Annotated in this window: 54 protein-coding genes and 1 riboswitch (2 of these 55 running past the window's edge); of the genes, 14 read left to right on the plus strand and 40 right to left on the minus strand. The window is 45.5% G+C overall.

From position 1 onward, the window contains the following. From allB to MKX75_RS16200, 9 genes are all read right to left on the minus strand, one after another. Positions 1–1174 carry the 5' portion of an allantoinase AllB gene (gene allB, locus MKX75_RS16160; RefSeq protein ID WP_339165995.1) on the minus strand. The gene continues 230 nt to the left of window position 1, outside the view, so the window shows 1174 of its 1404 coding nt (coding positions 1–1174); the start codon lies at positions 1172–1174; its stop codon lies beyond the left edge, outside the window. A 44-nt stretch (positions 1175–1218) separates the two neighbouring features. Further along, positions 1219–1596 carry a hydroxyisourate hydrolase gene (uraH, locus tag MKX75_RS16165; protein ID WP_145148274.1) on the minus strand — a complete coding sequence of 126 codons (378 nt, stop codon included), beginning with the start codon at positions 1594–1596 and terminating at the stop codon, positions 1219–1221. Beyond that, positions 1596–3101 carry a factor-independent urate hydroxylase gene (gene pucL / locus MKX75_RS16170; RefSeq protein ID WP_339165997.1) on the minus strand — a complete coding sequence of 502 codons (1506 nt, stop codon included), beginning with the start codon at positions 3099–3101 and terminating at the stop codon, positions 1596–1598. Before pucL ends, uraH begins: the two co-directional genes overlap by 1 nt. Positions 3102–3339: 238 nt before the next feature. Next, positions 3340–4962 (minus strand): PucR family transcriptional regulator, encoded by a 1623-nt coding sequence (locus tag MKX75_RS16175; RefSeq protein ID WP_062834811.1) that lies wholly within the window; start codon positions 4960–4962, stop codon positions 3340–3342. Positions 4963–5182: 220 nt separating this feature from the next. Then, on the minus strand, positions 5183–7927 hold the full coding sequence (locus tag MKX75_RS16180; protein ID WP_339165999.1) for a CHASE3 domain-containing protein: 2745 nt from the start codon (positions 7925–7927) through the stop codon (positions 5183–5185). A gap of 178 nt (positions 7928–8105) precedes the next feature. After that, positions 8106–9494 carry a class II fumarate hydratase gene (gene fumC, locus MKX75_RS16185; protein WP_062834813.1) on the minus strand — a complete coding sequence of 463 codons (1389 nt, stop codon included), beginning with the start codon at positions 9492–9494 and terminating at the stop codon, positions 8106–8108. A gap of 133 nt (positions 9495–9627) precedes the next feature. After that, positions 9628–10638, minus strand: coding sequence for an aldose 1-epimerase (locus MKX75_RS16190; RefSeq protein ID WP_339166000.1), 1011 nt, complete (start codon positions 10636–10638; stop codon positions 9628–9630). 179 nt (positions 10639–10817) lie between these two features. Next, the gene (locus tag MKX75_RS16195) at positions 10818–11627 is read right to left on the minus strand and encodes an MBL fold metallo-hydrolase (protein WP_062834815.1); all 810 of its coding nucleotides are present in this window, start codon (positions 11625–11627) and stop codon (positions 10818–10820) included. 180 nt (positions 11628–11807) lie between these two features. Next, positions 11808–12074, minus strand: a complete 267-nt coding sequence (locus tag MKX75_RS16200) for a hypothetical protein (RefSeq protein ID WP_082762783.1) — start codon at positions 12072–12074, stop codon at positions 11808–11810. A 240-nt stretch (positions 12075–12314) separates the two neighbouring features. On the opposite strand from MKX75_RS16200, the gene MKX75_RS16205 reads away from it, so the two are divergent. From MKX75_RS16205 to MKX75_RS16220, 4 genes are all read left to right on the plus strand, one after another. Next, positions 12315–13547, plus strand: a complete 1233-nt coding sequence (locus MKX75_RS16205; RefSeq protein ID WP_062834817.1) for an aminopeptidase — start codon at positions 12315–12317, stop codon at positions 13545–13547. An 88-nt stretch (positions 13548–13635) separates the two neighbouring features. Then, positions 13636–14868, plus strand: coding sequence for an aminopeptidase (locus tag MKX75_RS16210; RefSeq protein ID WP_339166002.1), 1233 nt, complete (start codon positions 13636–13638; stop codon positions 14866–14868). Between the two features lie 245 nt (positions 14869–15113). Then, on the plus strand, positions 15114–15704 hold the full coding sequence (locus tag MKX75_RS16215) for a sigma-70 family RNA polymerase sigma factor (RefSeq protein WP_339166003.1): 591 nt from the start codon (positions 15114–15116) through the stop codon (positions 15702–15704). After that, complete coding sequence (locus tag MKX75_RS16220; protein WP_339166004.1) at positions 15682–16635, plus strand: hypothetical protein; 954 nt, start codon at positions 15682–15684, stop codon at positions 16633–16635. Before MKX75_RS16215 ends, MKX75_RS16220 begins: the two co-directional genes overlap by 23 nt. Positions 16636–16637: 2 nt before the next feature. Here MKX75_RS16220 and MKX75_RS16225 read toward each other — a convergent pair whose 3' ends face one another. Next, positions 16638–17117, minus strand: a complete 480-nt coding sequence (locus tag MKX75_RS16225) for a hypothetical protein (RefSeq protein WP_339166006.1) — start codon at positions 17115–17117, stop codon at positions 16638–16640. Positions 17118–17381: 264 nt separating this feature from the next. Between MKX75_RS16225 and MKX75_RS16230 the strand changes: the two genes are divergently transcribed. After that, the gene (locus MKX75_RS16230) at positions 17382–18032 is read left to right on the plus strand and encodes a hypothetical protein (RefSeq protein WP_339166007.1); all 651 of its coding nucleotides are present in this window, start codon (positions 17382–17384) and stop codon (positions 18030–18032) included. 69 nt (positions 18033–18101) lie between these two features. Here MKX75_RS16230 and MKX75_RS16235 read toward each other — a convergent pair whose 3' ends face one another. From MKX75_RS16235 to MKX75_RS16305, 15 genes are all read right to left on the minus strand, one after another. Continuing rightward, positions 18102–19397, minus strand: a complete 1296-nt coding sequence (locus MKX75_RS16235; RefSeq protein ID WP_268801816.1) for a hemolysin family protein — start codon at positions 19395–19397, stop codon at positions 18102–18104. A 426-nt stretch (positions 19398–19823) separates the two neighbouring features. Then, a complete protein-coding gene (locus MKX75_RS16240) occupies positions 19824–21404 on the minus strand; it encodes a sigma-70 family RNA polymerase sigma factor (RefSeq protein WP_339166009.1) in 1581 nt (526 codons plus the stop codon). Positions 21405–21625: 221 nt separating this feature from the next. Beyond that, entirely contained in the window at positions 21626–22024 is a 399-nt protein-coding gene (gerQ, locus tag MKX75_RS16245) for a spore coat protein GerQ (RefSeq protein ID WP_235599483.1), read from the minus strand. A 135-nt stretch (positions 22025–22159) separates the two neighbouring features. After that, entirely contained in the window at positions 22160–22582 is a 423-nt protein-coding gene (locus tag MKX75_RS16250; RefSeq protein WP_062836075.1) for a cell wall hydrolase, read from the minus strand. Between the two features lie 160 nt (positions 22583–22742). Beyond that, entirely contained in the window at positions 22743–24428 is a 1686-nt protein-coding gene (locus MKX75_RS16255) for a hypothetical protein (RefSeq protein ID WP_139331879.1), read from the minus strand. Between the two features lie 204 nt (positions 24429–24632). After that, complete coding sequence (locus tag MKX75_RS16260) at positions 24633–25382, minus strand: glucose 1-dehydrogenase (protein WP_339166011.1); 750 nt, start codon at positions 25380–25382, stop codon at positions 24633–24635. A gap of 147 nt (positions 25383–25529) precedes the next feature. After that, complete coding sequence (locus MKX75_RS16265) at positions 25530–25922, minus strand: DUF2500 domain-containing protein (RefSeq protein ID WP_076331606.1); 393 nt, start codon at positions 25920–25922, stop codon at positions 25530–25532. Between the two features lie 116 nt (positions 25923–26038). Then, positions 26039–26626, minus strand: a complete 588-nt coding sequence (locus tag MKX75_RS16270) for a C39 family peptidase (RefSeq protein ID WP_076331605.1) — start codon at positions 26624–26626, stop codon at positions 26039–26041. A 41-nt stretch (positions 26627–26667) separates the two neighbouring features. Continuing rightward, entirely contained in the window at positions 26668–27162 is a 495-nt protein-coding gene (locus MKX75_RS16275) for an AAA family ATPase (protein WP_076331604.1), read from the minus strand. A gap of 18 nt (positions 27163–27180) precedes the next feature. Next, positions 27181–27606, minus strand: coding sequence for an NUDIX hydrolase (locus tag MKX75_RS16280; RefSeq protein WP_076331603.1), 426 nt, complete (start codon positions 27604–27606; stop codon positions 27181–27183). A gap of 60 nt (positions 27607–27666) precedes the next feature. Further along, positions 27667–28446 carry a phosphotransferase gene (locus MKX75_RS16285; RefSeq protein WP_339166014.1) on the minus strand — a complete coding sequence of 260 codons (780 nt, stop codon included), beginning with the start codon at positions 28444–28446 and terminating at the stop codon, positions 27667–27669. Between the two features lie 21 nt (positions 28447–28467). Continuing rightward, positions 28468–30261: a serine hydrolase domain-containing protein gene (locus tag MKX75_RS16290; RefSeq protein WP_339166015.1), complete on the minus strand. Its 1794-nt coding sequence runs from the start codon at positions 30259–30261 to the stop codon at positions 28468–28470. Positions 30262–30284: 23 nt separating this feature from the next. Beyond that, positions 30285–31088: a class I SAM-dependent methyltransferase gene (locus MKX75_RS16295; protein ID WP_076331601.1), complete on the minus strand. Its 804-nt coding sequence runs from the start codon at positions 31086–31088 to the stop codon at positions 30285–30287. A gap of 178 nt (positions 31089–31266) precedes the next feature. Then, positions 31267–31476 carry a hypothetical protein gene (locus MKX75_RS16300; protein ID WP_076331600.1) on the minus strand — a complete coding sequence of 70 codons (210 nt, stop codon included), beginning with the start codon at positions 31474–31476 and terminating at the stop codon, positions 31267–31269. Positions 31477–31617: 141 nt separating this feature from the next. Next, positions 31618–32895: a YCF48-related protein gene (locus MKX75_RS16305; protein ID WP_339166016.1), complete on the minus strand. Its 1278-nt coding sequence runs from the start codon at positions 32893–32895 to the stop codon at positions 31618–31620. 335 nt (positions 32896–33230) lie between these two features. On the opposite strand from MKX75_RS16305, the gene MKX75_RS16310 reads away from it, so the two are divergent. After that, the gene (locus MKX75_RS16310) at positions 33231–34160 is read left to right on the plus strand and encodes an L-lactate dehydrogenase (RefSeq protein WP_036613729.1); all 930 of its coding nucleotides are present in this window, start codon (positions 33231–33233) and stop codon (positions 34158–34160) included. 290 nt (positions 34161–34450) lie between these two features. Here the strand turns inward: MKX75_RS16310 and MKX75_RS16315 are convergent, their stop codons facing one another. From MKX75_RS16315 to MKX75_RS16335, 5 genes are all read right to left on the minus strand, one after another. Next, positions 34451–35371 (minus strand): tyrosine-type recombinase/integrase, encoded by a 921-nt coding sequence (locus MKX75_RS16315; protein ID WP_339166018.1) that lies wholly within the window; start codon positions 35369–35371, stop codon positions 34451–34453. A gap of 57 nt (positions 35372–35428) precedes the next feature. Continuing rightward, the gene (locus tag MKX75_RS16320) at positions 35429–36508 is read right to left on the minus strand and encodes a hypothetical protein (RefSeq protein WP_339166019.1); all 1080 of its coding nucleotides are present in this window, start codon (positions 36506–36508) and stop codon (positions 35429–35431) included. A 260-nt stretch (positions 36509–36768) separates the two neighbouring features. Beyond that, positions 36769–38205 carry an amino acid permease gene (locus tag MKX75_RS16325; protein WP_062834839.1) on the minus strand — a complete coding sequence of 479 codons (1437 nt, stop codon included), beginning with the start codon at positions 38203–38205 and terminating at the stop codon, positions 36769–36771. A gap of 520 nt (positions 38206–38725) precedes the next feature. After that, positions 38726–40102 (minus strand): amidohydrolase family protein, encoded by a 1377-nt coding sequence (locus tag MKX75_RS16330; protein WP_062834840.1) that lies wholly within the window; start codon positions 40100–40102, stop codon positions 38726–38728. A 111-nt stretch (positions 40103–40213) separates the two neighbouring features. Then, entirely contained in the window at positions 40214–40765 is a 552-nt protein-coding gene (locus MKX75_RS16335; RefSeq protein WP_339166020.1) for a CGNR zinc finger domain-containing protein, read from the minus strand. Between the two features lie 143 nt (positions 40766–40908). On the opposite strand from MKX75_RS16335, the gene MKX75_RS16340 reads away from it, so the two are divergent. From MKX75_RS16340 to MKX75_RS16365, 6 genes are all read left to right on the plus strand, one after another. Next, on the plus strand, positions 40909–41409 hold the full coding sequence (locus tag MKX75_RS16340) for a DinB family protein (RefSeq protein WP_339166021.1): 501 nt from the start codon (positions 40909–40911) through the stop codon (positions 41407–41409). Between the two features lie 84 nt (positions 41410–41493). After that, a riboswitch (FMN riboswitch) is annotated at positions 41494–41647 on the plus strand. A 144-nt stretch (positions 41648–41791) separates the two neighbouring features. After that, entirely contained in the window at positions 41792–42772 is a 981-nt protein-coding gene (locus MKX75_RS16345; protein ID WP_062834843.1) for a DMT family transporter, read from the plus strand. A gap of 255 nt (positions 42773–43027) precedes the next feature. After that, positions 43028–44524, plus strand: coding sequence for an amidase (locus MKX75_RS16350; RefSeq protein ID WP_339166023.1), 1497 nt, complete (start codon positions 43028–43030; stop codon positions 44522–44524). A gap of 129 nt (positions 44525–44653) precedes the next feature. Beyond that, positions 44654–45271 (plus strand): urea carboxylase-associated family protein, encoded by a 618-nt coding sequence (locus tag MKX75_RS16355; protein ID WP_339166024.1) that lies wholly within the window; start codon positions 44654–44656, stop codon positions 45269–45271. A gap of 128 nt (positions 45272–45399) precedes the next feature. Then, on the plus strand, positions 45400–46026 hold the full coding sequence (locus MKX75_RS16360; RefSeq protein WP_062834846.1) for a LysE family translocator: 627 nt from the start codon (positions 45400–45402) through the stop codon (positions 46024–46026). 82 nt (positions 46027–46108) lie between these two features. After that, positions 46109–46870 (plus strand): YqcI/YcgG family protein, encoded by a 762-nt coding sequence (locus MKX75_RS16365; RefSeq protein ID WP_062834847.1) that lies wholly within the window; start codon positions 46109–46111, stop codon positions 46868–46870. A 56-nt stretch (positions 46871–46926) separates the two neighbouring features. Here the strand turns inward: MKX75_RS16365 and MKX75_RS16370 are convergent, their stop codons facing one another. The 4 genes from MKX75_RS16370 to MKX75_RS16385 all read right to left on the minus strand — a co-directional run bounded on the left by MKX75_RS16370 (position 46927) and on the right by MKX75_RS16385 (position 51442). Further along, entirely contained in the window at positions 46927–48273 is a 1347-nt protein-coding gene (locus MKX75_RS16370; RefSeq protein WP_062834848.1) for an amino acid permease, read from the minus strand. Positions 48274–48864: 591 nt separating this feature from the next. Next, entirely contained in the window at positions 48865–49758 is an 894-nt protein-coding gene (locus MKX75_RS16375; protein WP_339166026.1) for an aldo/keto reductase, read from the minus strand. A gap of 126 nt (positions 49759–49884) precedes the next feature. Further along, entirely contained in the window at positions 49885–50658 is a 774-nt protein-coding gene (locus MKX75_RS16380; RefSeq protein WP_339166027.1) for a glucose 1-dehydrogenase, read from the minus strand. Between the two features lie 295 nt (positions 50659–50953). Further along, positions 50954–51442, minus strand: a complete 489-nt coding sequence (locus MKX75_RS16385) for a GNAT family N-acetyltransferase (RefSeq protein ID WP_076331584.1) — start codon at positions 51440–51442, stop codon at positions 50954–50956. Positions 51443–51620: 178 nt separating this feature from the next. On the opposite strand from MKX75_RS16385, the gene xerS reads away from it, so the two are divergent. Continuing rightward, complete coding sequence (gene xerS / locus MKX75_RS16390) at positions 51621–52727, plus strand: tyrosine recombinase XerS (RefSeq protein WP_339166028.1); 1107 nt, start codon at positions 51621–51623, stop codon at positions 52725–52727. Positions 52728–52878: 151 nt separating this feature from the next. On the opposite strand, the gene mobB is transcribed toward xerS, so the two are convergent. Then, positions 52879–53412: a molybdopterin-guanine dinucleotide biosynthesis protein B gene (gene mobB / locus MKX75_RS16395; RefSeq protein WP_339166029.1), complete on the minus strand. Its 534-nt coding sequence runs from the start codon at positions 53410–53412 to the stop codon at positions 52879–52881. Between the two features lie 7 nt (positions 53413–53419). Next, positions 53420–54688, minus strand: coding sequence for a gephyrin-like molybdotransferase Glp (gene glp / locus MKX75_RS16400; RefSeq protein ID WP_062836076.1), 1269 nt, complete (start codon positions 54686–54688; stop codon positions 53420–53422). Positions 54689–54856: 168 nt separating this feature from the next. Between glp and MKX75_RS16405 the strand changes: the two genes are divergently transcribed. Then, the gene (locus MKX75_RS16405) at positions 54857–55147 is read left to right on the plus strand and encodes a restriction endonuclease (protein WP_062834854.1); all 291 of its coding nucleotides are present in this window, start codon (positions 54857–54859) and stop codon (positions 55145–55147) included. Positions 55148–55260: 113 nt separating this feature from the next. On the opposite strand, the gene MKX75_RS16410 is transcribed toward MKX75_RS16405, so the two are convergent. The 4 genes from MKX75_RS16410 to MKX75_RS16425 form a co-directional block, all read right to left on the minus strand. Beyond that, positions 55261–56007 carry a DUF4247 domain-containing protein gene (locus MKX75_RS16410; RefSeq protein WP_076331580.1) on the minus strand — a complete coding sequence of 249 codons (747 nt, stop codon included), beginning with the start codon at positions 56005–56007 and terminating at the stop codon, positions 55261–55263. An 11-nt stretch (positions 56008–56018) separates the two neighbouring features. Beyond that, positions 56019–56525, minus strand: a complete 507-nt coding sequence (locus tag MKX75_RS16415; RefSeq protein ID WP_062834856.1) for a DUF4178 domain-containing protein — start codon at positions 56523–56525, stop codon at positions 56019–56021. Between the two features lie 23 nt (positions 56526–56548). After that, positions 56549–56950 carry a DUF350 domain-containing protein gene (locus MKX75_RS16420; protein WP_062834857.1) on the minus strand — a complete coding sequence of 134 codons (402 nt, stop codon included), beginning with the start codon at positions 56948–56950 and terminating at the stop codon, positions 56549–56551. A gap of 95 nt (positions 56951–57045) precedes the next feature. Next, positions 57046–57671: the 3' portion of a PspA/IM30 family protein gene (locus MKX75_RS16425; RefSeq protein WP_076331579.1), read on the minus strand. It continues 46 nt past the right edge of the window; the window shows 626 of its 672 coding nt (coding positions 47–672); the start codon falls outside the window, past its right edge; it ends in the stop codon at positions 57046–57048.

The raw sequence follows: 57671 nt of genomic DNA on the forward strand, positions 1-57671 counted from the left end.
CGAGATCGGCATCTTTGCCAATTGCAATCTCTCCTTTGCTCTCCAGACCAAGTCTTCTGGCAGGTTGCAGGGAGAGCACTCTTCCGAGCAACGGGAGGTCGATATTGCGCTGAAGATGTCCGTCCTCCAGCATGATCAGCAGTGTGCTTTGCGCCCCTGATATACCGCCCCAAATTTCAAAAAAGTTATCGGATTGTTTCATGGATGGCGGACATGGAGAATGGTCCGAAGCAATAACATCAATCAATTCTGAAGTCAGTGCATCCCATAACTGCTCCTGTTCGGAAGAGCTGCGAAGCGGTGGAGCGCATTTCGCTACAGCACCTAATCGAACCACATCCTGATCGGTCAGTGTCAGATAGTGAGGGCATGTCTCCGAAGTGACATCCTGCCCACGCCGTTTGGCTTCTGCAATCAGATCCAGTGCTTCCCTGGTACTAATATGCACAAAATGCAGCGCACACCCGGTCTGTTCACCATACTTCAACGCCCGGGCAACCGCGACGACTTCGGCTTCCACAGGACGTGACCGGACATAGTCCATGGGTTCAGTCCTTCCCTCCGCAATGCTTTTCGCGCCAAGTTCGGCAACCATGCCTTCGTCCTCTGCATGAAGTGCGAGCACACGATTTAATTTTGCAATTTCATTCATTCCGTCCAGTAGTGTATGGTCATCGGCTCTGGCAAAGATGTCTTCCCCTTCTCCACCCGGCTCGGACATAAATGCCTTGAATCCGGCAGCACCCAGCCGTGACAGTGGAGCAAGTTCCTCACGATTGCCGGGAACCAACCCTCCCCAGAAAGCATAATCAACATACGATTGGTTTACGGCTGCTTTCTTTTTAATCTCCCATGCTTCCGGCCTTGTGGTAGGCGGTACGCCGTTAAGCGGCATATCGACATAGGTTGTGATTCCCCCTGCGGCAAGGGATGCCGATCCAGACCCGAATCCCTCCCAACTGGCGAGTCCGGGTTCATTGAAGTGAACATGAATGTCCACTACGCCCGGCATCACCGTAAGGCCTTCAGCTTCTATAAGCCTAGTCGTTTCGCCAGCGGCCAGCCGTGTGGATATGTCTGTTATTTTTTCACCAGTAATGCCAATATCCAGTTGCTCTACCCGATCTTTCAGCACCACTCGGGCCCCCCGGATGATGGTATCAAATGTTGTCATATGGATGACCCTCCCCCCTGAATCAGAACCGGATGTATGCATATTCAGCTTCCCCGGTATGTACTGTAACCTCCTGGAGCAATCAATAATGGAATATGGTAATGGTTTGAGGCATCAGATACGGCAAAACGAATCGGAACAATCGTCCATAGTGCCTGCCCAAGCTCCTCCAACGAACGTTGTGCGTAATAACTCTCGACATGGAATTGAAGCTCATATATCGCTTGCTCCAGCTTGCCGCCATCCAGCAGAGGCGTATCCAAACGTCCATCCGCATTGGTCACCGACTCCGCAACTTTTGTCTTGCTTTCCTGCTCCCCATCCCTCTTCAGGGTATACAGCTCGATCCGAACACCCGCAGCAGGCACGCCTTTGGATGTATCCAGCACATGTGTTGTAATTCGTCCTTCAGACATCGACATTAGACATCACCTGCTTTCCCGGAGTCATGCCCGTCTGTTCCCAGATCATCCCTTGTCATCGAGAAACCCTGGAATCCGTATGGCGGTCTCGGCTCGGTAAACACTTTGCCTTCCCCCTCTTTCACTTCCTCTAGAACCGTCTCCCAGGTCCGATTGTTGGATTCAAATGAAACCTCACTCAGTTGCTCAAATCGACTTAACAACCTTCGTCCAATCTGGTAGATCAGATGTTGAATGGATGCAGAGCGACACTCATGAAATACCGCCGCAGCCAAATCTCTGACCTGTTCCGCCGCTACATACCGCCCACGCTGATCATCCATGCCATCTCTCGGATCGTCATAACGCCAATTAATGTTCAGGAAAATAAATAACGGTCGATCCCATGTCTCTGGAAGCGTGGTATATTCATCCTGCATAAATCCGGCAAATTCACTGCCTTTGACCTTGATCAGCCTCAGATCGGCTACACCACTGAAATGGTTGCTTAATTCAATTGAGTCTCCTGTTCGTTCTGCTTCCACGGCAGCTGTCGCACGATCATTCTGCGAATAACGAAATACGAGCGCACTCGGTCGATAACTTCCTTCTAATCCAATGGGTATATCTTCAAAAGGAATCTGGTCCGCTGTCATCTGAACCTTGCTCATCTGCGGATACGTCTCCAGGAAACGCCGACTTACCATCGCAAGAAACCCTTCCACCGTCGCCCCTGTGTAATCGGCTGCATGTTTGAGAATGAAATTCTTCATCGAATCGGTTGCCACCACCAGCGAATTATCCCCTTCTGCAAAAGAAGGCAAGAATTCATCGCCCTGCACAGCGACCTTGATGTTCAAGCCAAACAGAATATTGCCGCGTCCCATAAACGGAGATTCCGGAATGGACTGAATACCCGTCAACGGCTTGGCGTAGGAACGGTACATCCATACATCGCCTTTGCCATAATACATGGTCCGCTGCTGTACAGCGGCTGGCTTGCTTACAAACTCATGTTCATGACCGATCTGTGCGAGCCATTGCTCCAAACGAATGCCCGCAATTTTGAATACTTCCTTCAAAGCAGTCTCGAATTCTTCTTCCCTGCCTCGGCGATGACGTTGCCGCATGGATTCGAGGATGGAACTTGCAGTATGGCCTTTTACGGCCAATATGAATGGAAAGCCAAATTGGCTTGTATATGCTTTGTTTAATTGTTGAAGTTCGTTGTATTGCTCCTGTGACAGCGAGTCAAGCCCTGCACCAGCCTGCTCCTGAACGGAGTTGCTGCTCATGCTGATTCGCGCTCCAAGATCCGGGTGATTTCGAAGCAGTTGCAATTTCACCTGTTCATTCGATGCCTGAACCACCTTCTTCATCACATTCATCATCTGTTCAAATGAATCGAAAGGTCGTGAAAGCCCGGAACGTTCAGCCACCCATGGTGATTCCTCAAATAAGCCGCCAAACGTATGCACGAACTGCGTGATAGACCAGTTGTTAACAAGTTTAATTAAGTCGCTCATGTTAGAACCTCCGGTCTGTTGTAGATTATTGTTCTTCATTCTAAGTGTCGTTCAATGTCGCGACAACAATATTCACGCAATTTTGTAATATAACATAACATCAGAGTTGTGATTTGTTTGCTGTGCACGGGAAGATCAGCTTTTGTTGTCCTCAAACATGAATAAACCGCACTCCATCAAGGGAATGCGGTTCTTGGGGGTCTGGCCCGTAGTATTGTCATGATGCACAATATGCGGTCTAGAGTTGAACATTTTGCGGTCTTGCAGCTGCTTTGTCCCGCACAAACTTGCGGAAGGTGAATACCAGCTTTAATTTAAGTAGATCATTTGTCTTTTTAAAGTCCATTTGCAGTAAGCTACCGACTTTCTCCATCCGATAGGTGACCGTGTTCCGGTGCACAAACAGCTGCTTGGCAGCTTCATTGATCAGTCCGTCATTCTCGATAAAGGACTCCAATGTATTCATCAGCACCTGATTGGGATCACCATCCCTGGCAAGTAACGGTTCAAGTACTTTATTGCAATAGTTCTCCATGATGTTATCCGGTACGTGTTGGAACACATAGGCAAATTCGAGCATTTCAAATTGCAGCGCACGGTCTTTCATGCCGAACCGACGAGCCAATTGTCGAGTATCCAAACACTCCTGATACGCTTCACGGAGCGATTTGGGCTCATGCTTCATTTTGCTGATCCAGAAGCGCGGAGCCGGTGCCCCTTTCGCTTCTTGTGCTGCCAGAACATCACCGAACCGGTTCAATAGAAAACCTGACAGCTCCTCTCCATAATCTCGCCCTGTTGGACAGGTATAGATGGACAGAATGCCATCTTCGATCTGAAAATGCTGCGAGGCCGTGAACTGCATCAGCGGATTGTATTGCAACTCACGATGAATCTGTTTAAGTAGCTTTCCCTCAGCAAACAGAGTCGGCTCAAGCGTGATCAGCACGCACTGATAGGTTCCCTGGAACAGATGGACACCTTTGTTCTCACTCAAGGTGGTCAATTCCTGAACCGTCATTTTGTTATCCAGATACTGTGAAAGCAATGTACGCATCTCATCTTGTACGGTCGGATTAATATGCTCACGATAGGTCATATCCATATAGAATGCCAGTACATCGGCAGCCTGTTGGAACAGCTCTTCCTCTGCCCGAAGCGATAGGGCTGAATCTGTAAACACAAGCAACGACCCGTATTCTTCATCATTTTGCTTAATCGGTACACGGTGACAGCTTCCCTGATTCCATTTCACTCGGTGCATGACGGATTTCCAAGGCCAGCCCTGTGTTACCGCATCTCCCGCAATGCCTTCACTGCCATAGAGCACATGCCCACGAGAACCAATGACGGCAAGCGGATAGTTCAGTACCGTGGCTAGTTCTGCAAACACATTCCGGTGTGGCTGCTGTTGCAGCGCAAACTGCATTAATTTCTTCTGCTTCTGCACGACCTCATGCAGCAATCGATTACTGCGTTCATGTTCAGCCTTGAACAAGGCATTCATCTGGTCCGAGAACGTGAATTGAAAAGGAAGTTCAAGCAGAGGTAAACGAAGTCGATCGGCTTCCTCGACAATGCCTTGGGGAATGGACTGCCAGAAACGCCCCAGCTTGATGCCGAGTCCTGCACAACCACGTTCATTCAAGCGCCGCATCAAACGTAGTGCATCCGTCTCGCTGTCTTTCATAATAAAAGCGGTGGTGAACAACATTTCTCCGGATTTGATCCAATCCGCGATATCAGGAGCGTCCATGACGTTAACGGATTTCATCATCCGTGAAGTCCCTTCTCCACCCGCAACCAGTTTGGCCTCCGACAACGGGTATACCTGTAAAGCCTCTTTGACCGTAAGTTGCATGGACACTACCTCCCATATATATAACACATAAATGTGTTATTCTCGTTCCTACATCTTTATTCTGGATTATATTTCTAATTAAATATATATTCATCCATTTAACTCGGTTTGTTGTTAAGTATTATAACATCAAATTCCGGAATAAAGCTTACACGGCAAAAAAATAAAACCTATGACCTAATTACAGCGCACTCTCCTGTAATCGGCATAGGTTTTCAGATCAGATTTCTAATGTTTCGTGATTCATCCATAATTTCATACGCGATAATACTTCTTTGATATTCAGCGGTTTGCTGAGATAGTCCGAAGCACCTGCTGCAATACATTTCTCCCGATCCTCTTTCATGGCCTTGGCAGTCAGCGCAATAATCGGAAGCTGAGTCAGACCAAGTCGTTCACGGATCTGGCGAGTTGTCTCGTAGCCATCCAGTTCAGGCATCATGATATCCATCATGATGATATCAGGTTTGACTCCTCCACGCTCCAACAATTCCAGACACTCGTATCCGTTCTGCGCTGAAATGACATTCATACCGTATTGCTCAAGCGCGTTAGCCAGGGCATATACATTACGTATATCATCATCAACGACAAGTACTTGGCGTCCGCTGAGCAGCGCTTCTTCCAGAGGTGTTAATAACACGTCCGATGGAGCTGCGGTCAATGAAGGAAGTTTGTTAATCTCTGGTGTGGTGCTAGCCACCTCATTCAGGAACAGCCGAGATGCTTGTATAGTCTCAGGTTCATCTCTTCGCAGCGGCAGGAACAGTGTGAACACACTGCCATGTCCTTCACGGCTTGTTGCCGAGATTGAACCACCCAGCAGGGTCGCAAGCGATTGAGAGATGGACAAGCCCAGCCCAGTCCCCCCGTATTTACGTGCTGTAGCTCCGTCTGCCTGTTTGAATGCATCGAAGATCTGCACGAGTTTGTCATCTGCAATCCCGATCCCTGTATCACTGACGGAGAAAGCAATCACTTCGGTCTCTTGGCCGTTCGTTTCTGGGTTCGCCAGACTCATTCTGGAGATCGTTAAGGCAACTTCACCCTGACTGGTGAACTTGAATGCGTTCGAGAGCAGATTTCGGAGAATCTGATGCAATCTCATCTCATCCGTCACGATCGTTTCCGGCAAAGGACTTTGGAGCTGAATCCGGAAATCTATTTTCTTCTGTTCCGCCGTTTTCAGGAAATACTGGTTCATGACTTCCGGAACACTGCCCAGATAGACATCATCGAAATCCACTTCCATCTGTCCGGCTTCCACCTTGGATAGATCCAGAATATCATTGATCAGGTTCAGCAGATCTTTGCCTGATTTGTGAATGACTGAAGCATAGTTCTGCTCTTCACTATTCAGGTGTTGATTTTTATTCTCAGACAATATTTCAGATAAAATTAACATGCTGTTGAGCGGTGTCCGCAGTTCATGGGACATGTTCGCCAAGAATTCGGATTTGTACCCCGAGCTCGTTCGTAACTGATCCGCAACAACCGAAAGTTCATTGGCTGATGTCTCTGCAGCGCTCTTCTGTACTTCCAGACGATCGTTCAGCATATGAAGCTCTTCGGTCTGCATCTGCAGTTCCTCCGTCTGAGATAGCATCTCTTCGGTCTGAGCCTGAAGTTTCTCCGATTGAGCCTGTAGCTCTTCATTCAGAACTTGTGACTCATCATATAGTTGCTGTAATTCCATACGAGTGACGGTGGAGTGTAGTGAAACACCGAAAATCTCTGTCAGTTCTTGCATGAGCTTCATGTCACTCTCCTGCAGCGGCTTCATTGAAGCAAGCTCGATTACCGCAATCGTTCTGCCTTCAAAGAGGACCGGTACTACGGTAAGTGATGTGGCCGATGCATACCCAAGACCCGAAGAGATTCGGATATAATTTTGGGGTAGATCATTCATGCGCAAGACTCGCTTCTCGACAGCACTTTGACCTACAAGCCCCTCACCCGGGGCAAGCGACACTTTACCAAGTGAACGTTCTTTCTCTCCATCCGCAGCATATGCAGCCACACGCAGCAGTCTATTGTCTTTCAAATAATATAGGACGCTATAAGGCACTCCAAAAAGAATGGCAAGTTCGTTCAGGAACAAGCGTGACAATCCCTCTAGATTGGTCGGGTTCTGCAAAAGTGTGGCAATGCCCGTAATCTGGTCCTTGATCCGATTCTGTTCCTGTACTTCATCCAGCAACTTGTTCGTTTCATTCCCCAGATCACCCACTTCATCACGTGTTCGCACCTGAATTCGCTGCTTCAGGTTCCCACCTTTGGAAATATCACTGATCGTGTGCATGACATCTCGTAACGTTTTGACGATATTCCCTGAGATTACAATCGCAGCGGTGATTGATAATGCTGCAATAACACCCCAGAGCGTATACATAATCGTCAGCAGTGTGGAGCTGCGTGCGGCAAGATCGGTTACCCTTGCTTCTGTCAGCGCAATTTCGGTGCTGCGGAAGGTCGCGAGCTGGGTTCTCAGCAGATCGATTTCGGTTTTACCCGGATCAGACTGGAAGAAAGCAATTACCTTTGCTTGATCCCCTTGCTTTTTCAAGTTTACCGACGGTTCCCCAGCGATCTCAATCCAGCGTGTAATATGTGATTTGATATTCTGCAGACTCTGCTGCTGTGAAGGATTGTCACTAATGAGAGCATTTAGCTGATCATAGTTGGTATTCCACTGCGAGAGGCCTTGGGAATAAGGTTCCAGGTAACTTTCATTGCCTGTAATCATGAATCCACGCTGTCCTGTTTCCATGTTCAAGACATTTTTTTCAATCGCGTTGGTCAGATTGTGCACTTCCAGATCATGATGGCTGATAAAATCATTTTCCTTTTGTAACACATTGATTTGGGCCGTAAGAACTAGCAAAACAGCACCAAATAAAACTACAACCACAAGATAGCCCAATAGAATTTTGGAGCGTATCGTAAATCTTCTCGTTTTTGACAACGCGGAAACCTCCAAATATATACGAATCCCATTCACGTACATTAAAACTGTTGCATATGTAGTTTATATGTATACGTATAGTCTGACAAGCTTTAAGTTCATTCATCTGCATTAGAAAAACGACCTGCTTCCACAGGTCGTCATCTTCATCGATCTAAATTCCTCATTTAGGCTGATTTTAGGCCTTTGGAGCGATCATTTTGGCTGGATCGACATATTGATCAAATTGCTCTTCCGTAAGCAGGCCCGTTTGTAACGTCGCCTGTTTCAAAGACAATCCTTCTTTATGCGCAAGCTTTGCAATTTTGGCTGCATTCTCATATCCAATATGCGGGTTGAGCGCTGTAACGAGCATAAGTGAGTTGTTCAGATTATGTTCAATCTGATCCAGGTTAGGCTCGATGCCTACGGCACACTTGTCATTAAACGCAATAATGGAGTCCGCCAGAAGTTGCACAGATTGCAGGAAGTTATAGATGATAACCGGTTTGAATACATTCAGTTCAAAATTACCCTGACTCGCTGCGAATCCAATCGCTGCATCATTCCCCATGACCTGCGTAACCACCATGGTGATGGCCTCACTCTGAGTTGGATTGACTTTACCTGGCATAATGGAGCTGCCTGGCTCATTCTCCGGAATACGGATTTCTCCCAATCCACTGCGAGGGCCACTGGCTAACCAGCGGACGTCATTGGCGATTTTCATCAAATCAGCTGCAAGCGCTTTAACCGCACCGTGCGCATACACAACCTCATCATGACTCGTAAGTGCATGGAATTTGTTTGGTGCAGATACAAAATCTTTACCTGTATGCTTGCCAATCTCCTTGGCAGTAAAGTCTCCAAAGTCCGGATGCGCATTAATGCCCGTTCCGACAGCTGTACCGCCGATCGCAAGCTCCTTCAGGTACTGCACACTTTCACGAATCATGCGCTCGCTCTTGCCCAACATAGCTTCCCAACCACTGATCTCCTGACCGAGCGTAATCGGTGTTGCATCCTGAAGGTGGGTACGTCCAATTTTGATAATATCCTTGAATGTATCCGACTTGTCTGCAAAAGTGGCTTTCAATACCGCGATTGCTGGCAAAAGTTGATCCTCAACAGCCAGAACACCTGCGACATGCAGAGCCGTTGGGAATGTGTCGTTAGAGCTCTGGGACATGTTCACGTCATCATTTGGATGCAGACGCTCTTCCTTGCCCTTTTGCTCCAGCAGTTGGTTACCCAGATTAGCAATGACTTCGTTGACGTTCATGTTGGATTGTGTTCCGCTTCCTGTCTGCCACACAACCAGTGGGAAATGGTCGTCAATTCGGCCTGCAATAATCTCGTCTGCTGCATAAGCAATGGCATCGGACTTGGCCGCAGATAATTTACCTAATTTATGGTTACTGGCCGCAGCACTTTTTTTCAAAATGGCAAGGGCACGTATAACTTCCATCGGCATATGTTCACTACCAATCGGAAAGTTCTCCTTGCTGCGCTGCGTCTGAGCTCCCCACAGCCTGTCGGCTGGTACTTTCATTTCGCCTAACGTATCTCTCTCAATGCGGTATTCCACTTGCTTGTCCTCCTCCAAAAAGATGGTTTGGGTCTCTACAAAGCTTGTGTATCTCGTCATATTATACATGATTTACGAGCAGGTTTTCACCTTTTCGACAAAATTGTAAGCGTAGCGCAAAATGAGCGTGAATTTATTTTTGTGACGCAATGGGATACAATCGGCTAGTTTGTTCGAACAGTTCACCTGGCTCCAGACCGATCAATCCGATTTCTTCCGCCGGGATGCCTTCAACATTCGGGGCATTAACCAGGTTCATCTGTGGTTCAGGACAGAAGAATTCGCCACCCATGTTATTGTTCCAGATCATCCAATGCTTGTACGATGTACCCACATCATATACCAGTTTGTCTCCAGTACGATGATCCGTAAGTTCCATATAGTTACGCCCATTCTGAGGTTCTGCGGTGTAATGATTATCCATAGCTGCAAAGAACGGACTAACTCCGTCTTTCTTCAATTGTTCTTCCTCAGGTGTAAGCGGTTGAAATTGTCCAGTTGGCAACGAACGCTCATTCAATTCACGGCGTTGTCCAATCGTAATTTTGGCCGTGTAGTCCGAGGCTTGGCTGTCTGGTGCGAACGGTACAGCGATCGCCGTGTGGAATGCAAACAGGTTAGGCATGTATTCCTTACCGTTATTGCGCACGATCAATTGCTGCTGAAGTCCTTGGCTACTCAAAGAGTAACGAAGCGTTACCGTGAACGTAAACGGCAGGTACTGATGGAATGTATGTCCCTCTTTCACGTCCTGGCTAAGCAGCACATAACTCTCCAATTGGTCAGAACCATATCCCTCAACCTTCCACTCAGCATCATGCAAAAATCCATGCAGATGGTTACCTGTAGCCGGTTCGTTCACAGGCAATTGATAGACTTTACCATTCCAGGGGAAGCGACCATCCTCATAACGGTTCGGCGGAGAAAGAATTGGAATTCCATAGACCGCAGGTGCAGCCATAAACTCATCCATCTGATCCTGATTCGGCTCTCTCAAGTAACGGAATCCCTTTTCGGTATTCCGGAAAGCGACGAGGTTGGCACCCACGCTTGGAATAACTGCCGCTTCAAATTGATTAAAACGAAGCCAGACGGCCGGAATCTCTCCAAATTGTTCTTCGAATGCTGCATTTTGCTGTGTCATCGTTATATGTACCTCCTGCATACTAAGGTTATATTATACGGCTCGACTATATCATGCCCGGGCACAAAATAACAATCTATGATAGAGAACAAATTCATGATTGAGCCTCAAAAAAGACATGAAAAAGACAGCTGCAAACGGCTGCGGCTGTCTCTGTCACCATTCTTATTATGGTTCAATTAATCTACATATTTGCCGTGATCCGGCACCGTGCTCTCTTCAAAGTCCAGATCAAGCTGCTTGAGGGATTCACTTAGCATATCTCCGCTCAAGGCATGCCCATGCCCAGTAATGGCAAGTTTCGGCTCCAGATGCCTTATATGCTGAACAGATTGATGTGCAGCCTGCCAATCGGTTGTGAAATAGGACGGCGGGCCATGCAACTGTTTGTCCTGAAGTAACACACTCCACAGCGATTCCTGCTTCACCGTAATGATCGCGTCCCCTGCAATCAGCAAACGATCCGCTTCCCGAAACAGTGACACATGTCCAGGTGTGTGACCTGGCGTGTGCACCCATTCCCATCCCGATACGCCTGGAACGGAATGATCTTTCGGCAGACTGAATATCCGATCATCCAGATTGATTGCCTCATTGGGATAAGCGAATGACAATCTGGACATTAGACCTCCACCTACAGAAGGGTCCGCCGGCGGGTAATCTTTCAATCCCGTCAAATATGGAATTTCAAGCGGGTGCGCATACACAGGTACACCCCAGAATTGTTCCAGTTCAATAACGGTTCCTACATGGTCGAAGTGACCATGTGTCAATATAATCGCAGATGGCGGACCTTGAAAACGTTCGCTTGCAACCTGAACAATATGATCCGTGAACCTCGCCATTCCGGTGTCCACGAGGACCCAGTTCCTGCTTCCTGGCTCTCCGATGAACACGACATTAACGAATAGTGTACGCAGACTGAGAATATCGGGCGCGACTTCTTCAAGCCCCGTCAACCCTTCTGTAATCAGATTGTCAGATGCCATTCACGGTTACCTCCCATTAGGCGGATTGTCTCTCTGGTTCCATTCATCTCGTAGACTTCCCTTTTCTGGATCATCTATTCAACATTTCCAATAAAATAGACGGTATACACCCTGTTTCGGGCATACACCGTCTAGTATAGTCATCGACACGACACAATAGAACAAGAATATCTCAGCCAGTTAAGCCGGATAAGCCTCCAAAGCGGCATCGAGCAATTGATTGTACAGATCGTCATCATTCTCAAGCAGCTCGTCCATACGAAGCAACTCATCTTCATCTCCGGATTGCTCGGTGAAATGCAAGCTATAGTCCCAGTCTTTTCCGTTCTTGCTCATGAAGGTAATCTCATATACTGACTTTTCGCCTTCTGTGCGGTAAACGGTATTTCCCACGTATCCTTTTTCACCTTCACGGCGCATTTCGGCACTTATAATTTCAATATTCACAATCATTCTCTCCTTTAATCTTTCATCTACAGCAGGTCTCCTACATTTCTGGTAAACCTAGTTTGGTAATTATTATTGGTTAATTGTACAATATATAACGTAGCAACGTATACCTTATTCAATGAAGGAACCATTCTGAGTCCTTACATCGTTGTAATGAGGGTTATAATACGTGTTTGAACAACATCTATAATAGCCAACAAGCTACGATATTATTATCACATTGGAGGAAAAAATAGCATGAATACTTTTGAAACGAATCTGCAGCAATATGCTGAACTGGCTGTTCAAGTCGGTGTTAATGTCCATCCTGGACAGACACTCGTGGTTAACGCTCCAATCTCGGCAGCGCATTTTGTACGACTGATTGTCAAAGCAGCTTATGGTAAAGGTGCCAAACTGGTCAAAGTAAACTGGAGCGACGAGACCGTTACACGTCTTCATTACGATCTTGCACCTGATGAAGCCTTCTCTATTGAACCGAAATGGTTTGCAGCTGAAATGACGGAACTCGTTGAAGAAGGTGCCGCTATTCTGCACGTCATCGCTGAAAATCCGGATTTGCTGAACGGAGTAGCTCAGGAACGGATTATTACTAGCCAAAAAGTGCGCGGCAAAGCGCTCGAAAAATATCGTTCTTATCAGATGGCTGACAAATTCAGCTGGTCTATCGTAGCCGTTCCTTCTCCTGAATGGGCAGCTAAAGTGTTCCCGGATCTGCCGGAAGCACAACAAGTGGATCGCCTGTGGGATGTCATTTTCAAAACAGTACGCATCGGTGAACAGGATGCTGTTGCCGAATGGAAAACCCATTTGCAAAATCTCGATTCCCGCGCCGATCTGCTGAACAACAAAAAATACAAAAAGCTCCACTATACAGCTCCAGGTACAGACCTGACCATCGAACTTCCAGAAGGCCATATCTGGGTATCCGGTGGAAGTGTGAATGAGCAAGGACATGTCTTTATTGCCAATATGCCTACGGAAGAAGTATTCACGGCTCCACTGAAAACAGGTGTTAACGGCACAGTGCGCAGCACGAAACCACTGAGCTACGGCGGCAATTTAATTGACGGATTCTCCCTTACATTTGAGAACGGTCGAATCGTAGATTACACCGCTGAGCAGGGACTGGATGCACTCAAAAACCTGATCGAGATGGATGAAGGTGCACACTATCTGGGTGAAGTAGCCCTTGTTCCACATCAGTCACCAATTTCCGATACGAATATTTTGTTCTACAATACCCTGTTTGATGAAAATGCCTCCAACCACTTGGCGATCGGTAATGCCTATGCCTTCTGTCTCGAAGGTGGTAAAACGATGTCCAAAGAAGAGTTGATTGAACGTGGCATGAATTCCAGTCTCACTCATGTAGACTTCATGATTGGATCTGGGGAAATGAATATCCACGGCGTTACCTCCGAAGGCGCGGAAGAGCCAATCTTCCTGCAAGGAAACTGGGCATTTTAATCCCATTTGATGTGATTAGAGAGAGGAGATTACTCCTCTCTTTTCCTGCGTCAAAGGATCTAAAATTAAATCATTGGAGGGAACGCATATGTTAAGTTTTGAACAAAAACTGGATCGTTACGCTGAACTGGCTGTAAAAGTAGGCGCAAACGTGCAGCCAGGGCAAGTCTTTGTCATCAGTGCGATGATTGATACTGCTGAATTTGTACGTTTGTTGGTCCGCAAAGGATACGAAGCTGGCGCCAAGCAGGTTATTGTAAAATACGGAGATGAAACCGTCAATCGCTTACGGTTTGAGATGGCCCCTGAGGAATCCTTCCAAGAGCCACCGAAATGGCATGCGGCAGAGCTTGAAGAACTGGCGGCCAATAATGCAGCCTTCCTGACCGTATTGTCATCCAGCCCAGACCTGATGAAAGGTATTGACCCGGAGCGGATCTCGACACATCAGCGTGCATTTGGTCAGGCAATGGCCAAGTATCGTCAGTATCAACAAGCAGATAAAATGAGCTGGACGGGTGTAGCTTGTCCTTCCCCCGATTGGGCAGCCAAAGTATTCCCGAATCTATCGGCAGCTGAGCAGGTTAGCCAGCTATGGGAAGCCATTTTCGCTGCGGTAAGAGCTGATCTGGAGGACCCTGTAGCGGCTTGGGAACAGCATATTGAACGATTGGAGACCAAGGCCGTTGCATTGAACAATAAGAAGTATCAGGCTCTGCACTTCCTCTCCCCGGGGACGGATCTGACCGTCGAACTCCCTGAGGGACATATCTGGGCGCAAGCTGGGAGCGTGAATGAGCAAGGTACCCCTTTTGTAGCGAATATCCCTACAGAGGAAGTATACACAGCTCCAGCCAAACTTGGTGTCAACGGTACAGTTACCAGCACCAAACCGCTCAGTTATGGTGGAAGCATTATTGATCGTTTCTCACTCACCTTCGAGAATGGACGCATTGTTGATTTTCATGCGGAGGAAGGTCAGGATACGCTCGAAAGACTCATCTCCATGGATGAAGGTTCCCATTATCTTGGCGAAGTGGCTCTGGTTCCCTTCCATTCCCCGATTTCTGAGAGCGGTATCTTGTATTACACCACGTTGTATGATGAGAATGCGTCCTGTCACCTTGCGATCGGCAGTTCCTATGCATCTAATATCCAAGGTGGCAAGACGATGTCTCCCGAAGAGCTTTCAGCCCGTGGCATGAACAACAGTATCACCCATGTGGACTTCATGATGGGCTCTCCCGAGACGGACATCTACGGTATCACGGCAAATGGTGAACGCGAAGCCATCTTCCTTAAGGGAGACTGGGCATTCTAACGGTTACGGATGAGTTCTCCCCGTAATGTATTTTCACTAAACAGTAGCAAAGGCTGTCTTGCAACCATGAATTCATGGTTGGCGAGACAGCCTTTTATTAATTTTCAGCAAAATGTCCCGGAGGCTTCATGCACTCTCCTCATCTGGTTTTCTCGGACCAACCTCCCATTGTATCGTTTCCATATTATGTTGTAAAATGTAATGATACCAATGTTTGTGGATTGTTCACCAGAAAGGAGAACATCATGGCCAATCGGCTTCAGTTACTACTCGCCTCAGATTTCCATAATTTAGGCTCTGCACTTCAAGAAGAAGTGTATTATGAATATTATAATATGGTACATGGTCTTATCGTTTATATCATCAAGGAGCGTGCTGCTGCAGAAGATATTATTCAGGAAGCTTTTATCAAAATCATTAAAAACAAACCCCTTTTCGAAGACGAGGTCAAACTGAAAGCCTGGCTCAAGGTCGTCACAAGGAATACAGCTATTAATTATCTGAGAAAAAATAAAAATAACCGTAACCAAGTGGATACGGATAGTGTTTTTATAGATATGGAGACGATGAATCAGACGGCAGCTTCCGTGGAAAGCATGGTGGAAACGCAGATGATGCAAGAGTCCATTGAACATTATCTCGGACAGCTCAAACCCGAATATCGTGTACTGGTGGAGTTACGGTGGAAAAAAGGTCTCTCCTACCGAGAGATGGCTGAACTGCTGGATACCTCCGAAGACATTGTGAAGCAACGTTTGTTCAGAGCCCGCGGCAGTATCAAGAAGAAATTACATAAGGAATGGGGTGGAAGCATTGAGCAAAGGCAAGTCCGATAAATATGTGGAGCCATTCGATTCAGAGCTGGAAGACGAATATTTCGACGCTGCGTTTGATCTGGCTTTTGATGAGGCTTTCCATCAGGCCGTCTCTGCCCCTTCCGCCTCCCATACCGAATCCATGCAGCAATCCTGGCAGAAGGTACACAGGGAAATTAACAGAATTGGTTTACGTAAAAAAAGAATACGTACCTTGCGGCTTTCCGTTGTCGTAGCTGCTTCCGTAACCATCGGGGCCGTTATTTTCAGCCTGCCATCCGGTACGCAAGCGGTATCCCCATTTGTACAATCCATCAAGGATTGGGGGAATGGCATGAAATCCATTGTCATCGAGGATCGCACGACCCATCTGGGGGCTGATCCGTCAACAGCCAAAACGCCTCCACCACCGGAAACGAGCTTAGATGACATTCTTAAAGTACAAGAAGAAGAGGCTCTTAATACACCTTCGTATGAGTTATCAAGCCACCTGCTTCGTCCAGTACTTGTTACGGAAGAAATCGCACGCGATGGGTTCATGGGTGACTTTCTGTTATCGAAGGCCATTCCCGAGCGATTTAACAAGGTCAAATTCGAACTCGTGCTCGATACTGAAAACCCTGTGAATCCAGACGATTATTATGAGTCCACACAAATGAGAGTTCAATATACCAGTGAAGGCAAGAGCATAGAGGATGAGATCATCCAGTTTGATTATGTCTATGTCATGCCTGGGGAGAAGATTGAAGGGGCCATGCTTCGTGATATGAGCACCGTAAAGCTGGCGGACGGCACGGAAGCACTGATGTATATCGGCCCACCCTATAATTCCTTTCAGTGGATGATGGGTTCCAACAATATGAGTCTGTTTGGTACCCTTTCCGAAGAAGAAATGACGGCTATTGCCAACGATTTTCAAGAGCAGAAGTTTCCCGGCAGCACCCGCCGATAAGATCAAAATAACACAGTGCCAGAGACATGTTTACTTGTATCCGTAGTACTTCCATCATACGCTGTATGAACACTGGTAACGCGATAATAATATCCTGGCATAACGGTCCAATCCGATGTGGCATTCAGTAAGTTTGTTTTCGTTGCAGTTTTAGAGTTGGTTTTGAAAATCACCCATGCTGTTCCTGTCCAGCGCTCAAGTCGGTAATCTACGGAAAGGGTCTTCACTTCCACATATGTCGCTGTCTTCGTATTGACGATGGCAGAAAGTCCTCCCCCAGGGATGAGTGCACCGACCGCCTGATAGATATGTCCTCGTTCCTGAGTGGCAGCAAGCGAATCGATGGTTGGTTCGGATGGCGGTGGAGCTGTAAGTGCACCAGAGGACACGTTGATTATTGGGCTTGCATCGGCTACTTCGGCCACAGGTACAGCAAGGATCGTTGGCACCATTAACAAGGCCGCAAGGGTTACTTTTAGCATAGATGTTATACTCTTATTATTCATTTTCCGCATAATGATCCATCCTCCGCTTCCATATTTGATTTTGTGTAAGGGTATAAACGGACGGATCGGGTGACAGGTTTCAAAAAAAATTAGACGCTCCGATGTTTCTGTCGGCAGCGTCTTTTGTCCTTTTATACATTTCCAGTATTGTGAAACCTAAATTATTCCAGACCGTATGTATTGGGTAATGTATGGTCGGAACCATATTAACCAACAAGATTTGCAAGTGAGGTGTATAAATTGAGCAAACTTCAATCCAAATCCAGAAGGCATCGTCACAGCTCCAATCCGAATGAACTACACATCGAAGTTTCCGGCTCGTTCAAACGTGTTCTTCTTATCTTGGTGGGTGTGCTTACCATCGGGACCTTAATATATTTCTTGTCTACAGCTCGGGAGAGCTGGATAAGCATGGGTCTTGACCGCTATGTATTACCCTTTATGATCTGGGGACTTGTACTTTCCCCCATCCTTGCTTTTCTTTTCTTCAAGCAGAGTCGCCGAACCCTTTCCCATGTCAAATTTTTACGAGTTTTCGGGATTGCTTTCTGCCTTCTGCCGCTGGTACTTCTGTTTTATGTGTTACCCGTAACACTTGGCATGGTGAATGATCACCTAACTCAGTATAAGCAAAATCCGGTGCTGTCCACCACTAAGGTGGGGGACTACAATTCTTACGAGGTTACTTTCGTCGATACACATATGTACGAAATCATCACCATTAAGACACCAACAACAACCCAATCCACTCGAAAAAAGCTGAATATCCAGCATGATCTAGCTCCGGGAGAGAATGTTTACGTCACTTATAAGCGAATTTATATCAAAAATAGCTTTGTCACGGAGAATCGTTACGCCGATGTTGTCATTCATGTACCCAAAGAATCATGAGTATGCAAAGAAGCTGTACAATGACCATTGCGTCACCATACAGCTTCATTCGTTACAATTTTGATCTGGCTACGCGCCTTCTTCTTCAACCAACAGTTCCAGCTTAATCACATTCACTCGAGAGATCCGCTTGTGCTCTGTCTCTTGAATGACAAATACATACCCTCCATACTCAACCGATTGACCGACCTCAGGTGGTATGGCATCTACTCTCGAGTATAGCCAGCCCCCGATGGTATCGTAATCGGCACGATCCATCTCTAGTCCGAATCTTTCACTGACTTCTTCAATCAGCATCAATCCATCAATAGAGTATTCCATCTCATCCACTTGCTCAATGGCAGGACGTTCATGGTCGAACTCATCCTGAATCTCGCCTACGATCTCTTCCATGATATCTTCAAGCGTGACAAGCCCGGAGGTTCCGCCATATTCATCGATTAGAATCGCAATCTGTGTCTTGCTACGCTGCATTCGCTTGAGCAGATCACTGATCAGTGTGGTATCTGGCACAGCCAGGATCGGCCGGATTACGGAGATGGTATCCGTAAGTTGGGATCGCATCAAATCCTTAATGTGAATAAAGCCGATAATATGGTCCTTGTCTCCGTTATACACCGGATACCTTGTTCGCATACTATCACTGGCAATCTCCAAATTTTCCAGCATGGACTCATTGGCGTTCAGACAAATCATTTCCGTCCGCGGAATCATAATTTCACGGGCGGTTGTATCCGTAAAATCAAATATATTATCAACAAGTGCTAATTCAGTGTTATCAATTAAACCGCTCTTATTGCTTTCTTTCATCAGAATACGTATTTCATCTTCGCTATGTGCGGAGTCGATCTCCGAAGCTGGTGCCATTCGGAATAGTCTCAACAAGCCGTTAGCCATACCGTTCAGGGCCCATATGAATGGGTACATTAACTTGTAGAAGAACGTTAGCAAGGCTGCAGACCACAGCGTGATCGTTTCAGATTTTCGAATCGCCATCGTTTTGGGAGCAAGTTCTCCCAGTACAATATGCAGGATCGTTATAATTACAAATGCAATGGCAATAGAGATTCCATGAACGTAAACTGGTCCCAGTCCAAATGCGGTAAACATGGGCTCTAACAGATGTGCAATTGCCGGTTCTCCCAACCATCCAAGTCCCAGTGAAGCCAGCGTTATACCTAATTGGCAAGCTGACAGATATGCATCCATATTGCGTACGATATTGGAAGCATATATTGCATTTTTGTTGCCCGTTTCCACCAAAGCCTCAATCCGACTTCCACGAACTTTCACCATCGCGAATTCCGCCGACACAAAGAAACCATTCATTAATACAAGTAAACCAATTAACAATAAATTCAATATACTCGGTAAGGGGTCACTCAAATTGTCATCCTATTCGCCGTCATTCTTCGGCAAATAGGTCCACCTCCTTCGAAAATGTAGGATATTAGCCATTCTGCCGTTCATATGCAATTTCAACTTCCCAATGCTTCCACCTCCACCCGGTTCTGTCGAATAACAAAGATATGCTTCTTTTATTATATAATTCTACACTACACAGTCAATCCGTGTCCTATGACAACGAAATGGCACAAACGCCTTTTTTCTTTTACAAAAGTAACGATTACGCTGTTTTTTTAACATTTTGCAAACAATGAATTAACCAAACGCAAGAGAGTATCCTCACTCATGCTTCGACATGGCTGGATACTCTCTTTATTTATTACTTTTATATAGCATAGAAGTATAGGACCATTGCCCGAAACTCTATATCTTTTCCTCTATTTCCTATGTCGACTCAATCTCGTTTACGGTCTCAGAAGCTGGGTTCCAGCGCCACTTCGCTTGTTCCCCCCTTTCGTTATGCAATCCACCGATCCAGAATTCATCCTGCTTCAGTAGCGCCCAATCTGCCTCTCCACTCAGCACCTGAATCCCAAGTTCCGTCAGCGACAGGACTGCGTCACCGAATTTTTCATCATGTTGCCTGAAGTTAGGAAAAATTGTTGCACCAGTCAACTGAAGCAGCGCATACGGTCCTTCTGTCATTCGCTTCAGGTGTGCCCAGTATTCAAGATCACCCATCCCGAGAATATGCAGCTTGTTCCCTACCTCTTGAAACAAAGGATATGGACGCTCCACACCTGCTTTAATGGTCTCCAGTGTCGTCTGCTCAATGACTCCCAAGCCGTTTGATACAGATGGCAAACGAGACAAATGTGCCTTAAAGGCAGCGTTCGCAAAGGGGAGCGCAGAAGTGTCTGCCTGCAAGTAATCCAGATGATGCCGGATATCAGATGACGTATAGGCTTCCCAGAACTGTGCACCTGCCTGTAGCTCGTCCGTATCAATCACATGCCAACTGCCAGACAGACGTTCGATCTGTGTGGAGGTTAGTTGACCCAGTCCCCTAAAGTGCTCGATCTCTGGATACGAGTCAATATAGAGCAGATTCAGCTTCGTATTCTGGAGTGCTTGTCCTTTGAAATAATGTAATAAGTAAGATAACATTGTCTGATCATAGAGATCGTATTCAAACCATAAGACAATCTCCTTGTATTGTTGAAACGAATGCAACTTGCGTTCAAGCTCCTCAATCTGCAAGTATTCCGTCTGTGGAATGCCCAACTGCCGCTCTAACACGGATGCCCGATTCTTACGCTCCTTTACATCTCCCATATCTTTGGCTACTGGCCCGAACGTGTACAATTCTCTCCATACGAGGATATCTCCCTCGATTCCACTCTCTCTTAGACGATTGGCAGCGTGATCGCCATTCATAATGTGTAACAATCCTTTTCCTCCTTCATACAAGTCACTGAACACAGAGACCAGATCCCTCACTGGCATAGAGCGCTTGAGTTTGGATCGGGCATCGAACAGCCTTTTCTTTAATGCAGGTACCTTAACCCCGAGAAAATCCGATATTTCCCTGAGTGAGTATCCTTCCAAATAAAACAGTTCAACAGCAATCCGCATCGATGACGGCAAAATTGCAATCGAATCACGCAGCGTTCGATGCATTTCGTTTTGCACCGCTTGTTCTTCTGGATTATGCGACTGATCCTCTTCATGGAATACATGCTCCAGCTCCTGAACGGGAATCAGGGTATGCTGCTTGCGTCTTAGCCAGCGATAACACTGCCTCTCCACGATCACCTTGAACCACCCGGGAAAAGCCTCCGAATCTTCCAGCTTGGACAGATTGCCAAAGGCCTCAGTAAACGCCTCCTGCACGACATCTTCTGCCCAGAATGTATCCCCCAACCGATTGTAGGCAACAGCAAGAGCCATCCCGCGATATTGAGACATCAGTTGTGTGTAAGCTTCGGGTTCGCCTTTCATCGCTCCTTCAATCCATGACTTCAAACTATGGACTCCCTTCATATAGGCATGTTGCTTGTTCTATTCATATATAAGTGCCATGTTTTTATCAAAAGGTTACGTCTTACTCGATCATATGTAATCGTTTTGCACAAATACTTATGTAAAAAGCTGTCCCGTCTGCGGATATCCACATTCAGGACAGCATGTAATTCAGTATGTGTTATTCATATCAAATATCAATCAAACTGATGAGGCGCCAATGATCATCTGCTTGGAGCTTGTGGGTAGTTTCCTACTACGCCAGGATACTGATACAACAACGGCTCATCAAATGTAGCATAGTCGAAGTTGACCATCAACAGCATGATCCGTCTTCCTGTCTTCGGGTCGCTGATGATAATATGGTCACGGCCCGCTGCTTCAATGATACCTTGGAATATACGAGCGTTCCACTCTTTGTTGCCTTCGTATGTCATGTAGAACGTACCGAATTTCCCGAGGTTCAGACGCAAAATATTTTCAATGTACGACTGCTCAAACTGTGGAGCCGTTGTAGTGATGACTGCACCCGTTGGTGTCATTGGGCTTCCGCTGGATACGAGTGGGGGTACACTTGTGGAGCTTGGTGATACCATACCTGGTGTTACTGACATGGAAGGCATTCCGTTACCGATTTTGTAAGACGTACCTTGAACCTGAGAATTGGCTTGTTGGCCTAACACGGAATTCGCTTGCTGACCCAATGTTTGAGTCGATGGTTGATAAGGCTGATTAATCATGGTGATTCCTCCCCAAATTTAATATACTTCCGGACAGTCTTCGCCTGAAGGACTGAAGAAACAATGCGCTTTGAAACGTCCTGTATTTTGCTGGTTATACCACGTTTCAGGACACTCGCCCACAGGTCGGAAGAACCACAATGAATTGCTGGCAGGCCAGAAACGCTCTCCATTGATCACACGTTGTGCCAGACGAATCTCGGACTGTCTTGCCCGCTGGTAGAAGTAACCCTTCTGTGTGGACTCGTAGCCTCCTGGATTCTGGAATACCATACGATTGATATCGCGAATATCCTTAAAGTCCAGGCAATCCACCAGTACCCGGTTCACACTTACATTGCCCACAAGCAACATACCTTGTTCGCCGTCACCTTCAGCCTCCGCCCTCATTAGCCTAGCCAATAGCTTGACGTCCTCTGAGTTGGCTTTAATAACAGCCATAGTCTGTTTCCTCCCTTGTTTCAGCTGTTCATCACCGTACATCGTATTGTGCAGGAGCCCATTCGGTGACACGATTCCATCTTTTTCCCATAAAAAAAAGCCCGGAACCTCACCCAAGGTGAAGTCCCGAAGCCATTTATTTCTTATATTACTCGCCTGTTTAAGGCTTGGCTTGAATCCAGTAATCATAGGCATGTACAATATTGCCCTGGTAAGCTTGATATTCGGCCAGCAGATCGGGAAGCTTGGCAAGTTGAAGCTCCATCTCTGCTGCCCCCTTCTCATAAAATGAAATATGAGGACCTTCGTGGTTCTCTTTCATTTCTACCGAAATCATTAACCTTTTGCCCAAACGATCCGCGATCTCCATCTCCTGACTCACCACAGCAGCAATGCCATTGGAACCTTCCGCTTTGTTACGGAAAGCCATCATCGACACATGATCGAGTGTATCAATCATAAACTCTGTCACAGACATATCTTTGCCCGGCAACGGGAAGGTATCCAGCCAGACAGCAAGATCTGCACTCGTTTCGAGATCACTATCCTTCTTCGTCTCTTCCTGGAAAAAAGTAATGTTGGCGGCCCATTCGGTCAACAGGGTATTCCGGTTGCTCTCCCACTCCGGCAAGGTATAAGGCTCAATATCCAGATGGATGCCTTCAAATTGTTCATCCGGTTCGGATTCAGCATTATAATTTTTCACATAATCTATTAAGCGCTGTATCCGTGGACGATTCTCTTTCTTGCCCCAGATCGGGTGTCCACCCATCGCATGGATTTCAATGCCCTGGGCTTTGGCCCGTTTTACAAAACTTCGGTAACTGGAATAGGGTTGATCCAGATCCAAGCGAACATACAACCAGTTAATGTTCTGCTCTCTCGCAAACGCTAGGATGTGCTCGCCTCCGTCATTCGTCACCTGAGAGGCCTCCCAAATATATGTTCCCCGAATCTCTGGCTGGTTGGATGGAATCTCCGGTGATGGCAGTTCCGACGGCTCCAGTTGTCCCCAATATACAATGTCATGTACAGCAGAACCGGCGTAGGAAGTATGTTCGCTGAATGCAGAGGCAACTTCTTCAATAACACTTTCCAGCTGCGCCGCCCCTTTACCGGCAAATGTCGTGAACTCCTCGCCAGGCATGGGCTTGGTGTTCAACCCAACCGTGATGCTCGCATTACTGGCATCAGCCCAGTTTAGTTCCTGTTCAATTAAACGTATAATGCCATTGTTGCCTTGCGCGTTATCACGGTAAGCGAGTAAAGTGACATGGTCCACATGTTCAATAAACCAACGTGACAATGGTTCGTTATCCGCATCCTCAGAAGTTCTATTCCCTGTGACGGTGTACGAATCCAGCCAAAATGGCAGGTCAACATTCACAGCAACTGCGCCATCCTGTCTCACTTGCTCAAATAACAAATTCATATTGGTCACCCAGGATTGAACCAGTGGCTTGGCATCTTCTTTCCAGGCTGGTAAAACGTAAGGCTTAATATCCAGATGTATGGCATCAAATCGCTCATTGGGCTCCGCATCCAGATTATAATCACTTACCCACGAGGCTAATCTGAGCATGGGACCTTCACGGCCACTGACCGCCCAAGATGGATCGCCGCCTAGCGCTTCAACCGCAATACCCGCACGGCTTGCTTTGGCTATAAACGTCTGGTATACCTCTTTGGACAGCGTCATGTCTACATTCACGTAGAGTCTATTTATCTTATGTTTAGCTGCGTTAGCCAGCAGCTCATCTCCGTTGCTAACAGACTGTGCCTGCCATACCCAGGCCGCCCGTATATCCGCGCCGTCAGCTTCAGCAGGTGACTCATTCCCTATCATTATCATCCCTCCGATCAGCAGTAACAGCCAAAATACCTTCCGGGATTGTTTCCCGAACATATACTCCCTCCATTCCTATACTGTTATAAAATCACATTTATTATAGCAACCGAGTTAGTAAAAACAAATAAGCCCAAGTGCTTAACTTGGGCTTATTACTCTTATGTTGGGATATTATGAGACTCGTCCGGCTCTATCCCGGTTCTAGTCCTCATATATCATTTTTCGGGTCATGCCTCCATCAATAACGAGGTTGGTCCCTGTGACAAAGGTATTGCTTGGATCAGATAAATATAGACAAGCACGGGAGATATCCGAAGGTACACCTACACGACCGGAGGGATGCTGTTCATGATCCTCCTTTTTCAGTTTCTTCACGTCTCCTGTCTCAATCCATCCCGGACTGATACAATTGACCCGAATTTGGTCTTTGCCCAGTGAGACTGCCAGCGCATGCGTCAGAGCCACAATTGCCCCTTTGGAGGCAGCATAGGCTTCGGTATCCGGCTCAGACATTAGTGCACGGGTAGAAGCCATGTTGATAATGGCACCCCCGTGTTCATTGCTTTTCATATGTTTGGCTGCTTCCCTACTCGCCAAAAAGCAACTTCTCACATTGGTATTGAGTACATCGTCCCATTCTTCCAGCGTTAGCTCATAGGGTGACTTCCATTTTGCAAGTCCTGCATTATTCACCAGAACATCGATTTGCTTAAATTCTTCCACGGTGGTCCGAAAAAGATTCGTAATATCCTGCTCGCTCCGAACATCACATTGAACAAAGATGGCTTCTCCGCCTTCATTACGAATGGAAGCTGCGGCTGCTGCACCCTCGGCTTCCTTGTTGTCGGCAAGAACAACTTTGGCCCCAGCGACCGCATAAGCCTCAGCCACACTGCGTCCTATTCCCTGAGCAGCACCGGTTACAACAACGACCTGATCTGTAAATGACATATTCATTTCCTCCTCTATGGTAATGATCCTGCGATCATAATCTGATTAAGCCTCTTCTTATATAAAAACACGTTAGGCCCATTAAGAAACGCTTGTCCGGCAAATAATCAAAAAAAGCTCACGCCATCCTGGCGCAAGCTGCTCGGTTTAACCGCGTAGGCGTTCGGAATATACGCGATTATATCGCTCGAAGCCGACATAACGCGTTCCTTTGAATGAGAGCCGTCCTTCATCCCCCTCAGCGCACAAACCATACTCTTCGCCATTGACTTTGAATTCGAGCCGATCTCCACTCTCTACCTCAAAGGTGACGTAATATAATGTTCGCGCTGTACTGCCTGGTTCAGATTGCGACTGACTCATCTTCATCCGTCTGCTGGTGATTCGTGAAGGTACGGTAAGCAGTGGCTCGGAGTTGTTACGCCCCCACCTCCATACCTCTTTTCCCATAGACAGAAGAACTATACCTATAAGCAGAACAAATACAACCGGAAAGACGGTTCCAAACAAATCAAACATCCAGGATGATTCAATGCCCATGTCTCTCCCTCCGTTCATACAACTTAGGACAGCCGGAGTCTTGACCCGTCTCCTGTAATGTATATGCGGACGTACAAAGAACTTGTTAACCCGATTAAATATTTGAGCGATTAAATCTACACTGGAAGTACGACGATATATGAGTTTTGACAAAAAGGTAACCATGATCTCCATAACGTATTCAGTTCACTAATGCTGATTTTCCGATTGTAATATTTTTCATCACAATTCATCTTGTGATCTAACGATTCGGCCAAGTAAAAATGCGTTTCATCATAGCCAACGACAGGAACAAAATGCAAATAACGTTGTTTAAGTTGTACTTTAATAAATAAAATAACAGGCACCCCTTGGCTGATCTGCTTCTTCAACGTATTCACATTCCCACGTAAGTACATTGCCTCATATCCAAGCTTTCTGAAAAAAACAACGACCGCTTTAGGATATACCGTCCCATCCAGTAATTTGCGAGGAACGGTTTCATAGAGCTTTGTCCCGTTGGACTCCACCCCGAAATGTCTCAAGACGAACGCACTGGAAAATGCAGCGCATTCATAGTTTTTCTGAATATCCAATCGATTGGGAGATTGAATATGGCAAGTGCTTGGCACATTGACTTTGTACATGCGATCTTTCTTGGGAAAACTGAAATGAAGGGAGATCACCCAGAGAATAATCAACCAAAGTAATACATTGAGAAACAATTTGTGACCTCCTTCCCTTTATCCTGATGTCTTTTAGGTGTTCATTCCTCACACCAGTTTTTTAGAACCCATTCTTTGATCTGTTCAGCTACTCCATCTGCTGTAAGTTCTGTCGTTTCAATTGTTTGCATTGGTGGGTCAAATGTAGTTTTCGAATTTTGTAGTAGCCAATTTGCAAAATTCTTGTGATCTTCGATCGAGTTCTCGTCCCACCCACGGGCTCTTAAACGCGTCTCGCGAGTAACATCGTCACAATGCAAATTCATATATAGAATTCGATCAAATTGATCTATGTAATCGGACGATTCAATGTTTTCCGGCACCATCGTTCCGCATAAAACAGTCCCTCGTCCACTTAGCGATATGCTATACGCAATCCTCAACCAATTTTCTTTGGCAATCTGCCAATCCACGTTATCGATGATATCCATATCAAAGACGTCAAAATCCGGGAGTAACTTGCGAACATGTGATGAGATCGTTGTTTTTCCTGTTCCACTTGCGCCTGTCACTATAAATAAAGATAATTTTTTCATGTAAGTCCTCCTAAGCTTTTAAATATTGTTTTTATCACTAAACTCAATACAAAAAGGTTGCATCTCAGGTTTTAAGCAATACTCTATTCTTTCTCTGAAATTTTTCCATTCGACTTTTAAAATGGCTTCTTCAATTGGAAAGAAACCTGATTCTAAACTCTCCGATGATATCGTTAATTCTCCTCCTATTGGTTTGGCTAAAAATAATGTGTTACATATTGAATTTTCGATATTTTGAAATATTCCACAGAATTTAATGATTTCAATGTCGATTCCGGATTCCTCTTTTGTCTCTCTGATCGCTGCTTGACTTAGGGATTCTCCTTCTTCCACTTGACCACCTGGCATTTCCCATCCTCTTCTGGGTCCTCTAATAAGTAATAATTCATTTTTGTCGTTTATGACGATTGCAGCGGCAGATACGATATGTTTTGGAGGGCTCATTTATTCGACTCCTTCTAAATGGATTGGATGTTCGCTTGAAGAGCATGATTTAAAGCCAATCTAAAAGAAGTTATATATTCCATCTTCAAAATAATTGTATTCTTCATCCGTTATTCTTAACTTTCCATAACCGTTATAAAATATTTCTCTATCTCTTTCATTATCAAAAGCATTATGTTTCGGTCTAATGGCTAATGCTACATCATATCTTGGATCGCCATACGCTGCTCCTGCCCAATCAATAACTCCAACAATATTGCAATCATTAACTAGCACATTATCTATAGTAAAATCTCCATGAATGAAAGTGTTATCTATTGTTTTGGGTCTTCCTTCTTTCAACTGTTGAAGTAGTTCTGCCGATCCATCTACAGTAAAGTGAGTTAGATTATATTCTGCTTTCCTAAGCATTGTATCTAACCAAGGAATGTCATCGTTCAATAGTTCAACAGGACAAGAGCAATCATGTATTTTCTTTAAACAGAGCCCAAAGTTAAAAATCGCTTTTTCTTTACTTTGAAGATCAGGCATCATAGAGAGGAATTCTCTTAAACTTATTCCATCAATATAATCCATCAAAAGCCATCTCGATCTATCCTCAACATGAAATGAATATGTCTTCGGAACAGGAAGTCCAGTATGGTAGAGGTATTGAAGCACCTTGTATTCATCAGATAACCATTCATTATAAAGATCGTTTTCTGTCTTCTTGATGATGTATTTTTTATCGAGCGTATGTAGAATAGCCACTGTAGAAGTATGACCTTGCTTAGGAAAAGTGATGTTCTGGACTTTCCCTATCTGTTTTATTATCTCAATTGGGAGATCCTGAATATTCATCGTTTCATCCTTTCTACCGCTCTAAAAGTACAAATCCCACCCCACAACAAAAGCAGCAAAGAGGAAAGCAGATATGCCAGACAAGATGTATACCGCCTTTTGCTTGTTACTGTAACTTCTCTTCAGCAGTTTGTAGAACATCAAAACAAGGTACGCCACAGCTAAAATCACATAAACCAGGTTCAAAATGAGATGTATGCGTAACGAAGAATAGGTGGAGAAGCCTAAGGCGCGCATGAACAATAGGATCGTATTCAAAATTAATGCCAGACTGGCAATATTAATGGCAATATGATACTTATCAAATCCTGTACCTGGTCTTTCCCAGTTTTTTAATTTGTATTTGGATAACCGAATAAAATAACCAATTGTAGCTCTCAAACCGAGTAGAATGGCTACTGCAAGAGCAATAAAAGATGCTTTGATCCAATTTATCGTTAACTTGGATACGGGCAAAAAGTCATTATAAGACATAGAGACCTTCTCAACAGTGCCATTTCGCTCAACAACATTTGCAAAATTACTAAGGTCAAATGTTGTATACTTCTGCAGACTTAACATTGAATATGCCTTAGTAAAACCGGAAACGACCCTTCGCGCAGGCAGATAATATCCTCCACTCTCAGATTCAACTGAGTTCGTGCTGAAACTACTTCCAAACACCTTCTGGACAAGACCAATGTTATAAGCCATTTCATTTGACTGGTTCGTCATGACCACGAACCCAAAATTAGACTTCGGGTCAAAAACAAATCTACTTGAAAATCCCGCCGTACTTCCAGCGTGTTCCAATGCAGGCACCCAGTACTCTACTTCAAAGAAGCCATGCGCAATTCGAGGAGTAGAAGTTCCATCGTAATATAGACTTGTTGACAGCATCTCGTCTAACGTGTCCTTGTTCGTGAATAATAAATTGCTACGATCCATAGGCATCAAGGCTGCAAGGAATTTAGCTGCATCCTCTGCTGTGCCAATGGCACCCGCCGCAGGGTACAAGCTTATGTATGCTCTGTTCTTAGGGATGAGTTTCAAATTTGTAGTGTACCCCTGAATCTCATTTCTTCTTTTCAAGACATTTAGATTATCATACTGTGACGGGTGAATCGAAGTGTCTTTCATGTTCAGCGGTTTAAATATATGTTCACTGACATATTTGTAAAAGGGTTGTCCGCTTTGCAATTCAACGATGTAAGCAGCCATAGCCGTACCATAGTTTGAATAAGCAACGACACTCCCAGGTTTATCGATCTGCCTCGGCTCAAATTTTTGTAAAGCCTCACCTAATTCCACAATATCACTCTCGGATGAATACCATAAATCGATCAATCTATCCTCCCACCCTGCGTTATGATGCATAAGGTTCATTAGGGTAATGGGAGCATCGTACTCAAGCTTCTTTAGGAATCCTTCCGGCAAATATTCCTGAATATCGGTATGCAAATCAAGCTTCCCCTGCTCGACAAGTTGCATAACACTCGTCCAGACCAATAGTTTAGAGGTTGAACCCCATTCAAACACAGTAGAGGTGTCTGCCTTTCTCTGTTGCTCAAGATCTGCGTATCCATAGGCCTTATTCACAATCGTCTCACCGTTATTGATAGCTACAACCGAAACGGCAGCGGTGTTCTTCTGATTCGTAGCCACATATGAATCTATCGTTTCCTCTAGCGAAGACAAGGCAATTCTGGAGGGCGTAGTCTCCACATTTTCTACCTCAGCGTACACAGGTACTGAACATGTCACAATGATTAATGCGAGTACCAGAATACCAACGATTATTTTATTAAGAGCATGATATCTTCGATTAATTTGCATTGGCTACTCCCCTTATCTTTCTTCTATAGTTTTCGTGCTTTTATCACAAAGGTTACAGGGAGCATCTTTGCTTTATTGGCAAAATCATCATTTTGCAGTTGCATCAAGTCATCATCAGATTCCTCAATGAATTGCTCAATGACAAATCCTGCTTTTGCCAACGCATTCACATAGGTTGATAGTTTACGATCCGATAAGGCGAGCTTACTTTCGCCAAGAGTTACCGAGTACCAAGATTCATCAAAGTAACATTTTTCAAAAACAAGTCTATCCTCTTCTGCAGCAACACATTTGTGGATAGGATGAGACCAACTAAAGATGAATACGCCATCTTTTTTAAGATAGGAAGCAATCTGCAGAAAAGTCTCTTCAAGATCCGTTGTCCAGCCGATCGCATAAATCGAATAAACGATGTCAAAATAATCCTTGGGTATCCCACATTCTTCTTCCATAGGTGAACAGAGTAAGGTCGCTGAAAGACCACACGACGTCAAAAGCTGTTGTGTCTTTTCAATTTGATTTTCTGATAGATCCGTCCCCCATAGTACACTCGCTTGACGTTCACCCAAATACCGTAAGGATTGACCGCTTCCACAGCCTATTTCCAGTATCTTTTTTTCCGAGATTTCTCCAAAAAGCTGGTGCTTTTCTTCGGAGACAAATGCTCCATAGAGCGGAAGTGCTGTCGCTCCTAAAATATCATTTCCTTTCGTATTCCAAAACAAGCCATTGGTTTCATGAATACTTCCTTTATCCATGTCGACCGAGATGGCATCAACCTGCCTACCGCCGATCATGTTTGTTCTAACTGTAGAACTCTTCTCCATGTCATCGTCCTCCAAACTAAGAGTCAATTGAATTAATTCCACATTTTGAGTAATTTACCCTAATTATTTCTATAATAACCCATACTGCAATAATTGCGTAGTAGATTTAAAAGCGCATACATTTCTCTCCAAATCAAAAAGAACCCTCCGGCAGGAGCGTTCTCCGTGAATGATTAGCCTAAGCGTACATCATGTCCATATACCCGCGAGTTACATCTCCACCTTCGGCTGGTTCGGGCTGGTCTGTCTGTGCGTGTTCTGCCATGCAAGCCTTCACCGCTTCCTCTGTCGTACAACGATTGGCATCGTCACATGTGTAGCATAATTGAAGCATATATCTGGTTAATTCGTCCGCCTGCGTGAATTGAGTTTGACCGTTGGTTCTCATCTTCATCACTCCTTCTCTTGTTGAGTTAAATATATCACCTTCCAGTGATTTTATTTGTGATTTATTTCACAAACTAAACAAAAAAAGAAAAGGAACCCTCAGGCTCCTCTACTTTCACTATCAATTTACATCACATTGTACTTATAGTACTTTCCAATGTACACCGCCATCTACCGTTTGCAATAACAACGATCTTTTGGCATCCGTATTTTCAACCAATATCCAGCCAAGCTTGGAGGTAACCATCTGAATTTTCACAATCTCCGGATAGTCTTCGAGAATTTTCTCAAGCACACTGCTTGCAGGAAGAGCATTCCACGTTTTACCCGCATCCTTGGTGTGGAAGGTTATGCCCTTTTGCATGGCCCAACCTTCCGATGCATTCAAAAATACAGGTGAAAGATTGCGATTCGCACCCGTTTGTTTGTTTAAAGTAAAATTGGACAGCTTCCAGCTCTTTCCGCCATCGGCGGTAAAGAATCCATTGAATGTCGTGCTCTCCCCTTGGGAACATGACATGGACATCCAGGCTGACTTCGCCTCACGTCCAAAAAATTGTGGTGAACTGATACTAAAATTACCACATCCATTGAACTTGTTTCGATCAAAAAAAGAAGGTCCTTTATCCCAGTTCACTCCACCGTCTGAGGTCACATACAGCTTCGGTGTACCAAACTCAATCGCGGTCAGGAAACCATGCTTCGGATCTGAGAAGGTCAGCCCGGTTGTATATCCGCGGTTGGATATCTCTTGTGCTTCCTTATTGCCATCTTCATCACTGGATGACATCCGATCCCAAGTGATCCCACCATCCTTGGTAAAGTAAAGTTTTTTGTCCTGTTTACCAATAGCGGTATCTACCGTGGTAAGAATCCAACCTTTTTCCGGAGATACAAAGGAGATCGCGGTCACTTTATCCGTCTTGGACAGCGATGACAGGCTCCAACTTACTCCTCCATTGTTCGTACGAAGTACCATGGTGTCTGTTCCACCCATGCCTTCACGAACAATCCAACCATGCGTACGATCTACAAAATAAATGCTTTGTCCATATTTAGGGTTAGCCGGAAATTGTACATTTTCCGAAGGTGAAATATTGGTCCAGGTCTTCCCCTGGTCCTGTGTGTAGTACAGTCGCAGTGCATTCCGCGTCACACCCCATGCCAATCCTCCGTTGTCATTGAGCAACTGAAAATCGGTCAAACGGGTCTGTATTTGATACTTGGCCATATCCGCAGATTCTGTACTGTTGACAGGGGGAACGACGGTTAATGTCTGCCCTGTATTCCCGGCATCCTCCTGCTGTTGCGGAGGTTCTGCTTCCGGAGGTTGATCTGAGTCGGTGCATGCAGCCAGTAAAGCTACTATACCTATAGACAGCAATGCTGTCTGCGCGATTTTAATCCATTGCGAACGCAAGTGGGTTCCACCTCTCTCATCCAATATACAGGCGCGCATGCCTGTCCTATGGCGTTTTATTTACGATTCATCAGAATCCACTGCTCCTATTCTACCACAAACCTTGTGTAAAAGGCTCATTGCCGACTCTTGGCCGGCCCGCTCTCTTTTCCCACCTGATGCTTTGGGCTATATGTCGCATATTTATTACCATTAATCTCATCCTAAACTGTTTTTCGACGGAATAATTGGTAAAAAGACATGAAATGTGAACTATTTTATAGACAACACTCGCTTTATATTCTGTAATCCCTTAATATGGATGGGAGTATAACCCAAAAGGAGAGGATATGAACATGACAAACAGCGCAGCTCTGAAACCAAGTCGTGTCGTTATTGTAGGCATGGGTGCGGTGGGAACAACAACGGGATACACGCTAATGCTGAGACAGCGTTCGTCCGAGTTGGTATTTGTGGATGTGAATCATGATAAGGCAACCGGCGAAATGCTGGATATGAACCACGGTCTTCCGTTTACGGGTGGCGTGAAAGTATGGGCTGGCGATTACTCCGACTGTAAGGATGCGGATATTATTATTATTACAGCGGGTGCCTCCCAGAAACCGGGCGAAACTCGGATTGATCTGCTGAAGAAAAATGCAAGCATTTTCAAAGATATTATTGAGCGTATTACAGAAGTGAATTCTCATGGTATTTTGCTGATTGCAACCAATCCTGTAGATATTTTGTCCTATACTTCATGGAAACAAAGTGGATGGCCTGCTTCCCGTGTTATCGGTTCAGGTACATTGCTCGATAGCGCACGTTTCCGTTACCTGATTGGTAAAAACAAAGGGATCGACCCGCGTAGTATTCACGCCCACATTATTGGTGAGCATGGCGATTCCGAAGTACCGGTATGGAGCCTTGCTAACGTTGCAGGAACTGATCTGGAATTGGATGAAGAAACACAACAGGATATCTTTGACCGTACCAAAAATGCGGCGTATGAGATTATTAATGCCAAAGGAGCGACTTCCTATGCAATCGCCCTTGCTCTGGACCGCATTGTAGCTGCAATTCTCGGCAACGAAGGCTCTGTTCTGAACGTGTCCACGTACCTTGAAGACTACAATGGTGTATCGGATGTTTATCTTGGCGTTCCTTGTGTCGTAGATCGCAACGGTGTGCGCGAAATTCTGCCTCTTCCGTTGAATGAAACCGAAAAAGTAGCGTTCCAGGCTTCTGCTAACAAATTAAAAGAACAGATCGCCGGCTTGGAATAATCCATTTACGCAATTATTCATGACGTGAAAGATTCAGCACGTTAAATGTTATGAATCAAGATATCTGTCCTAGCCCAAAGGACCATTTGTTTCTTCTAGAGAGGAGAAGCGCATGGTTCTTTGGTTTGGTTTGATTTGATTTGAATTATAAGAATGACTATTCAAGATATTAGATACTAAATTTCAGTTTACATAATATTAATTATGTTTAAATTCCCATCATCCTAATGAAATACAAAAAGTCTGTCACTTGGACAGACTCCTCATGGGATTAAATATCGGATTATTTTCTAATATGTCGGAAGTTTAACGTCAAGTAACGCCATAGCCTCTTCTTTTTCCCTACTGGTGACATGTGTATAGACGGTGGTTGTTTGAATCGATGCGTGACCGAGCAGCTCCTGCACCGTACGCAAGTCGGCTCCCCGCCGTAACATCATGGTCGCGAAGGAGTGACGCAGTTTATGACTGGAGTAGTTTTGACGTTGATTCGCCGGTGATTCCTGCTGGAAGCGCTCAAAGGTTTCCGTGGATATGAGCTGAATGCTGCGAATCGACAGTCTCTTCCCTTTTTGCGAGACAAATAGTGCTTCCTCTTTCGGTCGCCAAGGATCCAGACGCTCAGCCATAGCTTGAGATAACACGTCCGCCACGGTCTCCGGTACAGGAAGCGAGCGCCATTTCCGTCCTTTACCGAATACATCCAAAGTAAGCCGCTCAGCGTTATAGTCTTTGCAGTCCAGAGCATGCACTTCTCCAACCCGTAATCCCATATATCCCATCAGCAGAAAAACAGCCAGATTACGTGTACGATACTTGCCTTCCACCGACTCCAGAAAACGTGTCAACCCACCTTCATCAAGGAAAACGGGTGCACGATTTTTTTCGGTTTTGGATTTCTTGATCCCAAACGCCGGATTATTCGTTAACAACTCGAGTTCAATGAGGGACTTGTAAAAACAGTTCACCGCCGCATGTTTGCGATTTCTCGTGGCATCACTAACCCCACGCTCCCGAGCGCGGGACAGAAAGGACAGCACATGCAGCTTTTTGACCTGCTCCAGTGACTTTCCTTGAATGGAGACCAGGAATTCCACCACGTCACCCGTGTATGATTTTACCGTATGGCCTGTATATCCGGCGTCCTTCATCCATATGTGAAAAGCTTCTAGCTCGTCCGCATATTGCTCCTGGATCTCCTCAGTCATCATCTGTTTACGTCACCTCGATTCGATTCTATTTATTAAAGTCTAAGCTAAGCAGCGAACTTACGCTTCATCCACAATGACAACGTCAATCAGCGGAATAATTGCTTCGGGTTTGCCCTGACTACGGGTAAGTACAAACGATGGCAATGGATTCTCGTGCAGTCCATTCACAGATTCACAGATTTGAGTATATAAATCCATATGCAACGTCTCGCCTTCACCTGCCACATCAATGACAGGCCAATCGTTCTGAACGAAAGCGGGCCAGTATGCCAGTTCATTCGCGGGCACGATACTCAGTTGCTGAATGGATCGATCGATATAGTAGATCCCTTGCCGTTCAGGTTCATCGCCCAGCTTGTCCACGGCAAGTATTCGAGCAGACTGCTCATCTGGTGCAGAATAGAGTGAATAACACCACGGAGTCACGCCCCAGGCGATCGCCATCAGCCCCTCTTCCAGCAACGTATCCGACAGTTCCCCTTCCGCAAATTGTTCGATCAGATTATGGTTACCTGGTCCCATCAGTTCCTCTACACGCTTAGCTAGCCGAGGCAGGTCAGCGAGAATGAATCCCCCTCTGCCATAGGAGTCAAATACATGATGGTTTCTGCTCCACACAGCTTGAGATGGCAAAGCCAACGACGCTGATTCTGCCGGGAAAAGCGATATATATACGGTAATCACCTGCGCGTACTTAACCATTGCAAGTTGTTCAGGTTCGAGTGTGCCTTCGGCAATACGAGGTGTTTTCATATGCAGGGAGATTCGAAGTTCGTATTCCCCCTCTGTAAATGTTGCCCAACCAAAATTAACAGGCTGTTCAACACCTTCAACAGATGTAATGGAGATCGTGCTATCCGGTTTCAGGTTAACAGCATATTGTACATAAGCGAGCTCCTGACCATAGATGATATTGGCATCTTGACGATCGACCGGTGAATCCAACTGTTGTGCAATGACAGATACTTTACGTCCATCCTTCAGAAGGCGCTGCGGATCAATATCCAACTGTAAAGCTTGTGAATTCCCCGAATCTGAGACAAGCAACTGAGCCTCCGCAAGTACGGCTGAATCAGCCAGTGCAAATCCAAAAGCTGCATTTTGATGATCTGAATTCGTATGTAATGGTGTGTTCATGATACATCCCCTCTCTTATGTCTGATGGCATGTCACATCCCCAAATATATTTCATATTTGACTTAGCCGCAACCCCGGCTCCTTGATTATGTTAGTCACGCCCCTTATTACTTACCCATATATGAAGAAAATTCCAACCTTCCCCTGCTGTTATCGTCCTTTATCTTTCTATATAAAAAAAATCCCCATCCCGCTTCGCCTAAGCGATACGACATGAGGAAAAATGAAGATGTTCTCGGTTAAAGACGTTCTCGACTAATCTATTTATCCTTCGCTCTGAAAGCACTGGAGATCCGACGTGCCGGATTAAGATGACTGTAATGCCGTCCATACGCAAAGTAGATAATCAATCCGATGATCAACCAGGCAAAGAACGTAATCCATGTCAGCGCCGCAAGGCGTGTCATCAAGTATACACAACCCAATGCACTCAGAATCGGAATCAGTGGCACAAGTGGAACGCGGAAGCCACGTTTGAGATCCGGGTTATTTTTACGCAACACGATAATGCCCAGACTTACGACTGCAAAAGCAAACAACGTTCCGATGTTCGTAAGCTCCGCCAAATGTCCCAGCGAGATGAACCCGGAGAACAAAGCCACGATAATGCCCGCAACCCATGTCCCTACCGCTGGTGTCTGACTCTTGCCACTAACCTTGGAGAAGACCGGCGACAGCAGTCCGTCACGAGACATGGAATAGAGCAGACGTGTCTGACCATACATCATGACCAGCAATACGGTCGTAATACCGGTAATCGCTCCAAGAGATACAATCCATGACAATCCCTTTAATTGAACAAATTCAAATGCAAACGCAACGGGATCACTTACATTCAACATGTTATACGGCACGATCCCTGTCAGGATCAACGATACAACGATGTAGAGAACGGTACAGATCGCGAGTGAAGCAATAATTCCGATCGGTAAATCCCGTTGTGGTCTCTTAACCTCTTCTGCCGCAGTGGAGACCGCATCAAATCCGATGTAGGCAAAAAATACGGTAGCTGCTCCCGCAGTTACACCTGAGATACCAAAAGGCAAAAATGGCTGCCAGTTGGTTGGCTCTACATAGAAAACACCTACACCAATGAAGATCAACACCACGATAATTTTAATAGCTACCATGATGCCGTTCGCACGAGCGGCTTCCTTCACTCCTCGGGTAAGCAGGAAAGTGATAATTAACGTAATGACCGCAGCTGTGATGTCAAAATAGGTTCCCTTTTCCGGACTGAACGCACTCGTTAGCGCATGGGGTAACTCCAACCCAAATCCGGACAATAACGTTTGAAAATAGCCCGACCATCCGCTGGCTACCGCCGCACTCGCGAATCCATATTCCAATATTAGATCCCATCCCAGAATCCAGGCAATCACTTCGCCAAAAGCTGTATAGCTATACGTGTACGCACTACCCGATGCCGGTATGCTTGATGCAAATTCCGAGTAACATAATGCGGCGAAGGCACATATGATACCTGCCAGCAAAAATGACAGTACAAGTCCCGGGCCAGCATACGTTGCGGCAGCTACACCGGTCAGTACGAAAATGCCTGTACCAATAATGGCACCTACCCCGAGTGTGGTTAAGTCCAACGGACCGAGCGCCCGTTTCAGTGCACTGTTGTTATCGCCCCCGGAGCCAATTGGTTTTTTACGAAATAAAGAAGATCGTTGTTCGTTCTCACGCATAGTCATGTTCCTCTCGTCATGAATCTTGAATGTGCTATGGATGTAGCAGAGATTGGATGGCTTCCCATCTGTTCTATGAAAAAGTCATTTGTTCTATCTTATCGATCACCTATAAAAACCTATCGAATTCTACACGTTATCGCGTTGCTTGGTTAAATTTATTTTTGGAGATCACTTATTTTGTTCTTTTTCCGCGAAAATTATCATGATCTGTTGCACGTGGTTGAATATGAAAATGGATTTAAAACAAAACTGCGTATAATTTATATTATGCGCAGTTTTTGTGAGTCTTATTTTCGAAGACAATTATATTAAATACGTTGTTATATGAAGTTAAGAAAAAGAGAGCTCTTTTCGTCTTTTTCCGCTGTCCCATCCTACCTTATCCTGTCTAATTCGACGATATGCAAGCATGTTAAAGAGCCACATAGCATTATGCGGCCCTTTATCTTTTACTATAGGTAGAGGTGTATATGAGAATAGGAACTAAACTTATTTCAAATTTATATAAAAAAATGATTCACGAGAAAGCGATTCTCTCCGCGTCCGACATCCGGTATTGCGATAACAAATAATCTTTGCTTTGCATCGCCGCATGACGAATCGAATCCAGATCAACATTCAACAGCTTACCATCTCGCTTCACGAGTCTACCTGCCACAAAGACTGTATCCACGTTGGATGGATTGGCAAATTGCACAACAGCGCCGATTGGATCATGAACGGGGAACATATTCAGATCGGTGGTACGAATCATGATCAGATCTGCTTCCTTCCCTGGGGTTAACGTACCCACCTTCTGCTCCAATCCCAATGCTTGGGCACCAGCTGAAGTTGCAAATCTCAGCACTTGGCTGGACTGCAAGTTCAACTCACCAGGCATCTCACCCTGCTGCAGAAGTTGTTCATTGGCTCTGGATCGTTCAGCCTGAAGTGCAAACTTCATCTGCGAGAACATATCTCCGCCTGTGGACGTCACTACATCTACACCAAGTGTAGGGGTTCCCCCATGTTCAAGAAAATAGCCGGTGGCCGGATATCCATGCCCCATCATCATTTCAACCTCAGGTGTGACCGACAAGGAAGCACCGCTATCTGCCAGCATTTTGTATTCATCCATGCCCATGGTGTTACCGTGAACAATATTCACTCGTGGACTTAACAACCCCGCTTCATACAAGTGACTAATCGAGCGATCTACAGATCCCCAACTGCCAAATCCGGCATGCATGGAACAGATGGCATCCAGCTCTTGAGCTAGCTCGATCTCCTTCACGGTTGTATCCCAGTGACTGAACTCTGGACCACGAATAGCAAGCCCGTAGGTGAGCAATTGATCTCGCGATGAAAAATATCGTTCTTTGACTCTTCGCACATCATTCGAATAAGTGAGTTGACTATCGCGATTCCAGTAGTTCGTCTCACCAGGTACTCCGTGAGCAAATACCGCCCGAATCCCTGCATCCTGAAGTCCACGAATCAGCTCATCCGTGTGCTCGGAAGAATACGGCATGCTCCAATCCAACACTGTCGTCACTCCTGCATTAAGCGCTTCCAAGGAACCGAGCAGGTTAGCAATATAACTATCTTGTGGACGGAGCTTGCTTCCCATCGCACCATAATAGAGATTTTGCAAATAAACGGGCAAGGACCAGTTGGTTCCCGCTGTTTTGACAAGTGATTCCCACACATGCCGATGTGTGTCCACCAGCCCAGGCATAATAATCATGGATGAAGCATCAATGACCTCCGCATCCGGAATATCCAGGTCGGGCTGAACCGCCGTGATCAAGGAATCCTGGATCAGAACGTCCGCCCTCTTATACTGTCCAACTCGAGCATCCATCGACAACACACAGCCATTTTTCAACAGATAACTTGTCCGCACAAGACACATCTCCCATCTGATTTGGTTTGAAAGACGATCATATCCTGCATACAAATCTGTACTGCTTCTGACTATTTTTTCGCTAGTATATATACATTATATAGTTATTGTTAATATTTTTCAATTTTGTATTTTACGTTTAGCCCGAAATCTTCTGACCTTCATCAGATTTCCACACATCTTATCATCACAGTACTTCTGTGTTCTGCTTCGGGTATCATCATAGAACATCCAGCGACAATCCGAATTATCACAAATCCGAATCCTGCCCCCTTCTCCCTCCACCAAAGTTATAGCAAAATCAGCAGCTACTTCAGCCATCACCTGATGCCAATGAGCTTCTACGGCTACCAGTTGGAGCTTCAGTTCCTGATCAATTGTAGTCAATGTTCTTCTCACATGCCCTGCTTCCATAACGCCATTCAACCAATTACGTTCCTTATCTGTTATGGATACTCCGGAAGATAAACGGGCTCCAAGGGACAGCAATTCATCCCGGAAGTTTCTCATCGACAACTCATCTTCTGGGGATGCAGGAACAGAAGCTTGCAGCTGCCAACGATCCAGAAAATCTTGCTGCCAGCCCGCTTTCCCAAGTCTGTCCTCCGATCGATCTCCCCCACGCCAGTCATGATAATCGCTGTTTACAAAATCGGTCCATAACCTGTCCATATATACCCCCGTTTATCGTAACCATCTAAGTAAATAAAGAAGGTTACAACTCATCTTTGATGTGTTATATTAAGTGTAACCTTATTAATCAGTTTTAGCTAGTTACATCACAAATCACAATTATACGCAAGGAGGAAAAGGCAATGACAAAAACAACAGCACTAGATGTGTTACTTATTCAAAAGGATGATACCTGGGATCAATGCAACTGGATTGTACCTTTGTCGAAATCCTTGGAGGGTCTTACAGCAGAACAAGCAGCCTGGATTCCACCCTCAGGGGGATTAAGCATCTGGCAGTTGGTTAACCATATGTATTATTACAACCATCGCTTATTATGTCGCATGCAAGGTAAGGAGCCTACCCTTCCTGCTGTAGACTCCAATGAATACACATTTGGGAATTCCGGAGATGCAACGGACGCAGCTGGATGGAATACACTGCTACAGGGTACAACTCGATTAGCCCAGCAGTTGCGAGATCAATTGGCTGCACTACAAGAGTCAGATCTTGAAGCCGCATATATGGACTCCGAAGAGAAATGGGCACACCAATTAGCTCGCTGGGTACTCCATGATGCGTATCACGCAGGTCAGATCGTGCTTCTTCGCAGACAGCAAGGAAGCTGGAATATCATTTATTAAAAATAATGCTTGAACTGCTAGCGCTTACAGGAATAAGATGAACTTATTAATGTTACAGCTTGTTCAACACACTATATAATTGAATAGGATCTTCGGGGTAGGGTGCAATTCCCGACCGGCGGTGATGTTCTTCGGAACCAGCCCGCGACTCGCTACATGTTCTTAACGAAGGACATCTAGCGACTGACTTGGTGTGAATCCAAGGCCGACGGTACAGTCCGGATGAGAGAAGATCAACACATTGACATGCTGTTCACGGGAAGGCCTCTTTCCTGACGCATGTCCTTGGATGAGCCCCCGTTTATTTGGTATATACCAAAACGGGGGCTTTTGTCGATTTTGCCAACTGAAGATTACGTGTTCTGACGAAGGAGTCCTGAATATGGAAAAGACATCATCAGCATCAACGGTTTACCGCAAGGAACGAAGTAACACTGGATTCTGGCTGGTTGTGCTCGGCGCCGCCCTATGGGGTGTGGATCCACTGTTCCGTATTATTTTGCTTAAAACGATGACATCCACACAGATTGTACTGGTGGAACATATCATTGTCAGTCTCATTGCCATTCCCGTGCTGTGGAAATTCCGGGCTGATCTGAAAAACTTGCGTGCACGCCACTGGATTGCCGTGATCTTTATCTCATGGGGAGGATCAGCACTCGCAACAGTATTGTTCACGATGGCACTAACACATAACGATCCGAACACGGTCTTGTTACTGCAAAAAATGCAGCCGCTCTTCGCCATTGTTCTGGCTAAGTTATTATTAAAAGAAACGCTGCCTCGTCGCTTTGGCGGACTTTTCTTCATTGCATTATTAGGTACGTATCTACTTACATTCGGCTTTACATTGCCGCTGGGTAACTGGGACAACTGGATTCATGCAGGCAGCCTGTTATCCCTTGGAGCTGCTGCTTTATGGGGAGGTTCAACCGTTATGGGCCGACTGATGTTAGGGCAGGCGCGTTATGAGACAGTCACCTCCCTACGCTTCGTTGTTGCTCTTCCGCTCCTGATCTTTATGACATGGAACGAAGGTGCTGCCTGGACACTCCCATCCGGGACAGGAGAACAGACTGCTGTCATCCTCAATATTCTCGGTCAGGCTTTGTTACCAGGATTACTCAGTCTTCTGTTGTATTACAAAGGTCTCTCGTCAACCAAAGCCTCTGTTGCAACTCTCGCGGAACTTAGCTTCCCGATGGCAGGTGTGTTGGTGAACTGGATTGCTTTCCGTACATTGATTACATGGGAGCAGCTGCTTGGCTTTATCCTGATCTGGGTCGCCCTCTTCGCCATTTCCAAACAGCAGGAACGTTCATCGACAACGGCTGATGCAGCACCGAAGCTTCGAACAGAGTAAGCGGATATATCCGAGAATCAGATATAAACCAATAATCAAATATAAAATAAAACCATTGCACATCGCATTAGATGAGCAATGGTTTTATTATTTCCATTATCAATAACTCCAACCTTCCGCTCTTTTCCCTCCTCTCATACCGAATATCCACTTCATCGGACTACGTCCCTTCAATGTTTTGTCTTTTATCTAATCCGGTGGTACGATGACATATGGAATAATAGATGAACTATATTCAGAGAGGAACGATCATTAATGTCTTCATTCTCATATACCTCCTACGACGCCGTAGGTTTGGCTGAACTGATCCGATCCCGGGAAGTATCCCCAGTTGAATTGTTGGAAGCGGCGTTTGCACGCCTTGAAGAAGTAAACCCGCAGCTTAATGCGGTCATTCGTACATATGAAACCCGTGCACGGGAGGAAGCTGGCTTAGTTCGCCCTGGTGAACAACCTTTTGCCGGTGTGCCCCTGCTTCTGAAAGATATTTCTCAATCCTTGGAAGGTGAATTTCTAACTTCAGGCTCACGTTTGTTCAGCGAGCATCGCGCATTACGTCATTCGAATTTTGTCACTCGACTGCGTGATGCAGGTTTTATCATCATAGGACATACCAATACGCCTGAATTTGGTTTGAAAAATATTACCGAGCCCCGTCTTCATGGTCCAACTCGCAATCCATGGAATATCAATCACTCCCCAGGCGGGTCAAGTGGTGGTGCCGCGGCAGCTGTAGCTTCCGGTATCGTTCCTCTTGCCGGAGCCAGTGACGGAGGCGGTTCGATCCGTATCCCGGCTTCTTTTAGCGGCTTGTTTGGTTTGAAACCAACTCGCGGACGCACACCTGTAGGACCAGGAGTTGGTCGCCAATGGCAAGGTGCGTCGATTGATTTTGCCCTCTCTCGCTCGGTTCGGGACAGTGCTGCATTGCTTGATACGTTGCAAGTCATTCAGCCTGAAGCAGCGTTCCATGCTCCACTCTTTCCAGGCAGTTACTTGGCGGATATGAGCTATCCACATCAACGTAAATTGAGAATTGCGTATACAACGGATTCGCCAGTCGGCACACCTGTCAGCGCAGAAGCCAAAGAATCGGTATATAAGCTCGTTCGCTGGTTGGAAGAACAAGGTCATCATGTTGAAGAAAAGCTGAGTCCCGTCAACGGAGTTCGGTTGATGGAGAATTATTACATGATGAACAGCGGTGAGATGGCCGCAATGATCTCTTCCATGGAAAGATCTATGGGGCGGGTTCTGACTTCCGATGATATGGAGATTGAATCCTGGGTTCTGGCTGAAGCTGGCAAAAAGGTGTCCGCTGCCGAATTTGTCCATAGTCTGGCTGAATGGGACGTAGCTGCAGCGCAAATGTCCACTTTGTTCGAGCGGTATGACTTCTACGTCACTCCTGTTAATGCTTTTTCTGCACCTAAGATTGGAGAGTTAACCCCTCATGACGAACAGATTCGTAATCTCATGCGGATTAGTGAATTGGACAAGACCCAGCAGCAGCAACTCATCTATGAGATGTTTGAGCCAAGTCTTACGTATACTCCGTTCACCCAGCTCGCGAATCTGACAGGTCAGCCTGCGATAAGTGTACCTCTGCATATGACACCTGAAGGTTTGCCAATGGGCGTTCAAGTGATGGCAACCAAGGGACGCGAAGATTGGTTATTACATCTGGCTGCACAGCTTGAACAATCAGATCTTTGGATCGGGATGAAAGGTAATCCAATGTTTCCAGCATAAAAAGTTCAACGTGTATCTACCTTTATCATTGAACGTTACCCACCTGAGTAGGATGTGTTGCCAAAATAGTGCATGAAAGTTTCGTCTGCTCCGCATACTGAAAGCAAAAATAGCGGAGGAATGTGACGAATGAATATCAAACAGCCTCATAAACAGTCCTTTCGTATCCCTGCCAAAACGGGATATGCCCTGAAAGTAAACAAGGGTTCTTTATTACGTATAACAGATCTGGAGGGACAGCAGGTCATTGATTTTGTGGCTTATGATGCGCAAGATGCTAACCATCGCTTGGACCCGGGCGTGACAATGGATGTATTGCGCACTTACCGAATCAAACCTGGGCAGTTTGTATATTCCAATCAATATCAACCCTTACTCAAGATTGTGCGTGACACAGTTGGGGTACATGATTTCTTCAACTCTGCTTGTCGTCCCGAGATGTATGAGGTGTTATATGATAAAAAGGATCACGCTAGTTGTTATCACAATCTGAACACGGCATTGGAACCCTTCGGCATCTTACCACCGGATCAACACTATCCGTTTAATCTGTTTATGAAGTCCGTTGTAGACGATCAAGGCAAAATTGATGTTGTAGCTCCCGACTCTCGTGCAGGTGATTATATCGAAATGGAAGCATTAATCGACCTCACGATTGGTCTCTCCGCCTGTCCTTGTGAAGAAAGTTCATGCAACGGCTACCACTGCACTCCAATTCAATTGGATGTAGAATCTTTAACAGAGTAGCAAGGTCATAAGACGATATGATAAAGTAGTTTGTTCTAATTCACTCCTTGCGGGAATACGATGACTTGTACCCATTTTCTGTGACGACTGGTACAATTCATCGAACCCGTTAAGGAGTGAACGTGTTTATGTCTGTACTGTTCAGTTATATTATTCTGGGAATCTCATTATCTGCTCCAATCGGTCCGATTAACGCCGCTCAACTTGACCGCGGAGCCAGGCACGGATTCATGCACGCCTGGATTTTAGGACTCGGCGCCATGTTTGCAGACTTGGTGTATATGCTGTTGATTTATTTTGGGGTTGCCCATTTTCTGGACACGCCGTTTATGCGCTCTTTTCTCTGGTCATTCGGCAGTTTTATTCTCATTTACACGGGAGTGGAAACGCTCTCGAAGCTGAAACAGGGGATTCAAGGTACATCTACTGCGGAAGCGACTGTTCGAAAATCGTTTATATCCGGCTTTTTGATGGCCCTGTCCAATCCACTGAATATTTTGTTTTGGCTTGGTATCTATGGCTCCATTCTCGCGACGACTGTGAAACATACGGATACCGCTCATTTGCTGCTATACAGTTCAGGCATATTCATTGGCATCTTGTTGTGGGATGTTATTATGGCTGGCATGGCCAGTCGATTCCACAAACATAGCAGTGAGAACGTATTGCGCTGGATCTCCATCATTTCGGGAATCTGCCTGATCGGATTTGGTTTGTATTTCGGGTACGAAGCTGTGCGTTCCATATTTTTCTGACAACAAAATCAGGCTGGACAGTCACCCAACATCCTCCACATTAATACTTTAACGGTATCATGTGGAATGGAGTTGGGAATCAATGGCGGAGCTGTATAGTGCCGACGAAATAAACACCTTGTTTGAGCGTCTTCCATCTTGGCAGCAGGACGCTTATTCGCAATTTGGTAAAATGATCGCCGACGATGATAATACGTATCCATGTGTACCTGGACGAATGGGATTTCTGTCAGGACATTTGAGGTTCGGCTTTACGTGTGATCCCCGATCTGAACAAGCTGCCGAAGATATGGCGGATCTGCTTAGACAGTATGGTCCTGTATCCAGAGACACAGGTCATTACGCTTCCATGGTGGTCATCTGTGAGACGCCAAATGATCTCAAAGATCATACAACGGTAGAGCAATATCAGACCTTATTCTGGCAAATGCTTAATCGGGTAAGTTCACACGATACCGAGCCGTGGCCGGAACATATTTCAACCGATCCTCATGATTCATCGTGGGAGTTTTGCTTTGGCGGAGAGCCTTACTTTTGTTTTTGCGCAACTCCCGCACATGAACTCAGAGCTAGCCGACATTTTCCTTATCTCATGTTTGCTTTTCAACCACGGTGGGTATTCGAATCCATCAATGACAACACCCCTCTTGGCCGCAAAATGAAAACCTTGATCCGCAAGCGTCTCGCTGCCTATGATGCTGTTCCTGCTCACCCTTCGCTGATGTGGTACGGTCAGCAGGATAATCTGGAGTGGAAACAATATTTCCTGCCTGATGATGAGCAGACACCTTCCAAGTGTCCATTCATGCGGATGAAGCAAGCTTTAGGCAAGTTGACGAAATAATCTTACAACACTTATTACGTACTCTTAGTACGCTGGGTAACCTCCACGAAAGCTACTTATGGTTTGGCTGGTGCAGACTGCGGCGGTTTGGAGCCACGTACTTTGTGAACAATATACGTGATGATGCCAAGGAACACCACAAGTCCCACACTTGCCAGCAGACCTGTTCTGCTGGCTTTTTCCATTGCTGTCCCAGCCACAGCAGCCACAATTAATACCATGGCAGTCCATACTTTGATGCGATTCCACTTCACAGGCTTCATTTTTTTAATATACGTGATGCAGATAAGCAGCCATGTATACATCAATACCAGACTACCTGCTGTCGTCACATATTCAAACAGACTCTTGGGCATCCATAATGCCATCAACGTAGACAGGAGTAATCCGGCCGCTGTGCAACATAATGCCTGAAGTGGCATGTCCTTTTTCCCCCAGGTCTTCGTAAACAGCTTCGGTGCATCTCCATCTTCTGCGAGTTTCACCAACATGGACGTAATGGCATATAGCGAAGCCACCATCGTTGAGAATCCAGCAATAATCAGAATTCCGTTGAGAATGTGGACCACTACGGTGAATCCAATGGTTGACATGGCTTTGACAAGCGGACTTTCATCTGGAGTTAACTGAGCTGAAGGCACAAGTAACAGGATCAACGCAATCGCAATGACATAGAGTGTACTCACCGATAATAGCATTACACGACCTGATTTCACTGCATCTTTCGGTTCTTTCAGGTTTGCTGCCATCAAGCCCATAACCTCGATCCCGGCAAAAGCAAAGAATGCATAGATGAAACCGGTCCATACCCCTTTACCTCCATGGGGAAACCATTCATTCTTCAATTGTTCTGGTGTCACTTTTACAGGTAACCAACCCAGACAAGCCGCTCCTGCTATAGCTATAAATGCAACCGTTGCAGCAAGTTTGATTACCGCAAGAATATTCTCCGTTTTGGTTAATCCCTTCGCTCCCAATGCTGCAATGAACAGACCAATAGCCGCATAGATCGCAACAAATGCCCACAGCGGAAACTTGGGAAACCAGAATTGAGAGAAAAGCCCCAGTGCCGTCAATGAGCTACCCATGATGAGCATTTCGGAAAACCAGTACATCCATCCACTCCCGAAACCAGCCCAAGGTCCGAATGCTTCACCAGCATAGGTTCGAAAAGCACCTTCTTTTGGATCATCTGCCGTCATCTGCGCCAGTGCACCAAATACAAAGTAAGTCCCCGCCGCAGCAAGCACCAACAATACGAGTACAGATATACCGGCCCAATGAATCGCGAGACTGGTTCCCAGGAAAAATCCCGTCCCAAGCGTGCAACCCGCGCCAAACAAGGATAGGCTGATCCAACTTAGTTTATCGTCTTCCTTTTTACCGTGTAGCTGACTTTTCATGAAGCTCCTCCTTCTGCCTTATCCCCTTACGGTTTACAGGTCATGGAGGTTTTATGTCTGCATTGCCAAAAGAATTATATTATTAGTTTACATAATATTTAATCTGTTATAAATCTGTTGTTGAATTGAGTCCCATGTAAAATCAGTAAAAAAGTTGTTGACTTCTATCACTTAAAATGGTTTTCCTTTTTAACATGAGGGAGCGGTATCGAAGCTTTATGTGATGTAGTAACTAAGGTGAGAAAATGATTTTTCTATTGTGAATTTTTCATATGTTGAAATAGTATAATTAAGGTCGTTATTTCGTTCATATCGAACGCTGGCCCTCTCCATTTTTCGTCTCATTCTAACAGCTTTTTTGTGAAAATTTTTATTTGGAAAAAATAGTAAGGATTTATTTTGGAATTTCCCTCTTTTCTCCCTTCTCATCGGTTTTTCGGGCTAGACTGAAGTATGAATATTCTTCTCTAGAAATTTTTCACAGCCTCATTTGCGATAACTATTATGAATTTTTCATATGTTGAAAATATATTACGATGGCCAAAAAAAGAAGCCGCCATCATGGCGACTTCGCTAATATTTTTTTAAATTTTAAGTCCGGCCAGTCCAGTCCGCTCCCGCGATTTCGTTCCATCGTGCTCTAATCTCATCATATAGTTTCTGCGGAAGTGCCCCTTTAGCGACAAGGTCAGCATTTTGCTGCCAGCGATTGGGCTTGGCTGTTCCTACAATAGCTGTGTCTACACCTTCGGTGCTTAGCGTAAAACGCAGTGCTGTTTCTACTGCTGCCTGAGCATCTTCACCCAGAAAACCATAGTTAAGTTCGCTTAAGCGTTTCCAGTATATAAATGGATAAGCCTCTTCCGAAAGTGTTTCATACGTCCAGGCCGCATTAGCAATAGGTCTTTTGGCGATGACACCCATGTTTCTTTTTCTCGCCTCAGGCAGAGTAAGTTCAATTGCTTCCTGATCTGCGATATTTAATGAGGTCTCTAGGCTGTCAAATACTCCGGTCTGAATCGCATATAGCGCATCCGTTGTATCTCCACTATATCCGATGAATCTGGTTTTCCCTGCTTCCTTGGCACGTTGAAGAACCTCGATAACTGCCCCTTTCCGAAGTACTTCTTCAGAACAGCTATGCAAATGAATGACATCCACATAGCCGGTTTTCAACCGCTTAAGACTACGGTCAATCGTCTGCTCCAGTACTTTGGCATCCCAATCCGGACCTTCGATCCCGGCAGCATGTCCACATTTGGTGAACAAATAGTAATCATCACGCCGATGTGACAGCACCTCACCGATTAATTCTTCACTGTCACCATAACATTCAGCCGTATCAATCACGTTTAACCCTGCATCGAGCGCACTGTTGAGCAATGTGGCTACATCCGTTTTAGATACATTTTTGCCTATTTCCGCTCCGCCAAATCCAAGTGTGCTTACCTTCATGCCCGTGTTTCCGTAATTACGCAGTTCCATGATTATCTTCCTCCAAGTTCAGTGAATTGGGTACAGATAAATAGAAATACAGATTAATCCCCAATGTTATTACCCGTAATTTGGTTGTCCCACCCACTTTTCCAGACTTTTACCAACTCAACTCATCTAGAATCCATAGATGGACATTCCACCATCAACCAATAACGTCTGACCCGTTATGTATCCGGCTGCATCCGATGCCAGGAATACGACAGGCCCTACCACTTCCTCCAGTTCTCCCACTCGCTGTAGCGGTGTACGGCTTACAATTTCCTGCAAATACTGGGGATCATCCAGCAGTTTTTCAGTCAGAGGTGTTCGGAAATACCATGGCCCTACTGAATTGACACGGATTCCATACTTGCCCCATTCCAGTGCGAGCACTTTGGTCATATGAATTAACGCAGCTTTGGTCGCGCCATATACAACCCCTGTCCGCAAAGCCGTGTGACCGCCTACCGATGAGATGTTAATGATCTTCCCGGTCCCACGTTCTTTCATATGCTGACCCGCCAATTGCGAAGCGAAGAAAGCCGATTTTAAGTTTGTCTGCATGATGGTCTCCCACTGCTCGTCCGTTACTTCAAGTGCTGGTGTCCGTATGTTCATACCTGCGTTATTCACCAGAATGTCCAGACTACCCATCTCCGAGATCGCCTTTTGAAACGTCTCTTCCATTTGTTCTTTTGATGTCACATCCGCAGTTAGAGCTAACGCTTTACGCCCTGTCTGTTCATAGATGTAGGCGGCTGTCTCCTCAATTTCTTTCATCGTTCGGGATACAAATACAACGTCACTGCCTGACTGGGCAAGTCCAATCGCAATTGCTTTTCCGATCCCTCTCCCTGCACCTGTCACCAGTGCTGTCTGTCCATCGAGATGGAATGTGGGTACGTTCATGTTACTCACTCCTTCATCAGATTTATAAGTTGAACTAAAGATTATTTACACTGACACTACGATGACAGAATAACCTTCCAATCACTGTTATCCCCAGATTTTTTGATTCCCCTTTCCGAAGGGGAAAATCCGGGGATAGCTTATGCTTCCGATGCAGCTTTCTTTCAGAAAGCTATTAGGCGAACGCTTCGCTTTTTCAGGTTTTTTCTGTCCTCTCCGTTATCGTGTAAATGAGTAGTTCAACTTATATCGCAATCATGCAAATGCTTATATGTAAGTGAAGCCCCGATTGGAATCAGGTTACAAAATACTGGCTTGGATTACCCAGTTCCGGATGGAACTTTTCTCGAAAGCGGCCTCCCGTATACTCCCCTATAATTTTACGCCAGAATGCCTGTGCAATGACATTGTTACGAACCTGAGTCACTTTCCATCTCCCTGGGAAACGTTTAAACAGCTCATAGGCTGCCCGAGTGCCCACCCCACTGCGCCGATATTTTTGCATCACAAAAAATTCAGTCAAGTAGTAGTCATTATCCTTACTTCCAGGCTCCAATTTCTCTATGAGAGCAAACCCTGCAGGTGCGCCGTCACTTGTAATCAAAAAAGGAAACTTGCGGTCCTCTTCTGTCCAGAATGCTTCCAGACCCGGATATTCTGGAAAAATACCATTGCTGTCTACATCAATATTCAGATATTTGGTAAAATCATATAGATAAAATTGCATTAAATGTCGAATCACCTGACTGCGTTCCCGGGGAACCAGTTCTATTTGCATATTCATCCGGTTCACCTCCTCTGCTCTACGTATACTGATTACTTTAAAGGTTTACGCGCCGAAGGGCAAGGAAGCATCCCCTACTTACTGCCTACTTTGGTGAACAAGCTGTGAGCATGTAAATTATGGTACACTAGAGCATAGAATACTATTAAATTGAATATTAATCTTATATGTTTTTCACATGGAGGTGTCGAACTTGACCAACGTGCAAAAAGAGATTGATCGACGCAAGCTGGATGACAAACTACCTTCCATGCCTTGGTTCGTTCAGCAATTCATGGACTACAAGCTGCCTGATCTGTCCCCTTCTACCCTGCTCGAATATTTAAGAGATTACGAAGCTTTCTTCGGTTGGATGCGAGCAGAAGGGCTATCCGAGGCAAGCTCTAATAAAGAAGTTACGTTGACTGAACTGGAAGTCCTTCGCATGGATTCAGTTACTGCCTATCGGTTATTTCTCACAACCAAACGAGAAGGAACCAATTCGAGAATTACCGTCTCTCGCAAGCTCTCTTCCCTTCGCTCCCTTTTCCATTACCTGAGCCAGATTGCGGAAGATGAAGATTTCTACCCTTTGCTGAAGCGGAACATTATGGCCAAAATCGAGATCAAGCGTACCCATAAACCCAAGGACACCGCTGCCAAACTCAAAGGTAAAATTCTGGAGGAAGAGGAACTTCTCGAATTTATCGGATATATCCTTGAAGGTTACGCGGTCGATATGGAGAAGAACAAACAGGCGCTGTATTCCCATGAACTCAACAAAGAACGGGACGCCTGCATTGCCAGCCTGATTCTCAATTCAGGTTTACGGGTGTCGGAGGTCGTGAACCTGAACGTCGATGACCTCGATCTGAACAACAAACTCCTGTATGTTTATCGCAAAGGTAACAATGATGAGACATACAAAACACCCGTTTATTTCAGGGAACAGGCCAAGGACGAACTTGCAACTTATATGAACCTGCGGCAATCACGTTACCGTACACCCAAACGGGAAAAAGGTCTGTTTATTGCCATGCGAAACGGAGATTCCGAAGGTAGCCGAATGACCAAAAGAGCAATCCAGGCCATGATCATGAAATACGCCAAGCGCTTTGGCAAACCCTACTTGACCGTGCACAAATTACGACATTCATTTGCAACCGATTATTATCTGCAAAATGATATCTACAAAACGAAAGAGCAGCTTGGACACGCTTCTACGGAAACGACCGAGATCTATGCTCACCTTACCGACAAAACGATGTCCGAAGCCATCGAACGCCGTACTGACGATGGGATTTAACACCCCTAACATAATAAAAGCAGCAAGCCGCATCAAGGATTTCGATCCGAGAAAGGTCTGCTGCTTTTTTTACTTATACATCATGTAAGGATAAAGAACATAAGCAGAAATGATTTTAGTTAACATAATAAATATTACGTTATATCGACCTTTACTTGCTCTCAACCATCTGTAACAAAGCTTTGGCTATGAACTCCGTTTCATGAACCGAGTACCACGTTATATCCCTGTTTACAACCCTTGGCTCCATAACTTGATCTGGAGATAACCATGAGATCATACCCACTACACCTTCAAGGCGATCAATTAGGCTCAGATCCTTCTCTTCTCGAACCATCACGAATTTGGGGTAAGAAGCCTCTTTAAATCCCTCAATAACAATCCAATCATACTCCGACAGATGACTTAACATATCCTCCAACCTGGTTGCTTGTCGCTCCATAATAGCAGTGCGTTTCTCTGACATCACAACCACCGCCGAGGCCCCTGCCTCCCCAAATCGATACGAATCCGTTCCTTCTTGATCCATCTCAAAATGATCGTGTCCATCATGCTTAATCGCTGCTACTTTAAGTCCCATAGAAGAAAAGTGCCCGATTAGCGCGGCTGTCATGGTCGTCTTGCCCGTGTTCTTGTATCCAACAATCTGTATGATATGTGGTTTGTTTTCACTCATTTTAGTCATCTATTAACTACCTCACATGACCTGTGGGCAGTTTGAGGATGCGCACTTGCTCACCCGCAGGAATGCCTTTTTTCTCAGGAGGAATAACAATCAGACAATCACTGTCTTTAATCGTAATCATCACGCTGGATTCATCTACACGGGCAGCAGCGGGTATAGCGTAAACCATTCCGTTGCGGATTTCCGTGCGTCCTCGTACGAATCGTGTAAAATTGTTTACTTTGGTGTACTCTTCTTCCAAGATCGCGGTCCATTCTTCCAAGTAAGGATGAGCATCGGCTTGCATGGAACGAATGGTAGGACGAACAAATAGACCAAAACCCACAAAACAAGCACCCGGGTTACCCGAAAGCGCAAAAAGCAATTTGTCTTTGTACACAGCAGCTGTGGTTACACTGCCTGGTCGCATCGTCACTTTGTTAAACAACATCTCTACATGTTCTTCCAACACAAGTTCACCCATAATATCATAATCTCCGACGGATACACCGCCTGTGGTCACCACGATATCATTATCTTGAATGGCTTCTTCAAGTTTGGCCCTTGCTGTATTCACATCGTCTGCAATGGAACCATACATCACCGGCTCTCCTCCCGCTTCAACGACCAGTGAACGCAGCATATAACTGTTGCTGTTCCGTATCCGACCTGGTTGCAGCGGCTCATCTACATCAAGCAATTCCGTGCCTGTGGCGAATATCGCAACCTTAGGACGTTGAAATACGGGAACTTCTGCAATGCCAAAAGTCGCCAACACCGACTGCTCTCCTGCCCTGATGATCGTTCCTGCTTCAAGCAGTTGCTGACCCTCCTGAACTTCCAGTCCAATTGGCGTGATGTTAGCACCCGGCAATATGTGTCGTTTTAATGCAATCCACTGTTCTCCATTCTCTTCCTTGCTCTCAGTCATCTCCATCATGACCACCGCATCCGCACCTTCTGGAACCTGTGCACCCGTCATGATGCGAGCAGTTGTACCTGAAACAATGGTGTGGTCCGAGGTATAACCGCAAGGAATTTCATCAATTACCCGAAACCAGATTTGATGATTACTCGTTGCATCTATGGTATCTGTACTTATAATGGCGAATCCATCCATACCCGATCTCCGGAAGAACGGATACGGATGAGGTGCCTGAATATTCTCTGCAAGTGTACGTCCATGGGCAGACTCAAGGTTAACTTTCTCTATAGAGCCTGAAGTAACTCGTGCTGCTACTTTGGCTTGGGCATCCGGTACCTGTACAGCTGTACGGTGGAACTTGGCAGTTGTCATATCATATGAATGTGAGTTTAGTTTCAAAAGTATTCTTACCTCCTAAAGACATACATCGTTTAAGAAAGTGTAGCCCGAATGCTTTAAGATGACAAGTACATCGCTCACATCCAACATGAAAGCAAGCGTATATGCCCATAATACAAATGACAAAGGGAGGCGATCATCATGAGTGAACGATGTGAATTATGCGGAAGAGAATCTGTGGACACAACCATTCATCATCTGACTCCCAAAGAAATGGGAGGAGCATTTCTGCCTACAGCCGACCTGTGCATCCCCTGTCATAAACAGATCCATTCGTTATATACCAATCGGGACATTGTGACTCTTGGTCTTACCGACCTGCCGTCTTTGAGACAGGACGAACGAATGATGCCATTTATCCGCTGGATTCGCAAACAGCCTGCTTCAACAATTCCCCGCGTACGAAAATCCAATCATGTTCGCAAGTCGTAAAGCAAAAAGAACAGCTCCAAGGTAAAAGCGGATAGAGATAAATCCGTCATACCTTTTCGCTGTTCTTTTTGGATTGGATTATATGTTGGGCAGCCAAGCTTATGAATAAATCATTATCTACGCCTCATAATTCGACCGCCGCCAACTCTGGTTTTCGGTTTTTTGTAGGATTTCTTTGGTGAATCAAACAACCCGCCCAGACCACCACTGCTTTTGTTACGATCAATGGTTCCCTTGCTCTGATCCTTATTGCGATTGAATAATCCTCCGCCAGATCCCACGCTTGAATCTTTATCGCTTCCGCGCCTCGTGATTGTACCTTTTCGATCCACAGTAATGGGTGGAGCAACTTTCTTGTCATTACTTGTTGGTGTACGGTAAGATCCTGCACTCGGTTTATACGTATCTTTATTGGTGTATCCCCGATAATTCCCATTGCCCCGTCCACCAAAAGAATCGAACAGATTACCTATTAATGTAGCGGTCAGGTAACCTTGTAAAAAAGATGAATCGTAGTTCTGCCGAACATACTCCTTTGAGTCCACCTCAACCAAGGTATCCTCCGGCTTGTTCGGATCTTGTTGCAGATGATAATACTCGTCCTGATACACCAGGAACATACGCTCCGTGTTCTCTGCCGAGATCTGATCCGGTTGCCTTTGGTCAGACAATTCCTGAGCCACTTCCGGAACCGTACGGTCCGAGGCCCGGTACACATAGGACGTTGAGTTACCACTGCCATTAACCGATTCAAGCGGATATGTGTCCTGAACAGAAGGTGCTCCGCACGCGGACAACAGAGACATCACAAGGCTGAGGACCAGCATTAATTTTAATCCATGTGCCAAGCGTTTTTTCATTGGAACCTCTCCTAGCTCGAACGAATCACTTTGATATCCGCAGGAATAATGGACTCACCCTCATACAGTGTAAACCTTCTGTCTTGCCACTCTACGCGAAGAAGCATATTATCATCCGACTGATACTGCCATACCAATTGTTCTCCAGCCTGGCCATACGGCGTTCTGCCTGCCGTAGACACCATGCCACCATATTCTTCCTCCAGATGATATGCGCGTCCATCCAGATCCAGCAATGTAGGCACCTCATCAGGTGCATCTAGTCTGCCATCAATTGGTGTATATAAGGCATAACGGGTGATTTCCCGTTCTTCAATATGCAAATAGCGAAATGCGGTACCATCCTGCAGCGTAAGCACAACGGCATTTCGAGCGCGATTTTGTACCCGACCAACGACTTCATAAGTGACCAGAGAAACCTCACAGATATCACCAGGTGCAAGCTGAAGCATGGTTTTCTCAGCCTGCAGTGGTTCAGGTTTCGTTAGTATTCCTTTAATTCGTTTCCATACACTCATGAGAATTACTCCTGTTCCTTATCTTATAAACAAGCTGCAATAATCAGTGCGCCCACGATATGTAAAGCGCCAGAGAACAAGCCGTATCCTGTCTTTCCTTGCTGAATTCCGGTATCCAGATCTAGGTTAGCCCATTTGCGAATCATAAAGTGTACGACACTCTCCAGAATCAACAAAATGATAAAGGATACCACGGAGACCAGCAATGCTTCTCCAAGATGACCAGCCGTAGAAATAGACGTAGCGAGTACATACCCTTGTGCAAATAATTTCATAACCATACGTGTAGTAACGGCCATATTGCCAGCCTTAACTTCAGCAAAATCCTTATATTTCGTGAACAGTGAATCAACATACATCAGTACAAACAGCAAAACCGAACCAGATACGGTCCAGACCAGCATCGCCAAAATGTTCAAATCCATTTACACAGCCCCCACATATCAACATGAACCGCATTTAAAAGCGAAGGAGAAACGCTCTTCTCCTCCGCTGGTTAACCCTGCTGACAACCAAGGTGTTAGTTCTTATTATCGTACTGTTTCATCAATGCTGCGAGTTCGTCTTCAACAGCCTGATCTTTACCCAACTTCTCGAACTCTTCGTCCAAAGACTTGCCTTTGGAGGACATTTCGTTGCTTGCTTCTGCCTGTGCTTCCATTTGCATCATTTTCTCTTCCATACGTTTCATGCCAGCACTTGCCGTATCAGAGCCAAACCCATTCAACGCTTTGTTGATTTCCGTTTGAGCTTTTGCTGCATTATAACGTGCTACCAATGTCTCACGTTTGTTCTTCATTTGAGTCAACTGCTTACGCATCTCGTCGAGCTTGCCACGCAGGTTATCTGCAGAAGCCTTGTTCTGATCATAGCTAGTTTTGTACTCAGCCATCTTCTCTTCAGCAACCTTTTTCTCTTCTAAAGCACGTCGAGCCAAATCCAAATTCTGAGCACGAGCCGCCGTATGCGCCTGCTCTTCACGTTTCTTCACCAGAGCTTCCTGCTCTTCGAATAGCTGCTTGAATTTCTTCTCAATGGCGATCTGTGCGGCTACTGCTTTCTCCGCATCTTCCAGATCCTCTTGCATATCACGGATATATTGGTCCGTCATCTTGATTGGGTCTTCTGCCTTGTCGATAATGGCGT

The sequence above is a fragment of the Paenibacillus sp. FSL R5-0341 genome (assembly GCF_037975235.1).
GTDB classification, from domain to species: Bacteria; Bacillota; Bacilli; order Paenibacillales; family Paenibacillaceae; genus Paenibacillus; species Paenibacillus amylolyticus_A.

Bases quoted from the DNA above. Each gene is read 5' to 3' on its own strand.
- uraH (WP_145148274.1), bottom strand. From the start codon at position 1,596: ATGTCGATGTCTGAAGGACGAATTACAACACATGTGCTGGATACATCC.
- pucL (WP_339165997.1), bottom strand. From the start codon at position 3,101: ATGAGCGACTTAATTAAACTTGTTAACAACTGGTCTATCACGCAGTTC.
- MKX75_RS16175 (WP_062834811.1), bottom strand. From the start codon at position 4,962: ATGCAACTTACGGTCAAAGAGGCTTTACAGGTATACCCGTTGTCGGAG.
- MKX75_RS16190 (WP_339166000.1), bottom strand. From the start codon at position 10,638: ATGACACAGCAAAATGCAGCATTCGAAGAACAATTTGGAGAGATTCCG.
- MKX75_RS16195 (WP_062834815.1), bottom strand. From the start codon at position 11,627: ATGGCATCTGACAATCTGATTACAGAAGGGTTGACGGGGCTTGAAGAA.
- MKX75_RS16205 (WP_062834817.1), top strand. From the start codon at position 12,315: ATGAATACTTTTGAAACGAATCTGCAGCAATATGCTGAACTGGCTGTT.
- MKX75_RS16210 (WP_339166002.1), top strand. From the start codon at position 13,636: ATGTTAAGTTTTGAACAAAAACTGGATCGTTACGCTGAACTGGCTGTA.
- MKX75_RS16215 (WP_339166003.1), top strand. From the start codon at position 15,114: ATGGCCAATCGGCTTCAGTTACTACTCGCCTCAGATTTCCATAATTTA.
- MKX75_RS16225 (WP_339166006.1), bottom strand. From the start codon at position 17,117: ATGCTAAAAGTAACCCTTGCGGCCTTGTTAATGGTGCCAACGATCCTT.
- gerQ (WP_235599483.1), bottom strand. From the start codon at position 22,024: ATGCCTTCCATGTCAGTAACACCAGGTATGGTATCACCAAGCTCCACA.
- MKX75_RS16250 (WP_062836075.1), bottom strand. From the start codon at position 22,582: ATGGCTGTTATTAAAGCCAACTCAGAGGACGTCAAGCTATTGGCTAGG.
- MKX75_RS16255 (WP_139331879.1), bottom strand. From the start codon at position 24,428: ATGATAGGGAATGAGTCACCTGCTGAAGCTGACGGCGCGGATATACGG.
- MKX75_RS16260 (WP_339166011.1), bottom strand. From the start codon at position 25,382: ATGTCATTTACAGATCAGGTCGTTGTTGTAACCGGTGCTGCTCAGGGA.
- MKX75_RS16265 (WP_076331606.1), bottom strand. From the start codon at position 25,922: ATGGGCATTGAATCATCCTGGATGTTTGATTTGTTTGGAACCGTCTTT.
- MKX75_RS16275 (WP_076331604.1), bottom strand. From the start codon at position 27,162: ATGAAAAAATTATCTTTATTTATAGTGACAGGCGCAAGTGGAACAGGA.
- MKX75_RS16280 (WP_076331603.1), bottom strand. From the start codon at position 27,606: ATGAGCCCTCCAAAACATATCGTATCTGCCGCTGCAATCGTCATAAAC.
- MKX75_RS16285 (WP_339166014.1), bottom strand. From the start codon at position 28,446: ATGAATATTCAGGATCTCCCAATTGAGATAATAAAACAGATAGGGAAA.
- MKX75_RS16290 (WP_339166015.1), bottom strand. From the start codon at position 30,261: ATGCAAATTAATCGAAGATATCATGCTCTTAATAAAATAATCGTTGGT.
- MKX75_RS16295 (WP_076331601.1), bottom strand. From the start codon at position 31,088: ATGGAGAAGAGTTCTACAGTTAGAACAAACATGATCGGCGGTAGGCAG.
- MKX75_RS16300 (WP_076331600.1), bottom strand. From the start codon at position 31,476: ATGAGAACCAACGGTCAAACTCAATTCACGCAGGCGGACGAATTAACC.
- MKX75_RS16310 (WP_036613729.1), top strand. From the start codon at position 33,231: ATGACAAACAGCGCAGCTCTGAAACCAAGTCGTGTCGTTATTGTAGGC.
- MKX75_RS16315 (WP_339166018.1), bottom strand. From the start codon at position 35,371: ATGATGACTGAGGAGATCCAGGAGCAATATGCGGACGAGCTAGAAGCT.
- MKX75_RS16320 (WP_339166019.1), bottom strand. From the start codon at position 36,508: ATGAACACACCATTACATACGAATTCAGATCATCAAAATGCAGCTTTT.
- MKX75_RS16325 (WP_062834839.1), bottom strand. From the start codon at position 38,205: ATGCGTGAGAACGAACAACGATCTTCTTTATTTCGTAAAAAACCAATT.
- MKX75_RS16330 (WP_062834840.1), bottom strand. From the start codon at position 40,102: ATGTGTCTTGTGCGGACAAGTTATCTGTTGAAAAATGGCTGTGTGTTG.
- MKX75_RS16335 (WP_339166020.1), bottom strand. From the start codon at position 40,765: ATGGACAGGTTATGGACCGATTTTGTAAACAGCGATTATCATGACTGG.
- MKX75_RS16340 (WP_339166021.1), top strand. From the start codon at position 40,909: ATGACAAAAACAACAGCACTAGATGTGTTACTTATTCAAAAGGATGAT.
- MKX75_RS16345 (WP_062834843.1), top strand. From the start codon at position 41,792: ATGGAAAAGACATCATCAGCATCAACGGTTTACCGCAAGGAACGAAGT.
- MKX75_RS16350 (WP_339166023.1), top strand. From the start codon at position 43,028: ATGTCTTCATTCTCATATACCTCCTACGACGCCGTAGGTTTGGCTGAA.
- MKX75_RS16355 (WP_339166024.1), top strand. From the start codon at position 44,654: ATGAATATCAAACAGCCTCATAAACAGTCCTTTCGTATCCCTGCCAAA.
- MKX75_RS16360 (WP_062834846.1), top strand. From the start codon at position 45,400: ATGTCTGTACTGTTCAGTTATATTATTCTGGGAATCTCATTATCTGCT.
- MKX75_RS16365 (WP_062834847.1), top strand. From the start codon at position 46,109: ATGGCGGAGCTGTATAGTGCCGACGAAATAAACACCTTGTTTGAGCGT.
- MKX75_RS16370 (WP_062834848.1), bottom strand. From the start codon at position 48,273: ATGAAAAGTCAGCTACACGGTAAAAAGGAAGACGATAAACTAAGTTGG.
- MKX75_RS16375 (WP_339166026.1), bottom strand. From the start codon at position 49,758: ATGGAACTGCGTAATTACGGAAACACGGGCATGAAGGTAAGCACACTT.
- MKX75_RS16380 (WP_339166027.1), bottom strand. From the start codon at position 50,658: ATGAACGTACCCACATTCCATCTCGATGGACAGACAGCACTGGTGACA.
- MKX75_RS16385 (WP_076331584.1), bottom strand. From the start codon at position 51,442: ATGAATATGCAAATAGAACTGGTTCCCCGGGAACGCAGTCAGGTGATT.
- xerS (WP_339166028.1), top strand. From the start codon at position 51,621: ATGGAGGTGTCGAACTTGACCAACGTGCAAAAAGAGATTGATCGACGC.
- mobB (WP_339166029.1), bottom strand. From the start codon at position 53,412: ATGACTAAAATGAGTGAAAACAAACCACATATCATACAGATTGTTGGA.
- glp (WP_062836076.1), bottom strand. From the start codon at position 54,688: ATGACAACTGCCAAGTTCCACCGTACAGCTGTACAGGTACCGGATGCC.
- MKX75_RS16405 (WP_062834854.1), top strand. From the start codon at position 54,857: ATGAGTGAACGATGTGAATTATGCGGAAGAGAATCTGTGGACACAACC.
- MKX75_RS16410 (WP_076331580.1), bottom strand. From the start codon at position 56,007: ATGAAAAAACGCTTGGCACATGGATTAAAATTAATGCTGGTCCTCAGC.
- MKX75_RS16415 (WP_062834856.1), bottom strand. From the start codon at position 56,525: ATGAGTGTATGGAAACGAATTAAAGGAATACTAACGAAACCTGAACCA.
- MKX75_RS16420 (WP_062834857.1), bottom strand. From the start codon at position 56,950: ATGGATTTGAACATTTTGGCGATGCTGGTCTGGACCGTATCTGGTTCG.